Genomic DNA, 57,671 nt, shown 5'->3' on the forward strand with positions numbered 1-57,671 from the left:
GACGGTCCAAAGCCTGGTCCGCCCGCGCAGCCGGGCAACGGCCACCGCCATCTTCCTGTTCTTCGCCAATCTGATCGGGCTTGGTCTCGGGCCGCTGTCGGTCGGCCTGCTCAGCGATTTTCTCGCACCCTCCCTCGGCTCCGGTGATGCCATCCGCTGGGCCCTGATCAGCACCGCGGTCGTCTTTATCGTGGCCGCCATGGCCTTCCTGGCGGCGCGAAAGAGCATCCATCAGGACATCGTCAGCTGATGGGATGATCGTCCCGCAGGGCTGACGCCCGAAGCAGATCCCGATCAGGCGGCCTCGCCTGATCGGGCCCCCTTCGTGCCGGATACCCGCGCCGCCCCCGCGTCAATCCCCCACGACCTCCGTCCGGTCCCGCAGATATCGACGCGGAGGTTGTCCCATGTGCTTTCTGAACATGGCGGTGAAAGCACTTGGGGAATCATATCCCAGCTCCTGCGAGATCGCCTGGACGGTCGCCCCCATCGACAGCCGCTGAACGGCCATCACGATATGGAGTTGCTGGCGCCACCGGCCGAACGGCATCCCGGTATGTTTCAGGACCAGCCGGGCGAAGCTGCGCTCGCTCATCGCGACCGCTGCCGCCCATTCCTTCAGGGTTCTGCGATCGTCCGGCGCCTCCAGCAATTGTGTTGCGATGCGCTGTATCCGTGGGTGGCTGGACACCGGGAAGTGCAGCGGCTCCGCCTTCATATGCGCAAGTTCGTCCAGAATGACCTGCACCAGACGGCTCGTGGGGCCTTCCAGGGGATAGAGCGGCGGCTGGTTGGCCAGATGAAAGATCATCTCGCGCAGCATCGGGTTGATAGAAAATGTCGCACAGGCATTCGGAAGCGGTGACACGCCTGTGGTGATGAACAGGCAATATGCCCGGCCGTTATCCGACATGGAGACGCTGTGGGGAATCTCTCCCGGAATCCAGACCGCGCCATTGGACGGAACGATACGAAGCCCGTCGAGCGTCCGGCACATGACCGACCCTTCTGCCGCCACCACCAGTTGCCCCTTCCGATGCTGGTGGATCGGCAATTCGTCGTCGTCGACTTCGCGGCGGATCAGAAACGAGGTGACCGGCCGGGCAAGCTCGTCAGGATCAAGCGCGGCAAAGCTGACACGCAGGCCCGTGACATCCCATGGCCGCGACACCGCCTCGCCGATCGTCGAGGCGTCCGGCCGTTTGGCACCCTTCCGCACAATCTTCGGCAATATTGCGGCCCCTCACCCATTCCAACGCGAAACATACGCCCAATTTGACAGTTTCGCGACATAAAATGGCAATCCCATAGATCCTGCCAAGGGCTGGTGTCGGATACACTCTCCGATGTGCACAGCCGGAAGGCAGACGGAAAGCGTATCGACCCGAAGAGGTCTGTCCGGCGGTGTTTTCCGCCGTCGCGTCGGTTCTGAGCCAGGCCATCCGCTGTGCAAAGGGGAGTCGCCATGATGAACGGGAGTCACCATCATGAACACGCTGACGCTCGACAGGACGGACATCAAGATCCTCAACGAGTTGCAGAAGGATGCTAATCTGACGAATGTCGAGCTTGCCGGCCGGATCAACCTGTCTCCGTCGCCCTGCCTCACGCGCGTGAAGAAGCTGGAGCAGATGGGCATCATCGAGAGGAGGGTCACCCTTCTGAACCCCAAGGCGATGGGGCTCGAAATCAACGCCTATATCCAGGTCACGCTCGACAAGCAGCCGCAGTCGGCGCTGGAGAATTTTCGGGACGCGGTCGAGCGGATTCCGGAGGTGATGGAATGCAACTGGATGACCGGCGACTGCGATTTTCTCCTGCGTGTGATCCTGAGGAATGTCGAAGACCTTGAACATCTGATCACGAGCAAGCTGTCGAAAATCGAGGGCGTCGCCACCATCAGGTCCAACCTGGTTCTCAAACAGATCACCTACAAAACGGCGCTGCCCATCGGCACATCCCACACGATCATCGTCCGGCTCTGACACGGGGGCCCCCTGTCCGACCTCGCCGCCCGGGGGCGACGAGGGCTTGCCGATCGCGGCCATCCCCTCAATATGAAGGTCGGGCAGCCCACCCGGGGGGCTCAGAACCTTCAGGGACGCGCCGTGACGGTGGCGATTTTCGTCTGCGTGCCCTGCGCACTCCGCCATCGAAACCGGGCCGAAAACGTCGTAAAAGGGCGTGCCGTCATGTGCACGCCCCTTCTCAACAAGCCGAGGCCGCAGGAAACCCGTGAAAGATCAATGGCGTAAGATAGCCGTTGCCCCGATGATGGACTGGACCGACCGGCATGACCGCTATTTTCTGCGGCAGATCAGCCGGCGGGCGGTGCTGTTCACCGAGATGATCACCACCGGTGCCCTGATCTACGGGGATGCCGCCCGGCATCTGGCTTACGATCCGTCGGAACATCCGGTCGTGGTGCAGCTCGGCGGCTCGGACCCCAAAGATCTGGCGACGGCGGCCCGTATCGCCGCCGATGCCGGCTATGACGAGATCAATCTGAACTGCGGCTGCCCCAGTGATCGGGTCCAGTCAGGCCGCTTCGGTGCCTGCCTGATGGCCGAGCCGGCGCTGGTGGCGGAATGCATGGCCGCGATGAAGGCTGCGGTCGACGTGCCGGTGACAGTGAAATGCCGCATCGGCATCGACGACCAGGACGAGACCGAAACCCTGTTCCGCTTCGTCGAAACGGTGGCATCGGCCGGTGTCGGCGTCTTCTACGTCCATGCGCGAAAGGCCTGGCTCAAGGGGTTGAGCCCCAAGGAAAACCGGGAAATCCCGCCGCTGAACTACCCGCTGGTGCATGCGCTGAAGCGCGCCCGCCCGGATCTTGAAATCCTGATCAATGGCGGGCTGACCACGCTCGATCAGGCCGAGGTGGAGATCGGGGGCGGGCTCGATGGTGCGATGTTCGGCCGCGCCGCCTATCACGACCCCTATATCCTGGCCGAGGTCGATACCCGGTTTTACGGCGAGACCACCCGGATCCCGGATCGGTTCGAGATCGCCGAGCGCATGCTGCCCTATATCGAGGCCGAGTGCAGCCGCGGCACCAATCTGATCGCGATCACGCGTCACATGCTGGGCCTGTTTCAGGGCCTGCCCGGTGCCCGCGCCTATCGCCGCCATCTGAGCGAGAACCATGCCCGCAAGGGGGCCGGACCCGAGGTTCTGGTCGCCGCCCTCGACGAGATGCGCCGTCGCGGCCGCCATGCTGCCTGATGCTTGCAGGTCACCCATGCAACCTTTGCGTTCTTTTCCGCATGGCGCACTGCAGCATCGACTGCCATGATGCCTCTGACGCGATCTGTCGAGGCCGGGTGGAATGAGTACAGTATCGACATCCGAAACGACTCTATCCCCCTTCATGCAGGGCATGCGTGATGCCGTCCCGGTGGCGATCACCTTCCTGCTGATTTTCACCGCCTATGGCGCCGTTGCCCGCCAGACCGGTCTGGATGCGGCGGAAACCGTGGCGGTCACCCTCGCGATCTTTGCCGCGCCGGCACAATTCGTGATCCTGGAGCCGTTGAAGCAGCACGCCTGGATCACGGTTGCCGGCATCGCCCTGGTGGTGAACTTCCGCTTCCTGTTGATGGGCGCGGCGCTGGTTCCGCATTACGGGTCCCTGCCCCATCGCCGGGTGCTGCCGCCGCTGCTCTTCCTCTCGGCCAGCACCTTCGCGCTGGGCTATACCTGGGCCAATCAGCATGCCAACCGGTCGGCGGCCGAAAAGCTGCGCTATTATGTGGGGGTGGTCACGCTGTCGGTGCCGCTCGCCGCGGGCGGTTCCGTCGCAGGCTTCCTGGCCGATGACATTCTGCCCGCTGAACTTTCCGCCCTGCTGCTGCTGGTGATGCCGGTCTATTTCACCACGCTCCTCGCCAAGGCGGCCCGGCGGCGGGCGCCTTTCATCGCCGGCCTTATCGGCTTCGCGCTGGTCGACCCTGCGGATCAGCTGGTCCCCGGTTTCGGCCTGATGATCGTGGCGGTCACCACCGGACTGGTCATCGTTCTGGTCGAGGAAATCGGCGCCCGCCGCGGGAGGGCTGCATGACCGCTCTGCTCGACTCGTTGATGACCGACTGGCGGGTCTGGCTCGCGATCCTGCTCGCCGGCGTGATCAGCCATGCCCTCCGGCTGCTGCCCTTCGTGGTGTTGAAAGCACCCGACAACGCCGCCGCCAGCCCCCTCTTCCGCTTTTTCGACTATGCCGCCTTCGCCGTGTTGGGCGGGATCATCGGCAGCGCCCTGCTGGCGCCCCAGGCGGGCCGACCGCTGATGGGCTATGTCCATCCCGGCACGCTGGTCTCGGTGGTGGTGGTGGTCGAATGCTTCCTGATCGCCCTTCGCCTGGACCGCCCGCTGCTGATCGTGCCGATCGGGCTTGCCAGCCACGCCCTGCTCACGGCCCTGCTGGTCGGCTGACGCTTGTCTCACGCCCGCGACCTGACCTATGCTTCGCGCATGGGGTCCGGTCGGCCCCGCCCGTCCGCGGAAAGGGCTGCGCCCGCGACCGACGAGAGATATGGCCGATCATTCCGTCGCCCTTTCCCTCGTCCGCCGGCGGACACGGACGGTACCGGAAAGGGTTTCCGTGATGACCGACCGGCGTTCTCTGCCCGCAGCGCGGCCCGAACCATTCCTTCTCGATCTCGATCAGCAGCGTCGCCAGGCACGCGACCTGCTCCGTGGCGCCCGGGCGGGCGATCCCGATGCGCTGGCCCGGCTGCACCGCCACTGGCATCGTGCCGACCGGCCGGCCGTGCTGGCCGATGCGCTTCACGTCATCGCCCGCGAGCTGGGGCTCGCCTCCTGGCCGAAGCTCAAGGCCCATATCGCAGCGCTCGATGCGGCCGGCGCCGCCATCGCCGGCGCGCAGCCCGTGGCGGATGAAGCCCCGGGCACCCTTCATCTGCGCTGCGGCAGCGACATTCGCGACGGCCTGCGCCTCGCCGGCTTTACCGGTGATTTCCTGGAAGTCTCGGACCCGATCTGCCACGGTCCCGTAGCCGAGGGCGACGACATCATCGGGGTCCGCGCCCGCTTCATCGCCGGCAGCTATCAGAGCCTCCCCGGGCTGACCGTGGCTGCCGTCACCGACAAGCTCACCCGCGAGGCCGAGGGGCTCGCCGCAGCCGCAGGCGGCACCAGGCCCGTGGTGCTCTGGATGGAGCATGACCCTTATGACCAGCTGATCCTGGCCCGATGCCTTGCCGCCTTCGCGGCAGCCGGCCGCTGCGAGGGGCTGCAGCTGATCCTGCGCGACGGCTTCCCCGGCCGGGCGCGCTTCATCGGCCTCGGCCAGTTGCCGCCGCCGGCGCTGCGCCTGCTTTGGGCTGAGCGTCTGCCGGTCACCCGCGACATGCTCGGGCTCGGCCAGGCGGTCTGGGCGGCCCTGCGCCGGCCCGATCCGCGCGATCTGGCGACGCTTGCGGCCGGCGGGACCCCCGCCCTGCCGCAGATGGCCCCGGCACTGCGCCGGTATCTGGCCGAACTGCCTGGGCTCGGTGACGGCCTGTCGCTGACCGAACGCCTGACGCTGGAGATGATCGCCGCGGCCCCGGACGCGCCGCCGACCACCGGCCGGCTGTTCGGCCGGCTGATGCGCGAGACCGACCCTCTGCCCTGGCTGGGCGACGCCATGTATCTCGCGATCCTGCACCAGATGACGCAGGCCGGCGATCCGGCGATCTGCCTGATCGATGCCCCGGATGGCGATCCCTATCGGGCGACCGTCGCGTTGACCGACGCCGGGCGCGCGGTGCTTGCAGGCCGGCGCGATGCCCTCGGCCTCGCCCCGCCGCCGCGCCAGCTGGGCGGCGTACAGATCGACCCCGCCGCCCGCCACTGGCGCTGGGACCGCGAGGCGGAGTGCGTCGTAGAAGCCGGCCCCGCCATCGGCTGACGGTCGGATGCCCGACAGAAAAACGGCCCCGCGCATCACGCGCGGGGCCGCCAGACATTCCTGATCGTTGCGGATGAACGCGCGGATCAATAATAGGCGTACTTGCCGTTGCTCCACTTATAGACCACGTAGCCGGGGGCAGCCACGTCGCCCTTGGCGTCGAAGCTGATATTGCCCAGCACGGTGTCGAACTTCATCGAGTGGAGGTTCTTGTTCACCGGCTCGAAGTCGACCGACTTGGCGGCATTGGCCGCCTGGGCCCAGGCCTGGACCGCACCATAGGTGTAGAGGGTGTAGCCCTCGGGGTCGAAGCCCGATTCCTGGAACTTCGCCACAACCGGGGCCGCCGCCTCGTTCAGCTTCGGATCCGGGCTGAAGGTCATCAGCGCGCCCTCGCCGGCCGGGCCGGTGATCGACCACCATTCCTCGGTGACCATGGCGTCGCCCGACATCAGCACCGCGTTCAGGCCGGCTTCCTTGGCCTGGCGCTGGATCAGCGCCGATTCGGTGTGATAGCCGCCGACATAGATCAGGTCGATGCCTTCGTTCTTCATCTTGGTGACGAGGGCCGAATAGTCCTTTTCGCCGGCGGTATAGGCCTCATACATGGCCTCCTGCACGCCCAGCTTGTTCAGATTCTTCTTGGTCTCGTCCGCCAGACCCTGACCATAGGTGGTCTTGTCGTGCAGGATCGCGACCTTCTTGCCCTTGAAATGCTCGTTGATGAAGGCGGCCGCCACCTCACCCTGCTGGTCGTCGCGACCGCAGGTGCGGAACACGCCCGAGAGGCCGCGTTCAGTCAGCTGCGGGTTGGTGGAGCCCGGCGAGATCTGGACGATGCCCTCGTCATTGTAGATGTCCGACGCCGGGATCGACGACGACGAGCACCAGTGGCCGGCGACGAAGACCACGCCGTCCGACACCAGCTTGTTGGCCAGCGACACGGCCTGCTTCGGATCGCAGGCATCGTCGCCCACCACCAGACGCAGCTGCTCGCCATTCACGCCGCCGGCGGCGTTGATGTCCTTCACCGCCATTTCGGCGCCGTTGCGCATCTGGGTGCCGATGACGGCGTACTGGCCGGTCATCGGGCCCGCAACCGAGATCACGATCTCGGCCTGCGCCGCACCGGCCAGCGCCAGCGTCGCCACGGCGCCGAGCAGCGCCCCCTTGAGACCGCGATTGATCGAAGTCCTGGTCATGGTCTGGTCGTCTCCCTGTTGACCCGTGCCGACGGGCGATCACGCCCGCTCCCCCGGCACGGAAACCCATCTCAATCGTCCTGGGCGCCACCGCCCGGGCCTCAACCGCCCTGAGCCAGGGGCCGAGCCGGTTTCAGCCGGCAGCCCCACCCTTCTCGCGCCAGCCGAAAATCCCGGCGCGCTCATAGGCCCATGGATACTGCTTCACCATCATCATCGCGTTATACGCACGATAGACGATCATCGCGATCGCGACGAGCACCACCGCATCCACCACATAACCGGTGAAGGATATCAGCTCACCGTCATAGAGCGCGTATTTCAGGAACCGCGACGCCGCGGCCAGCAGCATGCCATAGGGCACGGCATGCCAGACCGGCCGCCAGGTCATGGCCAACGCGCGGCCGGTCATGTAGGCGCAGAAGCCCATCAGCGCCAGCGTCACGCCGATGAAGACCGGCAGGCTGCTTCCGATCACGGCTTCCATGAACCGTTCCCCCCATCGATAGCGCGCATCAATGCCCGCCCTCCAGATAGGCCCGCCGCACTTCCGGATCGGCCAGAAGTGCCTGGCCGGTGCCCGAGGTGACGATCTGGCCGGTGGCCATCACATAGCCGCGATGGGCCAGTTTCAGCGCATGGAAGGCGTTCTGTTCCACCAGGAAGATGGTGATCTTCTCAGAGGTGTTGATCTCGCGGATGATCGAAAAGATCTGCTTCACCACCAGCGGTGCCAGCCCCAGCGACGGCTCGTCGAGCAGCAGCAGCCGCGGCCGGCTCATCAGCGCCCGGCCGATCGCCAGCATCTGCTGTTCACCGCCCGACAGCGTGCCGCCGCGCTGATTGCGCCGCTCCTTCAGCCGCGGGAACAGGTCAAAGACCCGCTCCAGATCCTGCGCGAAATATTTGGGATCGGTGGTCACCGCCCCCAGCTGCAGGTTCTCGATCACCGACATGCGCGGGAAGACCCGCCGGCCCTCGGGCGACTGGGCAATGCCCATGCGCACGATCTGGTGGGTGTCGAGCCCGGTGATGTCCTGGCCGTCGAAGACGATCCGGCCGGATCGCGCCCGCGGATTGCCGCAGATGCTCATCAGCAGGGTCGACTTGCCGGCGCCATTGGCGCCGATCAGCGACACGATCTCCCCCTCGGCCACCGACATCGACACGCCCTTCAGCGCCTGGATGTTGCCGTAGAAGGTTTCCAGCCCAGAAATCTCCAGCATCACTGCGCCTCCGGGCTGATGCCGAGATCGGCTGCGACCTCGGGCGGCAGCTCGTCATCCTCTTCCTCGCCCAGATAGGCGCGGATGACGGCGGGGTCGTTGCGCACCGCTTCCGGCAGGCCGTCGGAAATCTTGCGGCCGTAATCCAGCACCACGACGTGGTCGGAAATGGTCATCACCACGCTCATGTCGTGTTCGATCAGCAGCAGCCCCACCCCGTCGCGGTCGCGGATCGAGAGCAACAGATCGTTGAGTTCCAGCGATTCCCGCGGGTTGAGCCCCGCCGCCGGCTCGTCCAGGCACAGCACCGCCGGACGGGTGCACATGGCACGGGCAATCTCCAGCCGGCGCTGATGGCCATAGGGCAGCTCGCTCGCCAGCCGGTCGGCATGGTCCATCAACTCCACCCGGCGCAGCCAGTCGACCGCCAGCTCAAGCGCTTCGGTCTCGACCTTGCGATAGGATGGCAGGCCGAACAGGCCGGCGATGGAGAAGGCGGAGGCGCGCATCAGCAGGTTGTGCTGGGCGACCAGCAGATTCTCGAGCACCGACAGGCTCGGGAACAGCCGGATGTTCTGGAAGGTGCGCGCCACACCGGCGCGGGCGATGCGGAAGCCGTCCATCCGCTCCAGCTTGCGGGCACCTTCCGCGGTGTGCAGCGTCAGCGCCCCCGCCGTCGGCCGGTAGAAACCGGTCAGGCAGTTGAACACCGTGGTCTTGCCGGCGCCGTTCGGGCCGATGATCGCGGTGATCTCGCCCTTGGCGGCGGTGAAGCTCAGATCGTTCACGGCGGTCAGCCCGCCGAAACGCATGGTCAGGTGCTCGACCTCGAGCAGCGGCGCCGGGGCGGTGGTCGCGCGGGGCGCCGCGGTTGCGGTCGTCGTCATCCGATGGATCCTCCCCGCCTCATCCGTCGCGCCCATTGAGGCCCAGCCTGGACCTCAATCGCGAGAGCTGCATGGTCGGCTCGCGGAAGGCGAGCAGGCCGCGCGGCCGCCAGATCATGATCAGCACCATGGCGAGGCCGAAGAACAGCATGCGGAACTGCTGCAGATCACGGGCGAGTTCCGGCAGCAGGATCAGCAGGATGGCGGCCAGAACCACGCCGACCTGGCTGCCCATGCCGCCCAGCACCACGATCGCCAGGATCACGGCACTTTCGGTGAAGACGAAGCTCTCGGGGCTGATGAAGCCCTGGCGGGTGGCGAAGAAGGCGCCGGCGAAGCCGCCGAAGGTGGCCCCCAGCGCGAAGGCCGAGAGCTTCACATTGGTGGGATTGATGCCCAGCGACCGGCAGGCGATCTCGTCCTCGCGCAGGGCCTCCCAGGCGCGGCCGATCGGCAGCTTGCGCATGCGCAGCACCACCAGATTGGTGATCAGCGCCAGTGCCAGGATCAGGTAGTAGAGGAACACCACCCGGTGTTCCGAGGAATAGGAGAGCCCGAACAGCTCGTGGAAGGCGGTCTCGCCCTCGCCGGCATTGCGGGTGAACTCGAACCCGAAAAAGCTCGGCCGCGGAATGCTGGCGATGCCGTTGGGGCCGCCGGTGAACCAGCTCCAGTTCAGCAGCACCACGCGGATGATCTCGCCGAACCCCAGCGTCACGATCGCCAGATAGTCGCCGCGCAGACGCAGCACCGGATAGCCGAGCGCGATGCCGAACGAGGCGGCGAACAGCCCGGCCAGCGGCAGGCAGGCCCAGAAGGACCAGCCGAAATAGGCGTTGAGCAGCGCATAGGAATAGGCGCCGACCGCATAGAAGGCGACATAGCCGAGGTCGAGCAGACCCGCCAGGCCGACCACGATGTTGAGCCCCCAGCCCAGCATCACATAGATCAGCACCAGGGTGGCGAGGTCGACCGAGGTGCGGTCCATGAACGGCATCAGCGGCAGGATGATCGCCACGACGATACCGCCCCAGCCGATGCCCTTCAGATATTTCGCCACACCCTGGCCGGCATGGGTGCCGGTGCGGGCGCCGCCATGGGCCGGACCGCGGACCCGGGCCCAGGTGGTGATGGCCAGCCGGCCGAAGAACACCGCGACGACCGCGATGATCAGCCAGTCCCAGCGCGGTTCCACCACCACGACCGGGCCTTCGGCGACGGTCTTGAGGCCCAGCATCGGCAGGGCCAGGATGAAGGCGACGAAGGCGGCGAGACCCGCATCCTTGATCGCCGCGCCGACGGGGTTGGGCCGGCCGGCGGCAGGGGTTCCGGTGGTGGTCGCCATCAGACCTTCTCCACCTCAGGCTGGCCGAGCAGGCCGGTGGGCCGGAAGATCAGCACCGCGACCAGGATCGAGAAGGCCGCCACATCCTTGTATTCGGCCGAGAAATAGCCGGACCAGAAGGCCTCGATCAGCCCCAGCAGCAGCCCGCCCAGCATGGCGCCGGGCAGCGAACCGATGCCGCCCAGCACGGCCGCGGTGAAGGCCTTCAGCCCGGCCAGGAAGCCGATGAAGAAGTCGATCACGCCGTAATAGAGCGTGACCATCAGCCCGGCCACCGCGGCAAGGGCCGCACCCATCACGAAGGTCAGCGCCACCGTCCGGTTGACGTCGATGCCGAGCAGCGAGGCCATCTTCATATCCTGCTCGCAGGCGCGCTGGGCCCGGCCGAGCGGCGTCTGCTTGATCACCAGGGTGAAGGCGGTCATCGCCGCCACCGTGGTCAGCACGATCAGGATCTGGATGTACGAGATGGTGACGGCGTTGTCGCCGAAGCCGTGGATGCTGATCCCGCCCGAGATCACCGGCTGCAGCGCCTTGGTGCGCGCGCCTTGCACGATCTGGACATAATTCTGCAGGAAGATCGACATGCCGATGGCCGAGATCAGCGGCGCCAGGCGGAAGGATCCGCGCAGCGGCCGATAGGCCACGCGCTCGATCGTCCAGCCATAGGCGGCGGTGAAGGCCATCGCGATCAACAGCACCATCAGCAGGGCCAGCGGCACATAGGTAATGCCGGCCATGCCGAGCACCGAGAAGGCGATCAGCGAGATGAAGGCACCGATCATGTACACCTCGCCATGGGCGAAGTTGATCATGCCGATGATGCCGTACACCATCGTGTAGCCGATGGCGATCAGGCCATAGATGCCGCCGAGCGTGAGCCCGTTGACCAACTGCTGAAGAAAGTAGTCCATGACCCCCCGATACGGTCTTGGTCACGGCCGTCATGACGCGCAGCCCCTGACATCGTCATCCCGTCTGCCCGGCTGGTCGCCTCCGTCGGACACACACGCCCTGCAACCGGCATCCCCTCTCCCCTGAGAGAATGGCCCTGTGCTTCCGGCAGGTCTCTGACCTGACCCGCCGTCCCGGTCGTGAACGTGGTCCGAACGGATGACGCCTTCCCCCTGGTCATCCGTGATCGCCCGTCATGTCCTGCAATCGTCTTGCAGCCCCCGGTGTCGAGGCTTCTCTGCGACCCCCCGGTCGCGGCCTCGATCCCCTGTCATCGATCTGTCGAAAAGAGTAGCCACTGGCCACAGGGTGCGGCAAGCCCCGAATGCCGCTTTCCCGAAGATTTGCGCGCGCGGCACTATCGCATCGCGTTCCTTCCGGGAAACTCGGGAGGCACATGCAACTTCGAACATATTCGCCGGTCTCGTCCACCATCAGTGGACGGCGGATCCGGCCGATCGGCGACCGCGGACCGTCACACGATGATCGAACGGCCGCCGGGGCGCGGAACCGTCGCGGGCGCCGCATCCTGTGCAGGTCGCGCCCCCGCATTCCGGCGGTTGCGGACATAGGCGAGCTTGTCGCGCGCCAGCCGCGCCAACGCCGCCTCGGGCGTGCCGTGGGGCGCCATGAATACCACTTCCTCGCCCGTGGCTGCATCCACGGCCGCCACCCTCAGGAAGCCTGCGGTCGCGGTTATCTCCAGCAGGATATCGGCATCGGCGGCCATGGGCGGGTCCTTCGGCGGATGATCCGGATAATCTGGCCCTGCCCGGCCTGCGACACAAGTCGCACCGACACAAGAACGGCGCCGGAGGAAGTCCTCCGGCGCCGTCGGCTCGAATGCCTGCGGAAAAGGCGGATCAGGCGACCGCAGCCCCCTGGCGGCGGTCGAGGCCGAGCTCGCTCCAGACGGAGAGCAGCGCTTCGACCAGATGGTCCATCATCGCGTCGTCATGGAAGGGGCTGGGCGTGAAGCGCAGCCGTTCGGTACCGCGCGGCACGGTCGGGTAGTTGATCGGCTGGACATAGATGCCGTGCTCGTCCAGCAGCAGGTCGCTGGCCTTCTTGCACGCCACCGGATCCCCCACCATCACCGGCACGATATGGCTGACCGACGGCATCACCGGCAGGCCCGCTTCGGCGAGCAGCCGCTTCAGCCGGGCCGCACGCTCCTGATGGCGGCTGCGCTCGACCGTGCTTTCCTTCAGATGCCGCACGCTCGCGAGCGCACCGCCCGCAATCGCCGGCGGCAGCGAGGTCGAGAAGATGAAGCCCGGCGCATTGCTGCGGATAAAATCGACCGTCGCGGCCGAGGCGGCGACATAGCCGCCGACCACACCGAAGGCCTTGGCGAGGGTGCCCTGGATCAGGTCGATCCGCCCCATCAGCTCCCGCGCTTCGGCGACACCGCCGCCACGCGGGCCGTAGAGGCCCACGGCGTGAACCTCGTCGATATAGGAAAAGGCGCCATGGCGCTCGCAGACATCCAGGATCTCCGCGATCGGCGCGATGTCGCCATCCATCGAATAGACCGATTCGAAGGCCACGATCTTGGGCGCCGCCGGGTCGACCGAGGCGAGCTTCGCCTCAAGATCGGCCGGATCATTGTGCCGGAAGATGTGCCGCGCCGCCCCGGAATGCCGGATGCCGGCGATCATCGAGGCGTGGTTGAGCGCGTCGGAGAACAGATGGCATCCGGGCAGACCACGCGCGAGGGTCGAAAGCGCCGCCTCGTTGGCGTTGTAGCCCGAGGTGAACAGCAGGGCCGCTTCCTTGCCGTGCAGATCGGCGAGCTCGGCTTCCAGCAGCACATGCAGATGGTTGGTGCCCGAAATATTGCGCGTGCCGCCCGCACCGGCGCCCATGTTCCGCACCGCATCCTGCATGGCCGCGAGCACCTTGGGGTGCTGGCCCATGCCCAGATAATCGTTGCTGCACCAGACGACGATGTCGCGGGTCCCCTGGGGACCGTGATGGGTGGCGCGCGGGAAAGCGCCGGCATGGCGTTCGAGATCGGCGAAGACGCGGTAGCGGCCTTCGCGCTTGAGATCAGAGAGCGCGGCCTCGAAAAACGCCTGATAGTCCATCACTAACCTCACAACACGTCGTGACGCGGTCCGCCCGGCGGTTCGTCCGTCGGGCTCGAGACCCACGTGCCGGGAAGGCTTCTCCCGCAGGACCGGTTCCGGTGGGGGACCGGTCGGAACGGGGCGCTTCCTCTTGGCTCGGACACGTCACGCACCCGAACCGGCGTATCGGCCAGAGACCGGCAGTGCGGCCTGAAACCGGCGTCGCCCGAGGCGTGACATGTTCATGCCACAAAGATAGGCCGACAGCCTACGCGACACAACGACGCGCCGCGGATGGACGCCCGGAAATTCAGGCGTCGACCGGCTCTGCCGCACCCGATCCGCCCTCGTCACCCGCGACTGCGAGGCGGTAGCGCTCGGTGGTGCGATCAACCCGGCGGGCCAGCTCGCGCATGATCTCCACCGCCATCTGCGGCACCTGCGCGATCAACTGGAAGAACAGTTCCTTGGAAATCCGGAGCGCGATGACCGGGGTTGCCGCCACCACAGTCGCGGTCCGGGGCACATCGCACAGAATGGCGATTTCGCCGACCACGTCGTTGCGGCCCAGATCGGCCACTTTCAACGGGCCGCGCGGGGTTGCGACCTGCACCTCGGCCGAGCCCTCGACGATGATGAACACCGCATCACCGACATCGCCCTCGGCAAACACCCGGTCGCCCGGATCGAAGGTCAGCCGCTCGCTGGTGAAGGCGACGAGCTTGAGCTTGGCCGGCTCGATGTTGGCGAACATCGGCACATTGCGCAGCACTTCGACATCGCGAATCAGGCTCACCGTCGCCTCCTGCCCCTTGGCAGCCGGATCATCGCCGGCGCCCATTCCCCTTGCATGCATCCCACGGGACGCATTCCCCGATCGCGCACCATCAGCCCTCGGACGTCAGGCGGCGGAAGGCGCTGCCTTCCTGATCGATCTCGTCCGGCGTGCCGGTTTGTGCAACCCGCCCGCCCTGCATCACGACCACACGGTCGAAACTCCGCGCCAGCGCCGGGCGCTGCAGCGACCACACGATGCAATGCCCGGCCATCGCCTCGCGCAGGCGCTCCACCAGGTCCACCTGCTCCAGCGTGTCGACGGCGGAGGTCGCCTCCGACAGGACCAGCAGATCCGGCCGCTTGAGCAGCGCCCGCGCGATCGCCGCCTTCTGGCGCTGTGCGTTCGACAGCCTGGAACCGCCGGAGCCCACCTGGAAGGCCAGCCCCGCCGCCATCACCACGTCGCGCAGCTCCGCCTCGTCGATCACCTGGGCGAGCTTCTGCCCCACCTTGCCGCGCGCCTGGGCCTGGCCGTGGACGATGCGCCCGAACAGGATGTTGTCCTGGATGGAACTGCGGGCATGATAGCGCGTCCGGTCGAAGAACTCGATCCGTGCCTTGAGGTCGCCGGGTCCGTGTTCCATCAGGCGCTTGCGCGCAACCAGGATCCGCTCCCGCACCCGATCGTCGAGCACGTCCAGCCGGTGACGGGCGGGGATCAGCTGCAGGGCCAGCCCCACCAGGCGACGACGTTCCTGGGCGTCGAGTGCGCCCACGCCCTCGCGCTCGATGCGGTTCAGCAGCGTCTGATACCCCGGCAGATCTTCCGACGAGATGAAGCTGTACTGCTCGAAGAACTCATGGTCGGGCGGCAGGTCGGCGAAGAGTTCGATCATCGTGGCAGCGATACGCCGGCCGGCCTCGACCAGATCTGCATCCAGCGAACCATCGGTCAGCACCTCTTCGACGAAGGGATGCTCGACCAGCGCCTCCAGCTCTTCACCATCGCCGCGCGGGGCGCCGAACAGCAGGTTTTCGGCGACACTGGCGTTGTCGTTCCAGCGCTCCACCTCGAAGGGTTCGACCAGCTTGCCCAACCCTTCCGCGCCGAGGGCGCTGTGGAATTTCTCGCGGCCTTCCAGCACCCGGGCCGCCCGCTCTGGCTCCGCCTTCGGATCGATCCGGCCGCGCAGGCCCAGTGCGAAGACGTCGTCGTCCAGCCGCACGATCTTCAGGGCCTCGATCATCCGGCGTTCAACCGCCTCGATCCCCTCGCCGCCGACCGCTTCGTAATCGATCCAGTCGGCATTGATGTCCCATTCGCAATTGCCCGAGCGCCGTGCCTCGTTCAGGTCCCGCTCCCACAGCCGCTTCGCCTCTCCGTCCAGCTCGCGCGCGATGACCGGGCGATGCTTCAGACCGTAGAGCAGGTTGTCGGCCAGGGCGCCGTTGAAGAACACGGTCGAGGCGCCGACGAAGGCGATCCGCCGCCCGACCACCGCATCGGGCAGGCCGGCCAGATCCTGGCCGCCGATCGTCACCCGTCCCGATTGCGGGTCGGCCAGACGCGCCAGGATCAGCGCCAGTTCGTGCTTACCGCTGCCAGCGCCGCCGACCACGGCGGTATGGGCATCGAGCGGCAGATGCAGGCTCACCCCTTCCAGCAGCTGGATTTCGCCCTCGTCGGCCAGGCTGACGCCCGAGAGGACGATCTCCCCCGTGAAGGGCTCGATCTTGGGCGGATCCGACAGAAGACGGTCGGGATCGATCATGCCGGCGGGCTCGAACTGGGCCACGACCTGCTCATACTTGATCCGCGCGTCTTCCTTCATCTGATAATAGGCGAGCAGTTCCTTCCACGGCGAATACAGCTCCTTATAGGCGCTGATCACCGCCACCAGCGCACCGATCGACAGCTGCCCCTTGATCACCAGATAGCCGCCGATGGTGAAGAAAAAGAACGGACCAAGCTGCGAAATGAAATTGTTCAGGAACTTGATAAAGAACTTGCGGATATAGATTTCGTAACGAACCCAGAACACGCCGTTCATGCGGTTCGCGAAATCCGCCAGCTCATAGGCCGCCGTATCGTTCGATCGAATTTCCTGAATACCGGTAATCGTCTCGCCGATCCGGTCAGAGACCTTGCGCATCAGCCGCACCCGGGTCTTGCCCAGGTTGTTGACCTTGCGCTGCAGCTTCGGGATCAGATAGATCTGGATCGGATAGAGCGAGATCGCCGCCAGCCCCATCAACGGGTCCTGCACGAACAGGAAGGCCAGAATGGTCAGCAGCGTGCCGCCCTGATAGGCGGGGGTTGCGATCGCCTCGGCGATGTAGCCGCCAAGCGGCTCCACCTCGCTGGTGATCATCGGAATGGTCTCACCGGCGCTGGTCCGGCGGAAATGCGGCAGCGGGAAGCGCAGCACCCGCATGAACAGGTCATAGCGCAGCCGCCGGAGCATGCGCTCGCCCAAGAGGCCCTTGTAGACGTTGATGACGTATTTGAAGGCCTGGTTGACGATGACCAACAGCAGGAAGATGGCGCAGAGTGCGAACAGATATTCCAGCTGATCGAATTCAAACCCGAAATAGGTCTTCGGGAAATCGCTGCCCTGGATCGCCTTGTTCAGGATGACCTTGGGCAGGTCCAGAAAGATATAGAGGAAGGGGAAGGATGCGACGGTGAGGATCAGAAGGATGATCTGATGTCGCAGACTATGGCGAACGATATAGCGGAACAGCGAATGTTCCATCGATACGCACCCCTTCTTGTTCTTCTTGTCCGCCCCCACGAAGGCCGGAATCGCCCCATCCCGGCAGCCGCCCCTCCGGCCGCCGATCAGCCTAAGCGCAGCGCAGGCCGGCCGCAAGTCCGACGGTCGGAAGGCGGCCGGGGGCAGTGCCCGGATATGTCGTCCGTTCAGCCCCCTCCCCCTAATTCCGGTCCCCCTGTTCAAGGCCCCCTGTTCGGGCGCCCCCCGTTCCGATGGTTGTGGGGGCCGAGACCGCAATGCCATCGTCGCGTCAAGGACGGGTTAACCATAGTCCGTAAACACGGCCCGGCATCGCCGGGGCCGGTGCATCACGACGCGATACGATCAGGGGCTAGAGGCCATGCAGATTTCTCTCCGGTTCCGGGGCACGGCCTCGGTCGCCGCGCTCGCGGTTGCGCTTTCATCCACCGTGGCATCCACCGGGGCCGTCGCCCAGGCGATCATCGACAACGGCACGGTGCAGCTCGGCATAAATCCCGAAGGCAATCTCGTCGTCCCGGGCTCTGCATCCACGCCGATCGGCCTGACCTATCTTCCCGAGAAGAACACCAGCGGCAGCTTCGGTGAAGCGCTGGGGCCCGGCTGCGCCTGCGAAGGCTGGGGCATCGCCGATATCGGCACCACCCTGTTCGGCAAGGCCGGCGAAAGCTTCGGCACCGCCAATATCGACGCTGCCAGTGTCGACCTGACCGTCAGCGGCACCGGCACCCATGCGACATCAACAGGCAGCGCCGCCCGATCGGTGGTGAATGTGGTCGAGCCGGGCGCCGATGGCCGGGTGCTGCAGGTGATCCATGATTTCAAGCCGATCGACGGCGTGAAGAACCTGTATCAGGTCGACGTCACGGTGAAGAACATCTCGGCCTCGGCGGCAGGCGAGGTTGCGAAGCTGATCTATCGCCGTGCCATGGACTGGGATATTCCGCCCACCCAGTTCTCCGAGGTCGTCACCATTCAGGGCTGGCCGGCGACCAAGCTGATCGCCGTCAGCAATAACGGCTTCGCCGACGGCAATCCCAACACGCCGCAGGGCGCGATCCCGGCGACGGGCACGGTCGCCAACGGCAACTTCACCAATGGCGGCCCGTCCGACCATGGGGCGGTGTTCGACTTCGATTTCGGCAAGCTGCCGGTCGGCGAAGAGGTCACGTTCACCATCTATTACGGGGCGGCCGGCAACGAGGCCCAGGCGCTGGCGGCGCTCAAGGCGGTCGGTGCCGAGATCTATTCGCTCGGCAAACCCTCGGACGGCCCTGAAAGCGACGCCGATGCCGGCACACCCAACACCTTCATCTTCGCCTTCGCGGGCGTCGGCGGCACGCCGATCGGTGGCGGCGGTGGCGGCAGCGGCGGGTTGACCATTCCCTATGCCAACGCCTTCCGGCAGATGGCCTTCGCCATGGCGCGCGAACATATGCGCCTGGTCTCGCAGCGTCTGACCGGCCTCTCGCATGGCGGTGAAGGCACCGACGTGTTCTGGGGCGGGCGTTCGGGCATGATCACCGCCCTCACCGCCCCGCTCGCCCAGCTGGTCTCGGCTGAAGAGGATGGCGGCATCCAGCTGGCCCAGCTGGCCCAGAATGCGGCCGCAGCGCCCGCCGGCAACACGGCCCAGGCACGCGACATGGGCGGTGTCGAAGGTCTGCGCGCCTATGTCACCGCCTCATACTCCGTGGGCGAGATCGACGGCACCCGGGCCAGCGGTGTCACGGTCGATTACGACGCCATCAACCTGGTCGGCGGGGTCGATTACGAGGTGCTGCGCGACGAGGGCGGTTTCGACAGCCTGCTGTTCGGTGCCGGTTTCGGCTATGGCGATTATGACGGCGAGATCGACAGCACCCGCACCCGCATCGACACCCGCGGCTATACCGCCATGCTCTACGGCTCGGCGACCTTCGCGAAATCGGCCTATGCCGATCTGACCCTCGCCCATAGCTGGCTGGATTACGACTATCGCCGCGACACCGGCACCGGCGACGTCACCGCTACGCCGGATGGCCGGGAATGGGGCGGCACGCTGCGGGTCGGCTATGACTTCCGGCCCCGCATCAGCCGCTTTTCCCCCACCCGCTGGGTGTTCGGGCCTTTCGTCCAGGGCCAGTATCTGAAGGCCGATATCGACGGCTTCACCGAACGGGGCACCGGCGGCGTCACCTTCGAAGATCAGAACGCAAAGTCGGTCACCTCGCAGCTTGGCATGCATGCCTCGGTGATGCGGTCGATGGATTGGGGCGCCCTGATCTTCTCGGGCCGCATGGCCTGGGAACATGAATACGAGGACGGCGCCGACGCCGTCACCCTGTCGAGCGGCACGGCGCCCATCGACAAGGTCGATCCCGACTACGCCCGGCTGGAATTCGGCGTCACCGCGCTGATCGGCAACGACGTCGCGCTGACCGCCGACTATGCGACGCTCGCCGGCGACAAGTACCGGACCGAACATACCGGTCGGCTGCGCCTGCGCATCGGCTTCTGAGATCGTGGCATTGCGGGCGTGGGGGCGTCGCGACGGCGGGCCTCAGCGGCGGCCGGGCAGGCGCAGCCCGGCCCCGCCGCGCTCGCGCATCACATCCTCGCGGAAGGCATGCAGTTCGGCCGGGCGGCCGCCGGTCTCGTTGGTCATCCGGCCGGTCGGCTCCACCAGCCCCGCCTGCAACACCAGCCGCCGGAAGTTCTGCTTGTGCAGCCCGCGCCCGGCCAGGGCTTCCACCGCCGTCTGCAACCCGGTCAGGGTGAAGGCGGGGGGCATCAGCTCGAAGACCAGCGGGCGGTAGGCGAGCTTGCCGCGGATGCGACCGATGGCGGTCGCCAGGATGCGGCGATGGTCGAAGGCCATCGCCCGCCCCATGCTCCACCCCTTGGCCGGCACGCCGCCGTCACTGCCCCCGCCGGGGGCTGCGGCGACGCCGAAGCTGCGGTCCCGCACCGCTTCGGCCACCAGGCCCGCCTCGTAGAGCAGCTCATAGCGCTCCAGCACCATTTCGTCATGCCAGTCGGCCGCCTCGCCGGCGCCGGCACCGAAGGCCAGATCGACCCTTGCCCGCCGCCGCACCCGCTCGGCCGAGGCCGCCGCGGCGACCCAGGCTTCCAGCTTCGGCCGGATGACATCCCGCACCACGGGCGGTATGCCGGCCCGGCGATCCTCCCACGGCAACAGGTCGTACCAGGATCGCCAGCCCGCCTCGGTATCGGCCGGCGGCACTGCCTCGCGGACCAGGGCCAGATAGCCGATCGACACGATCCGCGGCCCCCCCTGCCATTCCCGCGGGTCACGGCCGCGATCGGCGAAGGTGTAAAGCTGTTCCACATAGCCGAGCGGCAGCCGGGTCTGCGCCGTCACCCAGGCGCGCAGACCGCTTTCCAGCGTCCGGTGCGCCTCGGGCCGGAACGGGCCGGCCGGCAGGGCGTCGCCTTCGTCGCCATGCACCACCAGAATGCGCGGGTCATCATCGGTGACCGCCACGATGGCGGCGGCAAGCCCGACCACCACACCGCCCTCGCCCGGGCCACGCACGGTGGACTGGACGTGATGTTCGACCGGCGGCGGAAGGTCGGAACCCGTCATGGGGGGATGCCTCGCGCCGGTCAGCCGTGCGGAACCCAGGGGGCCAGCAGATCCATGCGATCATAATCGGCAAAGCCGTTCTGCCGGATGACCACGGTGACCCGTTCGATATAGTCCCCGCCCAGTTCGGAGTACCGGGTCAGGTGACGCAGCAGCAGGCCGCCATCCAGCTGTTCGCCCATGCGACGCATCATCTGACGCTCGGCCCGGAACTCGGCATAGGCGGGATGGCTGTTCAGGGTGCGGACATAGTCGATGACCGATTCGACGATCGTCTCGTAGGGCTTCACCACGAACAGCGCATCGTCCCAGGTCATCACGCCGAACAGCGCATTGCCTTCCCGCGCCGACCGGGACGTGCCCCAGCCGGATTCAAGGGCCGCCTGCCCCAGCGCCAGCGAGGTGGGAATGGCGTCGACGCGGGCCAGCAGGTCGTCCAGATCGGTGGCCTTGCCGCGATAGAAGCGGGCGATCTGGGCGATCCAGGCCTGGTCGCGCGGGCTGGGGGTGATGCCCGCCCGCACATCGCGCAGAATGGCCTGAAGCCGGGCCCGTTCGCCCAGCACGGCATTGTTGACCGCAACGATTGCCGGCAGCACCGTGCCCAGGAACCGGGATTTGCGCTCATCGCCCATGGCGGCGTCGATGTCGCCCGGCAGCCGGATCGGCGGAAGCGTGCTCGTCCGCGACCGGGCGGTCGGAAGCGGCGTCACGACCGGCCGGGGCGTGCTCAGCACCGCGACATCCAGCCCGCCCTCTTCCACCGCCCAGGGCATGGTCACCAGGGGTGTGCGTGGGGGCAGATGGCGGATCAGATCAGACGCAGCCGCAGCCTGGCCGTCGGTCAGCCCCGCCGACACGGCCATGCCGAGCGCGCAGGCCAGCAGGCGAGCACGGCATCCGGTCGCGATCGGAGGGCTGTGGCGATATCCCGTCATGTCCAGATGGATAGCCGAGCCGACCAACCGGGTCCAGAGGAAAGCGCCGTCATCCGGCAGCCTCCCCCCGGGGCCGGGGGGCAGGCTGTGCTGTGCGGTTCAGCTCACCGGCCCCCAGGGGCCGGTCCCGACCCGGCAGGCGGTGACATAGTCGGTGTCGGTCTTCGTCCCCTCCAGCACGGTGGCGCGCAGGTCGCGGCAGAAGCGCACCCCCCTTGTGCCGCGCTCCCGGCCCGGCGTCACCAGCATCAGCGTGCCGTCGGCCAGGGTCCATCTTGCCGTCTGTGCCGGCGCCGCCTCGTTCAGAACCACCGTCAGGCAGCGCCGATCCTGTTCGGAGAGATGACTGTCCAGGTTGTCACCGAAGATGCCCGTCGCGGCGGGTTCGACCGCGGCCGAGGCTGCGCACATGCCGGTGTGGGCGTCGTCGGCCCGGGCCGGGTGGGCATCCAGCGCCATCGGCAGCATGACAGAGATGACGAGAGAAAAGGTAATCGACCATCGGGGGGAACGGTACATCACTTATACCAGTCTCAGTTGTCGCGCCCCCCCCGAACAAGGGGGAGTGTCATCAAGCTGCAGCATGACGGCTCGAAGGTCGAGCGAAAACGTCCCCAACCGATCACCTGAAGAAGGCGGATCACCGGGCCAATGGCAGCTCCACCGCCATGCGGAGACCGCCTTCCTTGCGATTCTCCGCCCGGATCAATCCGCCGGCCGCCTCGATATTGCGACGGACGATCCACAACCCGATGCCGAAATTGCCGGCACCCGGCATGCGCTGGCTGTCGTCGCGGATCGAGACATAGCGTTCGAAGATCCGCTCCAGATCGCCCGGCGGCACGCCCGGGCCCTGATCATCGACCAGCACCCGCACGCGGCCCTCGGTGACGGTCGCCGTCACGACGACTTCGGTGCCGGGTTTCGTGAAGCTGAGCGCGTTGTCGAGCAGGTTCTGCATGACCGTCTCGATCATGTCGGCCCCCACCCTGACCGGGATGTTGCGATCGATCCGGCCGACCACCCGGCGGTCGCCGGTGGTGCGGGCATTCTCCTGATACTCGTCGACGATGTCTTCCAGCAGGGCGGAGAGGTTCAGCGGCGTGCGCGGCGGGTTGAGCAGGTCGGCCACGGTCTCCTCGATCCGGCGCGCGGCATTGACCAGCACGTCGAGCCGCTGCACCGACCGCTCGATCAGGTCGAGCGAGCGGCGGCCGCGCAGATCATCGGCGGGAACCGAGCGCTTCAGCGGCTCGATGCTCTGGGAGATGACGGCGATCGGGGTCTTGAAGGCGTGGGCGTTCTCTTCGGCCGTGCGGCGCATGGTCTCGGCGGTGCCACGCAGATCGCGCACCATGTCGTCGAAAGACCGGGCCACGTCGTTCAGCTCCGGCACCCGGTTCATTTCCGAGAAGGAGCGCTGGGTGCCCGGGTCCTTGCGGATCCGGCGGGCGACGCCGGCAAAGCCGCGGATATTGCGCCAGACACTGGTGAACAGCCACAGCACGACCAGCGCCAGGGTCAGATAGACCGCACCGGCGAAGCGGACTTCCGGCATCTGCCAATAGGGCCGGGCCAGGCTCTGCCCCACGATCCCGTCCGTTGCATGGGCGGTGATCACCACCCAGCAGCCCATGGCGGCATCGATCGGGGTCAGAGAGGTCAGAACCTCCACCTGCCCCTTGGGATTGGTGTATTCCACCGCCAGCGGCCGGCCGCCGCCGCAGGTATCCGCCAGCCGGTCCAGAACCCCGGTCTCGATCAGCTCGGCGCGTTCTTCCTGCAGATAATCCACCGGCACGGCGGGGACCGAGGCGATGTAGAAAAACGAATTGCGGTTCGCCTCGTTCGACGGGCGCAGCATCAGCTTGATCGAGACATCGGGCTGCGCCATGCGCTCGATGGTCTGGCGCACGCGCGGCACGGCGGCCGCATCGAATTCCGACAGCAGGGGGACCAGCGCCTGGGCAACAAGATTGCCCTGGCGCTGGACACTGTCGAGAAGCAGGGTCCGCTGCTGACGATCCGCCTCTTCGAACTGGTCGTAGAGGATCATCGGGACGCTGAAGAACACGACCAGAAGAATGCCGAGCTTGACGGCGAAACTGTCGACCGTTCGTCTCAGCGCACGCAGCAGCGTCATCCCGCCGCCGCCCCTCAGTCTTCCGTCGCAGCGGCGTCGGTCGACCGCGGCTGCTCTGCATCCAGCCAGCGATAGCCGAAGCCCGGATAGTTCTCGATCTGGCCGAAATCAGGGTCCAGATCGCGGAACTTCTGCCGGATGCGCTTGATGAAGGTCCGGACGTTGGAGCGATAGCCCTCCGACCCGTCACCGGCCATGAAACCGGCGCCGTGGACAAGGTCGTAGAGGTCGCGATAGCGCACGTCCAGCCCGGCGCGTTCCACCATATGCAGCACCATGCGGAACTCCGTCACGGTGAGCGGCACTTCCTGGCCACGCCAATAGGCCCGGTGGGTTTCGACCTTAAGCTCGATCTCGCCATTGCGCAGCACATCCGACGCGGCGGCCGCATCGGCGGGGGCGCCGGCGGCTTCGCCGGCCTGGCCCTGGGCTGCGGCTTCGGACCGCCGCTTCTGTCCGCCCAGGATCAGTTCGATGCGCCGGCGCAGAATCGAGAAGCTGCGCGACTTTTCGACGAAATCCACCGCACCGCTGGTCAGTGCTGCCTCTTCGTAGATCTGATCCGACAGTACGGTCAGAAAGATCACCGGAATTTCGCACCCGTCCGAGCGCAGGCGGCGCAGCACCTCGATGCCGTTCATCTCGGGCATCTTCCAGTCGAGCAGGATCAGTCCCGGCGCCTCGCCCTCGGCAAGATACGACAGGAAGCCGGGGCCGCTTGGGAAATCGGCCACGGCGAAGCCCGCATCGACCAGATTCTGGGCGATGGATTCCCGGAACAGGTCGTCATCGTCGACGATCGCGACGTGCAGATCATCCACGCCGGTCGTCCCGGCCATGCCGTGTTCAGCTTCGTCCGCCATTCCGGTTCCTTGCTCTGATGTCGGCGAGACAGGCCTTGCGCGCCTTCTCGGTATCCTCTGCGCCACGAATCGCGAGCGTCACCACCCGCAACTCCTGTGACGTGATATCCAGATAGAAAAACAGATCCGCTGCACAAGATCCGGTGCGGTACTGCCATACGGTCGCGGGGGGTTCCTCCGTCACCGAAACCGGCCCGCCCAGCAGGGCGCGCACGCGTTCCGGCGACAGGCCCCGGAGATCGTCGGGCCCGACATCGGGGACGACCGGGATCAGCAGGGCCTGCTGGCTTTCGCCGGCGTCGTCCCGGCTGCCGGAGACCTGCTGTGCCTGGGCCGACGGCGTGCTGTCCGGCTTCGGGGGCGGCGGGGCCGGCTTTTCCTGCGGGGTCAGCAGGGCGCCGTTATGTGTGCCCGCGGCCGCCGCCAGCCGCGGATCGTGCACGGGACCCGGCTGCGCCGTCATGGCCGTTGACGCGACCGGCGCGGGTCTTGGCGCCGCACATGCGGACAACGTAAGAGCAGCCGCAAACACTGCCGCGACTGCTGCGCGGCGCCGTGTCCGGCGCTCGACGGAGGATGCCGTCACCTCAGCCTCTCGATCCAGGAACCTGGTCTCGCCCGACCGGCTCCAATTTTCTGGTTCTCTTTTTTATCGTCCTGGTCGTCGGTCGCGCGCGACGCTGCAACTTGCAGCGCCGACGTGGCCTGTATTCTAGCCGAAGTGCCCGACGATGGAACAGTCAAGGTTGCGGGCTCCGGCGCATTTGCTTTGCAGCGCATGCAATGCAATCGGGGCATCCGTCCCAAAATGCGCCATGCGCATATATTGAAGCCCGTCGTCCGAATACTCGGCACCACGATACAACATGTCACGGCAGCGGTCCGTGACGTAAAACAGCGCCTGTTTGCCACAAGTTTGCCGCGTGCGGCGCCACACGAGATTTCACATAGTGTCGGTCAAGCCGCGACCGCACCCAAGGTCGTCGCGGTCGGAACCGGATCCGCATCCGGGTTCCGCTCAGGAGACTTCACATGGCGACTCTTCGCTACACAGTGTTGCCGGCCGTATCCGCTGCCGCTCTTCTCGCCTTCGTTGCATCGCCGTCCTGGCAGAACGCCACATCGGGCACGCCGTCGACTTTGATCAGTCCCGCAGCCGCGGCGGCGCTGGAGCCGCCGCGCAAGGCGGATATCGTGACCGATGACTCCATGGCGCAGCACGATCCAGCCCTGATGCGCCTGGTGGGGGAGTTGCGCGCGCGCCACGACCTGGACCATCCGGATCCGGCCGCGCCCTCAGCCGCCGACGGCATGCCGGCCGGTTCCGCCGCCGCGGCTGCCGGAACGCCCGTCCATGAAGCTGCGCCCGCCCGGCACGAAGCTGCGCCCGCCCGGACCGCACCCGTCCAGACGGCAACCTCTGCGGCGACGGATGTGCCGGCGTCGGCAACGCCGCGGCCGGCAGCCACCGAACCGGCTGCCGCGGCCGAGCCGGGGTTGGGGGAACGACTTCTCTCCGCCATTGGCGACCTCTTCGACGGTGAGGGTGAGGACCAGCCCCGAACCGCCAACTGACCAGATTGGTTCCCAGGGGGCCGCAAATTTTCCCGTGCCCCCGGGAACGACGAAGACATCCGTCCGGGGTGAAGCCCGTTCCGGTGGCGGGGGCCATGCCGGAAGCGCGGACGGATGCGGCCCCCGCACTCCACGGACCAAGCCAGTGCTGACCGATCCAAAACTTTCGGGTGGAAACCGCATCACCTTCCCGGTGCCGCGGTTTCCACCCGGGCTTTTCGTCGTCGGCTGAGAGCCACACCTGCGTGACAGGGAATTTCTGCCCCATGGCCCTGCCGCCCGCCACGATCCGCCAGGTGCTGCCCGGCCGCAGGGCCGCCCGACTGCGTCTGGTGCCGGCGCCCGTAGAGGGTGGCGGCCCGTCGCGGGCACTGGTCTCGATCAGCTGGAGCACGGCACGCGGGCGCTGGACGCTCTCGGCCGGGATCGCCCTGCGCAACGGCCCGGGGGCTGCCGCCCATCGTGCCCGCGCCTTCCCCGCCCCGCTGATCTGGGCCTTTCTGCGCGTCAGGCTTCGCCCGCGTCGCTGGTGATCCCCTGCCGGGCAGCACCCTGCACCGCCCGGCCTGATGACGGCCGGTGGCCGCCGACATGCGGCTGATCCGGATCCAGCCGCGATGACGGCAGGCGATGCACCGCCCGGTCCCCCGTCGCCCAGACGTCGAACCCGCCGGCAAACAGCCGCGCCACGGCCGGGTCCAGCGCATTCAGCCCGCCCGCATAGGACCCGAAGGCCGGCAGGACCAGACGGTCACGGCCACAGGGGGCGCGTCCGCCGGCAAAGCAGCGCCGCGACAACCGCCGGCCACGGACGCGCAGGATCGCCTTCGGGTGAAAATGGCCGCTGATCTCCAGCCGCTCATCCGCTGCGGCCGCAGCCGCCGCTTCATGACGCAGCGCCACCCCGGACTCCAGCAGCTCGTCCATCACCGTTCCGCCCAGGCTCGCCGCCGCCCCATGGTCGTGATTGCCGGTGATCCAGATCCAGTCATGGACCGCCACCAGCCGCGCCAGGCGCTGCCGATCCAGGAGATCCAGACGGGCCGGCCCGTCCCGGTCATGGAAGCTGTCGCCCAGGCAGAGGATCCGCCGGGGCCCGTAGGTCGCCACCAGATCTTCCAGCCGGATCAGGGTCTCAAGGCTGTCATAGGGCGGCAGCAGCTGCCCCTTGCGGGCGAAGGCCGATCCCTTCTCGAAATGCAGATCCGCCACCAGCATCGTGTCCCGCCGCGGCCAGATCAGCGCGCCCGACGGATCGGCCAGAAAGGACTCGCCGCCAAGCGCGATCGGCAGGGCGGCGGGGCGGGGGGCAGAGATCGGGGTCGCGGGGGGCAGGGTCACGGGCGGTCATCCACGGGTGGCGTCTTCGATCAGGGCGGCGGCTTCGCCCAGCAGGTCGTCATCGGCCTGGCCGGGCACGCTTTCGCGCCCCACCTCCAGCAGCAGCGGCACCGCCAGCGGCGAGACCCTGGCCAGGGGCCGGTGCAGGATGCGGCCCTGCACCGCGACCAGCATGTCGTTCAGCCGGCCGAGATCGGTCAACCCGCCGGCGGCATCGGCCCAGGTCGCCTTCAGCAGCACATGATCGGGCTGATGGCGGCGCAGCACGTCATAGATCAGATCGGAGCTGAACGTCACCTGCCGGCCGGTCTTCTCGCGCCCCGGATGGCGCTGCTCGATCAGCCCCGCGATCACCGCGACATTGCGGAAGGTCCGCCGCAACATGCTCGATTCCGCCATCCAGGCTTCCAGATCCTCGCCCATCATGTCCTGGCCGAACAGGGCATCGATCCGTTCCGGCGCATCCAGGCTCCAGATCGCGATGGCATAGTCGTTGGCGACGAAGCCCATCGGCCGGAAGCCCATCCGCTCCATCCGGCGGGTCAGCAGCATGCCCAGCGTCTGATGGGCATTGCGGCCGGCAAAGCCATAGGCGATCAGGAACCAGCGGCCGCCGCGGGGGAAGGTCTCGACCAGCAGCCCGTCGGCGCCCGGCAGCTCCGACCGCAGCTCCTGCATCGCCAGCCATTCGGCGACCGCCGGCGGCAGCAGGTCGCGATGGGCCGGATCGGCCAGCATCCCCCGCACCCGGCGGGCAAGCGAGGCCGAGATCGGGAAGCGGCCACCGCCATAGGACGGGATCCTGGGGTCGCCGCCGCGGCCGCGGCTGACCAGCACATCGGTTTCGCGCAGCGCCTCGTAGACCAGCAATTCGCCGGCGAAGACGAAGCTGTCGCCCGGCACCAGCCCCTGGACGAACCATTCCTCGATCCGCCCCAGCATCCGGCCGCCCATGCCGCGACCGCCGGGCCTGGTCAGCCGCACGTTCAGCATCGGCATCTCGACGATGGTGCCGACATTCATCCGGTACTGCCGGGCCGCCACCGGCCCCGCCACCCGCCAGCGCCCGGCCTCGTCCTGCTCGATCCGCCGGAAGCGGTCATAGGCCCTGAGCGCATAGCCGCCGGTTGCGACGAAATCGACCACCGCATCGAAACTCGGGCGATCGAGTGCGGCATAGGGCGCGCTGCCGGTCACCTCGGCATAAAGCGCATCGGCATCGAAAGGCGCCATGCAGGCGGTGCCCAGAACATGCTGGGCCAGAACGTCGAGCGCCCCCGGCCGCGGCGGCTCGCCATCCAGCTCTCCCTCGGCGACCGCTTCCAGCGCCGCCCGGCATTCCAGCACCTCGAACCGGTTGGCCGGCACCAGAATGGCCTTCGATGCCAGGTCCAGCCGGTGATTGGCCCGGCCGATGCGCTGCACCAGCCGCGACACGCCCTTGGGCGCGCCGATCTGCATCACCAGATCCACCGCCGCCCAGTCGATGCCCAGATCCAGCGAGGAGGTCGCCACCACCGCCCGCAGCCGGCCTTCGGCCATGGCCGCCTCGACCTTGCGCCGCTGCTCCGCCGCCAGGCTGCCATGGTGCAGCGCGATCGCCAGCCCGTCCTCGTTCAGATGCCAGAGTTCCTGAAAGACCAGTTCGGCCTGGGCGCGGGTGTTCACGAAAACCAGCGTGGTGCCGTGGTCGCGGATCGCCTGATAGACCCCGGCCATGGCATGGCGGGCCAGATGCCCCGCCCAGGGCACCCGCTCGCCTTCGGGGATCAGCAGCGACACCTCCGCCTGCGCCGCCTCGCGCCCACGCACGATCACCGCCCGCGGATCGACCCAGCGCCGCACCGCCTCTTCATCCGCCACCGTCGCCGACAGCCCCACCACGCGCAGCCCCGGCGACAGCGACTTCAACCGGGCGAGCCCCAGCGCCAGCAGATCGCCGCGCTTGGTGCCGGCAATGGCATGGACCTCATCCACGATCACCGTCGCCAGCCGCCCGAAGATCCTGGGCGCATCGGCATAGGACAGCATCAGCGCCAGCGATTCCGGTGTGGTCAGCAGCAGTTCGGGCGGGCTGCGGCGCTGGCGTTCGCGGGTGCGCTGATCGGTGTCGCCGGTGCGCACCCCCACCTGCAGCCCCAGGCCCATTTCGGCGATCGGCCGTTCCAGATTGCGGGCGATATCGGCCGCCAGCGCCTTCAGCGGCGAGATGTAGATGGTGTCCAGCCGTCCGGCCACCTCCCCCGCCGCCGCCCGGGCAAGGCCGGGCAGGAAGCCGCCCAGCGTCTTGCCTGCCCCCGTGGGCGCGATCAGCAGCACCGGCAGCCCGGCATCCGCGGCGGCCAGCATGCGCAGCTGATGGGGGTGCGGGGTCCAGCCGCGCGCGGCGAACCAGCCCGCCACCGCCGCAGGCAGCGGCGCGGGCGGGGGCAGGTCGGCATCCGGCACCAGCACCGGCAGACGGGGTTCATGCACGCTCATGGCCGGATAGTATGGTGCAGCCCGCCCCGAAAGCGAGCCCGGCATGATGCCGCGGGGGTGGACTTGGGCCCCCGGCCACCCAATCTTGACAGGAGTACAAACCGGGTACACCCTTCCTCTCCCCCAGCCGGGATCGCCCATGCCCGACGATATCCGCCTGCCGCCTGCCGATCCCGCCCCTCCCGCCCCGCGGGGTGCCGGCATCGACTGGCTGGTCCCCTGCCCGGAAGGTCTCTACTGCCCGCCCGGCGATTTCTGGATCGACCCGACCCGTGCGAAGCCGCGCGCGATCGTCACCCACGGCCATGCCGATCATGCCCGCCCCGGCCATGGGGCGGTGCTGGCCACGCCCGAAACGCTGGCGATCATGGCGGCACGCTTCGGCCCGGATCAGGTGCGCGGTCAGCCGCTCGGCTATGGCGAACGGCTGACCGTGGGGGATGTCTCGGTGATGCTGGCGCCTGCCGGCCATGTCCTGGGGTCGGCCCAGATCGTGATCACCCATCGGGGCCGGACCGCGGTGGTCTCGGGCGATTACAAGCGCCGCGCCGATCCCACCTGCCCGGCTTTCGAGCCCGTACCCTGCGATCTGTTCATCACCGAGGCGACCTTCGCCCTGCCGGTCTTCCGCCATCCGTCGGCCGCGGGCGAGATCGCGAAACTGCTGCACGGGCTGGACGTCTTCCCCGACCGGGCGCATCTGGTCGGCGTCTACGCCCTGGGCAAATGCCAGCGGGTGATCCGGATGATCCGCGATGCCGGCTATGACCGGCCGATCTACATCCATGGCGCGCTGGCGCCGCTGTCGACCCTTTATGAAAACCTGGGCGTGCCGCTCGGCCCGCTGCTGCCGGTGGCGGGGCGCGCGCGCGCCGATCTGGCCGGGGAACTGGTTCTGGCACCGCCCGGCGCCGTGGCCGATCGCTGGGCCCGGCGGCTCCCCGATCCGCTGGTCGCGGTCGCCTCGGGCTGGATGGGGGTGCGCCAGCGGGCGAAGCAGCGCGGTGCGGAACTGCCGCTGGTCATCTCCGACCATGCCGACTGGGACGAATTGCTGCAGACGCTGAGCGATCTTCGTCCCGAAGAGACCTGGATCACCCATGGCCGGGAAGACGCCCTCGCCCATGCCGCGGCCGGAATGGGGCTGCACGCCCGGCCGCTGCGCCTTGCGGGATATGGCGACGAGGACGACGACGCCCCGGCCGGCGCCGGCGAAACGGAAGGCTGATCCGCATGCGCCGCTTCGCCGATCTGCTCGACCGCCTGATCCTCACGCCCTCGCGCACCACCAAGCTGCGCCTGATCGGCGACTATTTTGCCCACACCCCCGATCCCGATCGCGGCTGGGCCCTGGCGGCGCTCGCCGGCACGCTCGACCTGCGCGCCGCCCGCCCCTCGGCGATCCGCGAGTTGATCGGCAGCCGCACCGATCCGGTGCTGTTCGCCCTGTCATATGACTATGTCGGCGATCTGGCCGAAACCGCGGCGCTGATGTGGCCCGAACCCGCGGCCACGGGCGCCGGCCGCAACGACCCGGGTGTGCGGCTGTCGGAGGTCGCCGAAACCCTCGCCGCCGCCCCCTCGGCCGCCGCGGCCATGCGGTCGCTTGCCGGCTGGCTCGACGGGCTCGACACCACCGGGCGCTGGGCGCTGCTCAAACTCGCCACCGGCGGGCTGCGGGTGGGGGTTTCCGCCGGTCTCGCCAAAGCGGCCTTCGCCGCCTGGGCGAAGCTCGCCCCCGAAGCGGTGGAAGAGGTCTGGCACGGGCTGGAGCCACCTTACGAGGCGCTCTTCGCCTGGGCGACCGGCACGGGGCCCCGGCCCGACCCGCGCGGCCTGCCGCATTTCCGGTCCTTCATGCTGGCCACGCCTGCCGAGCTGGCCGATCTGGCGCCGCTCGACCCATCCGATTTCCGCGCCGAATGGAAGTGGGACGGCATCCGTGCCCAGATGGTGGCGGCCGGTGGCGAGATCCGGCTCTATGCCCGATCGGGCGACGAGATCGGCCGCGGCTTCCCCGATCTGCTCGACGCCTGGCCTTTCGGCGAGGCGGCGGTCGATGGCGAGCTGGTGGTGATGGGGCCTGACGGCCAGCCCGCACCCTTTGCCGAGCTTCAGAAACGCATCAACCGCCGCACGGTCGGCGCCGGCCTGCTGAAATCCCTCCCCGCCCATCTCAGGCTCTACGACCTGCTCGCCAGGGGCGGTGTCGACCTGCGCCCGCACCCCTTCGCCGAACGGCGCGCCGCCCTCGAAGCCCTTGTCGCCGCCCATCCCTCGCCACGTTTCGACCTGTCGCCCCTGGTCGCCTTCTCAAGCTGGGCGGAGCTGGACCGGCTGCGCGCCGATCCGCCCGCCGCAACGATCGAAGGGGTGATGCTGAAGCGCCGCGACACCCCCTATCTCGCCGGCCGCCCCAAGGGGCCATGGTTCAAGTGGAAGCGTGCGCCCCTGACCCTGGATGTCGTGCTGATGTATGCGCAGCGCGGCCATGGCCGCCGCTCGTCCTATTTCAGCGACTACACCTTCGGCGTCTGGCGCGACGACGACACGCTGGTGCCGGTCGGCAAGGCCTATTCCGGCTTCACCGATCAGGAACTGGTCGAGCTGGACCGCTGGATCCGCCGCAACACCACCGAGCGCTTCGGCCCGGTCCGCGCCGTCGCCCCCGGCCTGGTGCTGGAGGTCGCCTTCGATTCCGTCCAGCCCAGCCCCCGGCACAAATCCGGCCTCGCCCTGCGCTTTCCCCGCATCGCCCGCATCCGCTGGGACAAGCCCGCAGCCGAAGCCGACCGGCTGGAAACCGCGGCGGGCCTGGTGGCCGGATCCCCTGCGGCCTCCGTCACCTGACGCGTGCAGACGTTGTTGCCTGTTCCCTTTTTATTACCTAACATGATCATCTGAAGCCTGCATCCTGGGGAGTCCGGCCATGACCGATACCGTCCCCTGCCGGGAACTCCGGCTCGGCATCGTGCTTTATGGCGGGGTGTCGCTCGCGATCTACATGGCCGGCATCACCGAAGAGCTGCACGCCCTGCTCCGCGCCTCGCGGGATCGGGCGAGCAGCACCCCACCACCGGCAAAAGCCCCGGACCCGGCCCCGACCAGCGCCATCTATCGCGACCTGCTGGACGAGCTGGCGGAGAAGACGGTCGACCTCCGCGTCGTCGTCGATACCATCGCGGGCTCCTCCGCCGGCGGCCTCAACGGCGCGGTGCTGGGACGGGCGATCGCGACCGGCGGCGGCGTGCGCCATATGAACGGGTTCTGGATCGACAAGGCGGATATCGCCAATCTGAAGGACGATCCCGAGGAAGGCGCCGGCTGGCTGTATCGCACTCTCGGCCGGCCGATCCTGAACCGTTTCATGGGCAACCTGCCGCCTCAGATCTCTCATGGCTGGCTGATCGATCACCTCGCCGCCTTTCTGAGGGGCGGCGACGGCACCAGAACGCCGCTCGACGGCCGCAAATTCATCCGGCTGATCGGCGAGGCCCTGAACGGGATCGGCCGCAGCACCGCCCATCTCCTGCCCGACGGCCAGCGGCTGGATCTTTTTCTCACCCGCAGCGACCTGCATGGCTGGCCGCGCTTCCTGCCGATCGACGCCGGGCTGCATGACGGCCGCCAGCAGGAACGGCGCTTCCCGCATGTGATGCGGTTCGAGACCCGCGGCGGCCTCACCGGTGATTTCGACGACATCTTCGCTTTGACCTATGCCTGCCGGTCGACCGCCAGCTTTCCGATCGCCTTCGCGCCCCTGCGCAGCAGCGACGTCGCCGAAGAACTGTCGGCCCATGACGGGCTCGCAGACTTCCACAACCGCCATCTGGGCGAACACATTCTGGCCGGCGACGATCGTATGACGGGCGATGACTGGGGCAGCCGCGCCCAGATGGCCGATGGCGGGCTGCATGACAACAAGCCCTTCGGCCCGGTCATCGACGCGATCGGCGACAAGCCCGCCCGCCGTCAGGTGATCCGCCTGATCGCCTATGTCGAACCGACGCCCGAGCAGGAGGTGCCGATCCCCGACGAGGCCCGCTTCGCCGGCGGCGCCCTGATCGGCCGGCTCTATGATCATTTCCGCTATGAACCGATCCTCGACGATCTGGAGGCGGTGGCGGAGCGCAACCGGGTCGCGCAGGAACTCAAGCTGCTGGAGGCCGAGACCCTTCAGGCGGCGCAGGCCTTCCGCGCGGCCTCTCCCGACGCTCCCGCCCACAGCTTCGCGCCGGCCTGCGTCCTGCCCTATGACAGGGCCTGCAGCCAGTCCGCCGCCGCCCTGCTGGCGGGTCTGATCAACGGCGCCCTGGACCTGCCCTACCCCTCGCGTCAGGCCCATCTGATCCGCCGGCTCGCCCGGCTCTACATGGCAGAGAACCCGCGCGCCCCGGCTGCCACGGCCTTCCCCCGCCAGGATCGCCGCCGGCGCTTTCTGGTCAGACAGGCCAACCGGCTCTATGCGTCGGCGTCGGACCGGGGAACGGTCGACGCCTTCAAATCGGTGCTCACCGACCTTGCGGAGATCCGCCCCACCATCGACATGACGGGCACCGACATCGCCTTCGATCCCACCGCTCTCGACGCCATGATGACCGATCGTACCACGGGGCCCGGCCGCGCCTCCTTCGCGGTTCTGAACGCGGCGGGCCAGACGGCGCTGGATCGGGCTCTCGCAGCCGCAACCTCTGCCGCAGATCGTCTGGCCGGTGCGCTTGACGTCGCCGTCGCCGACATCCCGCCGGGCCCGGTTGCCACGGCCCTTCAGGCGGCCGACAGCCTGTTCGATCTGGTCGACCTCGTCACCGCGCCCGAAATGATCCGCCACCGGATCGAGGAACCGCAGGAGGCGAGAATCGTCCGGATTTCCCCCATCGACTGCCGCTCGACCCGCGACGTGGTCGGCCAGGCCCTGGGCGACGAATTCGGGGCCTTCGCCGGCTTTCTCTCCCGCGATGCCCGGGTTCACGACATCCTGCTCGGCCGGCTGAATGGCGCCGAGCGGCTGCTCGACATGATCCTTGATGCCGCGGGACTGGAAGGCGATGCCGCCCACACGGTGAAAGCGGCCTACCGCACCCGATTGTTCAACGCCATCGCAGACGATCTGATCACGATCGTGGACAAGACCGGCGGCCTCGGCGACCCCGCGACACGGCTGCTTCGAAGACTTGGTCTCCTCGCCTGATCACGGCCGACCGATCCGAAATGCCCTGATCCCCGTATCACCCGTGAAATGGTCAGGGAGACGGGTTTCATGGGCAGCGGCAATGTCATGGGCGGCGCGCGGGAGGCACGGACCGGCGGCACGCAGCACGGGTCCACGCCACTCGGGTCCACGCCACTCGGGCCCACGCCAAACGGGCCGGCGCGTCTGGCGACGGCTTTGGGCATTGCCGGGCTGATCCCGTTTGCCGCCGGTGCCGCCCTCGCCCTGCTCTCGGATGACCCGGCCGCCGCGCGCGCGGCCCTGCTCGCCTATGGCGCGGTCATTCTCTCCTTCCTGGGGGCCGTGCATTGGGGGCTGGCGCTGGCCTCCGGCCGGGCCGACACCAGGCGGGCGATGCAGCGCTTCGCAATCTCGGTTCTGCCCTCCCTGCTCGGCTGGGCGGCGCTGCTGCTGCCGCAGGCTTCGGGCTTTGCCCTTGCAACCGCCGCCTTCGCCCTGCTGCTTGCCGCCGAAACCCTGGGGCCCCTGCGGGCAGGCCTGCCCGGCTGGTATCTGCGGCTACGCATCGGCCTCACGCTGGGTGCCCTCGTCGCGCTTGCGATCGGCGCGCCGATCGGCGGCGGAGGGGCGGCGTGACCGCGGCCGCCGGCACCGCTACCCTGCCCGGCTGGCGCCTCGCGCTGTTCGGTCTGCCGGGCCTGCCGCTCGCGGCACTCACCCTGCCGCTCTACATCTATCTGCCGACCTATTATGCCGACACGCTCGGCCTGGGGCTGGGTGTGGTGGGGGGCGTGCTGCTCGCCGCGCGGATCTGGGACATGGTGACCGACCCCGTGGTCGGCGTGCTCGCCGATGCCGTCCGCCTGCCCGGCGGCCGGCGCCGCGGCTGGATGGTCGCCGGCCTGCCCTTCACCATCGCCGGCATCTGGATGCTGATGTCCCCGCCCGACGGCGCGGGGGCGGCGCATCTGCTGGTCTGGTCGATCGTGCTGCATCTGGGCGGCACCATGATGGTGCTCTCCCAGCAGGCCTGGGCGGCAGAGCTGTCCGACGGCTATGACGAGCGCAGCCGGATCGTCACGGTGCGCGAGGTTTTCGTGATCCTGGGCACGCTGGCGGCGATCGCCCTGCCGGTGGTGGCGGACGGCGGCGGCACGGCGGTCACCGCCGCGGGCCTCGCCTCGCTCGGCGCCGCCATCGCCCTGCTGCTGCCGGTCACCACCGCCGTCGCCGTGATCGCCGTGCCGGAACCCGATCGCCCGGTCGCCCGGGCACGCGGACAGCTGGCGCGGCTGGGCGCCCTTGTGGCCAACCGCCCCTTCCGGCGGCTGATCGGCGCCTATATCGCCAACGGCTTCGCGAACGGCCTGCCGGCGACGCTGTTCCTGCTCTACGTCTCGCACGTCATCGGCCGGCCCGATCTGGCCGGGCCGCTGCTCTTCGTCTATTTCGCCGCCGGCATCCTGGCGGCGCCGCTCTGGCTCCGGCTTGCCGCCCGCACCAGCAAGCACCGGGCCTGGACGATCGCGATGGCCATCGCCACGGCCGCCTTCCTGCCGGCGGCCTTCCTCGGCACCGGCGACGTCGTGCCGTTCCTGATCATCTGCATCGCCACCGGTGCGACGCTCGGCGCCGATCTGGCCCTGCCCAACGCCATGCAGGCCGATGTGATCGACATCGACCGCCTGGAAACCGGGCAGGAACGGGCGGGCCTGTTCTTCGCCCTCTGGGGCTTCGCCACCAAGGCGGCGCTGGCTCTGGGCATCGGCACCGCCTTTCCGCTGATCGACGCCGCCGGCTTCGATCCTGCCGCCGCCGATGGTGGCGGGGCGGCGGCACTCACCGTGCTGGCCCTGGTCTACGGCGCCCTGCCGGTGCCCTTCAAAATCTGGGCGATCCTGCTGGTCCGCCGCTTCCCCCTGACCCGGGAGATCCAGTCCGGTCTGGCGGAAGAAATCGCCCGGCGCCGCAGCCCGGCGGTCGCCACCCCGCCGGGCTGCGGCCCACCCTCTTCGCGGAAACCCTCATGTTCTCTCTCCGTCGCCGCACAGCGGGCGTTGTGCTCGCGCTCCTCAGCCTCCTGACGATCACCGGATGCAGCACCATGAAAGTCGAAGATTTCGCCGGCGCCGGACCGGCCTTTCGCCTCGAAGACTACTTCACCGGCAAAACCCGGGCCTGGGGCATGTTCGAGGACCGCTTCGGCAATCTCCGCCGTCAGTTCGTGGTCGACATCGACGGCGACTGGGACGGCGAGACCCTTACCCTCGACGAACATTTCCGCTATGCCGATGGCGAGCTGGATCGGCGGGTCTGGACCATTCGGCCCGACGGCCCCAACGGCTATGTCGGTCAGGCCGATGATGTGCTGGGCGAGGCCCGCGGCGCCGCTTTCGGCAATGCGCTGAACTGGACCTATCGCATGAACCTGAAGGTCGGCGGCCGCGAGATCGAGGTCCGTTTCGACGACTGGATGTTCCTGCAGGAAGACGGCGTGGTGCTGAACCGCGCCACGGTCACCAAGTTCGGCATCGAACTCGGCACCGCCACCATCTTCTTCCAGAAGGAACGGCCGCGCATGGCCCCCGCCCTCGGCCTGCAGACCGATCGGCGGCCGGCGATGGCGATGCAGGCACCGCGCGAATGATGCGGGGGAACCGTGCCACCGACACGGAGTTTTCATTTGCCTGAAACGATCGGCACGCCTAAACCGGGCGCAGCCGGCGGCACCAGGCCCCGGCTGCGCCCGAGCACGGCGAGGCCCTGCGCATGATCAATCTCTATGTCACCGAACCGGGTGTGCTCCGCCGCGCCCCCGCCGGCAGCCCGATCGACGAGACGGTGGTCTGGGTCGACATGGTCGACCCGTCGATGGAGGAACTCCAGCGCGTCGACCACGCCCTCGGCGTCGACATCCCCACCAAGGAGGAGATGCGCGAGATCGAGGCGTCGAGCCGGCTCTACGAGGAAGACGGCGCGCTCTATATGACCGCCACCGTGCTGAGTTCGGTCGAAACCGGCAGCCCGGTCGCCAGCGCCATCACCTTCGTGCTGACCCACGGCCGGCTGATCACCGTCCGCCACACCGACCCGCTGCCCTTCCGCGCCTTCACAACCCATGTCGACCGGCATCCCAATGCCGTGACCGGTGCCGAAGGCGTGCTTTTCGGCCTGCTGGAGGCGATCGTCGACCGGCTGGCCGACGTGCTGGAGCTGGTCGGCGCCGAGATCGACCAGGTCTCGCAGACGGTGTTCGAAGCCGGCCAGCGCACCCGTGGCATCACGCCCGGCAATGGCGGCAAGGCCGGCAAGACGGGCAAGAGCAACCAGCGACCGCCGGCCCCCGATTACGAGGCGCTGATCGCCGCGATCGGCCGGATGGGCGACCTCACCTCCAAGATCCGCGAAAGCCTGGTCTCCATCGGCCGTCTGGCGGGTTTTGCCGGCCGCAATCTGCGCGGCCGGGCCAGCAAGACCGGGCTGGCCGCGATGAAGACCATCACCCGTGACGTGGTCTCGCTGTCCGATCACGCAAGCTACCTCGCCAACAAGCTTTCCTTCATGCTGGATGCGACGCTCGGCCTGATCCAGATCGAGCAGAACGGCATCATCAAGATCTTCTCGGTCGTGGCCGTGGTCTTCCTGCCGCCGACGCTGATCGCCAGCATCTACGGCATGAATTTCGAGGTGATGCCCGAACTCTCCTGGCATCTGGGCTATCCGCTCGCCCTGCTGATGATGGTCGGCTCCGCCGTGCTGCCCTACTGGCTGTTCAAGCGCCGCGGCTGGCTCTGACCCCCGCGGGCCGCCCTGCGACCGATGACCGCGTTGCGCCCTCTCGGAAATCAGACGATGATATGTCGTTGAACCAGCGGGACGCATGATGGCCAAAGGCCGGCATGACATGACGGGCGGCAGCAGAGGCCGTGCGGCGACGCGCGGCCTGTCGGCCGTTCGCGGCCATCGCCTGCCTGCCGCCCTGGCCATGCTGGTGGTGCTGTTCGCCCAGATCCTGGGCGGCGCGGCGCTCAACGTCTCCGCCGCAAAGGCTGCGGAAACCGGCCAGCTGGTCATCTGCACGCCGACCGGTCTGGTACAGATCGCCGTCGATGATGACGGCCGCCCGGTCGATGGCGACGGCCATCTCCGCATCAATCACGGCCTGCCCTGCGGCGGGCTGTGTCTTGCGCCCGCGCTGGTCGCGACCGCCCCCGCCCTGCCCGAACCGGCGGCGGAGGTCCTGGCCCGGCTGCAGCCGGTCGCCCGCGGCCTGCCTCTGCCGCGGGACCGCCTCGCCCCCCGTCCGCCGGCCCGCGCCCCACCCCTGGTCTGACACCGCCTCCGTTCCGTCCGAACCGGTATCAGATCCAGGACATCCGACATGATCCTCCGCCAGACCGCGGCCGGCACCCGCCGGCTGCTGCCCGCGACGGCCCGTGCTGCCGTCGCCGCCCTCGCCCTCACCGGCACCGCCATGCCCCTGCCCGCCTGCGCCGACGAAGCCACCGGTGTCGGCAGCACCGAACTGCCCGCGCTCAGCGTCACCGCCCGCCGCGGCAGTCCGCAGGCGCTTGAAGACGTGCCGGCCGCGATCGAGATCATCGACCGGGCCCGGCTCGACGCCGTGCCGGCGACCACCGTCGCCCGGGCCCTTGAACAGGCGACCGGCGTGATCATCGCCGATGGCGGCTCCACCACCCGTTTCTCCATCCGCGGCTTCGAAGACGGTCAGGCGCTGATCCTGGTCGACGGCCACCGCCGCCGCGGCCGTTTCGGCAATGTCGACCTCTCGGCCTTCGATCTGGGTTCCGTCGACCGGATCGAGATCATCCGCGGACCGATGTCGGCGCTCTACGGCGCCGATGCCGTCTCGGGCGTCGTCAACATCATCAGCCGGGATGCCGCCACCGAACCAGGCGCCAGCCTTCAGACCCTGGCCGGCGTGTCGGAAAACGGCGAAAGGCTGACCAGGATCGGCCGGGCAGCGGTAGAGACCGGCCGGATCGGCCAGACCCGCAACCGGCTCGACCTCTCGATCCGCTCCCGCGATCCGTGGAGCGAGGCGGGTTCCGCCTTTGACGACCTGAAGGGCGAGTCCTCGCGCCATGCCGCCTGGCGCACGGCCTGGGATGTCGCCCCCGGCCACGAGATCACCCTCGATCTCGGCTATGAAGAGCTGCGGGCGAAAGGGCTCGGCTCCAATGGCGGCCGGGTGCCGATGCCGGTCGACTCGCGTGAGCACGAGACCAGCCGCACCGGGGCGCTCACCTGGGCGGGCGAGGTCGGCCCCGGCCGGATCACGCTCTCGGGCAGCGCCTATCACACCGAAGGCGACGTGCTGCGCACCGGCTCGCTCGACACCGCCCGCATCGACGGCCGCGAACTGACCGGCTTCTATACCGTGCCGCTCGGCGCCGATCACGTCGCGACCGTCGGCTTCGAATATCTGGAAGAGGATATCGACCTGTCGGTTCTGGCCAAAGGTTCCGCCGACCGGCGCAGCCGGGCAGCCGTCGCCCAGGATGAATGGACGCTCGCCGAAGACTGGACCCTGCTCGCCGGCATCCGCTATGACGACTTCAGCGATGTCGGCACCACCACCAATCCGCGCGCGACCCTTTCCTGGACGCCCGGCCCCTGGACCTTCCGCATCGGTGCCGGCACGGCCTTCAAGGCACCGACCTATCTGCAGCTCTATTCGATCATCCATCGCGGGCGATCGGTCATCTACGGCAATGCCGACCTGGAACCCGAGACCTCGTGGACGGCCGAAGCCGCCGCGGCCTATCGCTTCGCCACGGGTGCCGAACTGGGCGTCACCGTCCACAATTCCGAGGTCGAGGACCTGATCACCACCCGGCTGACGGCGCCCGGGCGCTATGACTACACCAATATCGGCACCGCCCGGATCCGCGGCGTCGAGATCACCGGTCGCGCGCCGATCGGCGACGATCTGATGCTGACGGGCTCGCTGGAATGGATCGATGCCCGCGACACCACCGCCGACGAGCGGCTGGGCCGCCGGCCGCGCCAGCAGGGCAAGATCGGCCTCGACTGGGCGGCCGATGACGACACCCTGGTCCATCTGGCCGGCACCGGCATGCTGTCCTATTACGCACCGGTCGGTTTCGGCGCCAGCAACCTCGGCAATGTCTCTACCGATTACGGCCGGATCGACGTCAAGGTCAGCCACCAGCTGACGCCGCTGGTCGAGATCACCGGCGGCGTCGACGGGCTGATCGGGACCCGCGTGCCCGACAACCTCCAGCCCTTCGAGCCGGCGGAGCGCTTCTTCTATCTCGGCGTCAATCTGCGCTATTGAGCCCGGAAGGAGACGTCACCATGGCCGTCGTCATCCGACCGCGCCCGCCTGCACCCGCACGCGCCATCGAGCTTACCGCGCTTCCCGGCATCGCCGGCGTGCTGCGGCGGCCGCATGTGCTGAACGCGCTGCGCGTCCTCACCCTCTTCCTGCTCGTCTCGGCGATCTGGTTCGGCCTGACCGACCCCGCCGGCAGCGGTGCCTTCACCCTTGCGCTGATGTGGGGCATCTTCTGGCCCTTCTTCACCAGCCTGGTCACCCCGACACTGGGGAACGCCTTCTGCTCCGTCTGCCCGCATGGCTTCATGGGCAAGTATCTGAGCCGGATCGGCCTGAAGCGGCATGCGTCGCGCTGGCTGATCCGGGCCAATATCGGCCTGGTGCTGGTGATGGTGACCTATTGGGCGGTCTCGTTCGCCGCCCCCACCGCCTTCGCCCGCTCGGCCGACATCACCGCGGGCTTCTTCCTGGCCTATACCCTGCTTGCCGCCGCCAGTTTCCTCGTCTGGCGCGACATGGCCTATTGCCGCCATATCTGCCCGCTGGGCGGGGTGCTCACCGCCTATGCCCGGGCGGGATCGACCTGGATCACCACCGATGCCGCCAGCTGCACCACCTGCCGCAGCTTCGATTGCGCCCGCGCCTGCCCCCACCATCTGAGTCCGTTCCGCTTCGAGGAACGCAACGACATGGCCGACTGCACGCTGTGCATGGACTGCGCCACCGCCTGCCGTGCGGTGAAGGTGGAACTGCGCCGGCCGGGCCATCAGCTGGCGCGGCCGGTCGCCCGCGATGACGGGCGCACGGCGCGGATCCTGCTCTGGCTGACGGCGGTCGCGGCCGTGGGCGTGCAGTTCCAGCACGGGCTGAACCACACCCCGCTCGCCGACATGATGCCCTGGAACCTGGCCGGCGGGCTGCTGGCCGAGCGGATCGCGATGCCGGCCTGGTTCCAGTGGTCGGGTCTGGTCGCGCTGCTGCTCGCCATCGCCCTCACCCTGGGGGCGGCGCGGGCGGGCTGGGGCCTGGTCGCCCGTCTTGCCGGCCGCGATCGGGCAGAGGTTGCCGCGGTGCTGGGCCATGGTCTGGCGCCGCTCGCCTGTATCGCCATGCTCGCCCACGGCATCGTGTTCTTCCTGGCGGTCTATGCGCCCAGGCTTTGGAACAGCGCCGTTGCCGCCTATGGCCTGCCGGCCGCGGAGATCGGGCCGCTGGTCGCGCGCGGCACGCCCTGGCTCGGCATCTTCGACCTGCTGCCCTGGGTCGCGATTCTCTGGTCCCTGCGGGTGATGCATCGCCGCACGGGGCTGGTCCTGCCTGCCGGCACGGCTGGTGAGCGCCGTCTGGTCGCCACTGCCGCCGCGGCCGCACCCGTGCTGCTCTATGCGCTGGTGCTGGTGGTCAAGCTCTGGGCCGCTGCCCAGGGGGCGCCGGCCGTCCACATCCACTAGACCTGTTCCACCAGGCTCATTCCACCGGGCCCATTCCACTTAAGGCCTCTCATCAGGCGCCCGGCGCCTGCCAGTCGCCGCGGGCCAGCTGCAGCGGCGGCGGTGCCGTGTCCCGCGCCAGGCGATAGCGCACCTCGCGCCCGCGCCCGTCGAAGGCCACCCCCAGCCAGCGCGGCTCGGCCGCGCGGTACCAGAGCGTCATCGTCAGGTCGCCGGTCACGTCATAGGCGCGGGCGGCGATGCTGCCGCCATCGGGTGCCGGACGCTCCACGCCGCCCCGATCGGTCACCGCCACATCCAGCAGGCGGCCGCGCTGCGTATCCAGCCAGCGCGGCCGCGCCGGCGTTTCGGGATGCCAATAGCTGGTCGGGATCACATCGGCCGGGGCCTCCACCCGGCCGTCGGCCCCCTCCACCATGAAACGGTCCCCTTCTGCCCGCCCGTCGACCGCATAGGCCGTGCCGTCATCGTCGGTGCGGGTCCGGATCGCGACCAGCCGACCGCCGGCCCAGCTTTCGGTGTTGCGATGGGTGTAGCGATAGACCGTGATCGGCCCGAACGAGACCGCAAGATCGATCTCCACCGACACGGTCAGCCGGCCATCGGCCTCGGGCGTGAAGCGCAGCACATGGCGGCCCATCGGGGCATCGCCCCGGAAGACGTCGAAGGCCAGCTCACCCGTCCCCGGGGCGGCAACCGCCAGGGCGCGGCCGGCAAAAGCCGGCGCCGCCAGCAGCAGCCCGCCCCCCAGCAGGCCAGCCACCACGGTCCGCCGATCGACCCCGCCACGCTTCTGCCTGCAGGCGTCAGAGCAATAGCGCACCGCCTCCCAGTCGCGGGCCCATTTGCGCCGCCAGGCGAAGGGCCGCCCGCATGCCGCACATAGCTTGACCGGCAGATCGGCCTTGCGTCGCATCTTCGGCATCGCATGTCTCCCGGGTGGTCAGGTCTCACAATTCGCAGTCCCCGCCCCATATACCGACGGCGGAAGCCAACGGATCACCCGTTCGGCATCTGTCGAGGGAGTAATCGTCCGTGACCTCAGCGCCGCCCCCTGCCTTCGAAGACCCGATCGGGCTTGCGATCATCGGTGCGGGCCTTGCCGGCATATCCGCCGGCCGGCTGGCCAGACGTCTGGGCGTCACGCCCCTGATCTTCGACAAGGGGCGCGGCATCGGCGGCCGGCTCGCCACCCGCCGCGCCACGCTCGACGACGGCACGGTTCTCCGCTTCGACCATGGCGCCCAGTTCATGACCGCCCGCAGCCCCGCCCTGGTCGCCGCCATGGCCGGGGCCGAGGCCGCCAATCTGGCCCGCCGCCTGCCTGCTCCGCCGCTGCATGGCCCCTCCCGGCATGGCCAGCCGGCGGAAGCCGAACGCGACCAGCCCCGCTGGGTGGGCCAGCCCCACTGGGTGGGCATAGGCGGCATGACGGCGATCGCGAAACATCTGGCCCAGGGTCTCGACATCCGCACCGGCACCCGCATCGGCGGGGCCGTCCGCACCGACCACGGCCTCTGGCGGCTGGAGGACGAAGACGGTCTGCCACTGGTCCAGGCGCGCCGGCTGATCGTCACCGCCCCGCCCGAACAGACGCTGGACCTGCTGATCGATGTGCTGCTGCCCGAAGGCTGGCGCCGCCGCATCGCCTCGACCATCGTCGCCCCCTGCTGGGCGCTGATGGTGGCGGTGGACGAGACGCTGCCCCTGCCCGGCCCGCGCTGGCGGCCCAGGGACGAGGCGATCGCCTGGATCGGCGATCAGCGTGACCTGCCGGGCCGGCCACCTGCGCCACAGAGCCTGGTCGTCCACGCCACCCCGCATTGGAGCCGGGTTCATCTGGAAGAGACGCCCGAAGCGGCCGCCGCGGCCCTGCTTCGCAACCTGGAACGCCTGATCGGCCGGACGATCACCCCGCGCCTGATCCAGGCCCATCGCTGGCGCTATGCTCTCGCAGAGGTGCCGCTTGGCTCACCTTGCCTGGCCGATCCCGGGACCGGGCTCGCCATCGCCGGCGACTGGTGCATCGGCGGGCGTGCCGAGGCCGCGGTGGACAGCGGTCGCGCCGCAGCCCTGGCACTGATCGGCTGAGCAAGACCGGTCAGGCACCAAGGGTTTGTCACCAACACTTCATTTCTGATCCGAGGGTTGCGCGGCTAAGAATAGGGTTCACCCCCTCTGGTTGCGGTCGCAGATCCCGGCGACCGCCCCCGCTTTGTGCCGGTGGCCCCCGCCCCATGTCCGTGCTCTACCAGTCCTCTTCCGACCTGCCCGACCTCGTCGCAGGCCTCTATGAGCGCCGGGCGCATGATCTGTATCTGGGCGAGCCGGTGACGGTCTACGAACATGCGGTGCAATCGGCAATGATCGCCGAGGCAGACGGCGCCGCACCGACGATGATCGCGGCCGCCCTGCTCCATGATGTGGGCCAGCTGATCCGCGGCGCCGCCGAGGAGGCCCATCGCCTGGCGGATGACGAAGAGCATGCCCGGGTCGGCGGCGACTTCCTCGCCAGCTATTTCCTGCCCGAGGTGGCGGAGGCGGTGCGCCTGCATGTCCAGGCCAAGCGCTATCTGGCGGCATCGGATGCCGGCTATGCCGCGACGCTGACCCCGGCCGCCCGGGTCGCCCTTTCGGCCGGCGGCGGTGCGATGTCCCAGGAAGAGGCGACGGTGTTCCGCATCCGCCGCCATGCCGATACCGCCCTCAGACTGCGGCGCTATTGCGACCGGGCGAAGCAGCGCAATCTCGTGCTGCCCCGCTTCCGCAGCTTCGCCCGCCATGTGCTGGCGGCCTCGCGGCGCGACTGAAGCCCCTTCCGTCAGTAGTCATAGCTCCAGGTCGCGCCCACGGAACTGCCACCCTCGGCACCGACTTCGGTGTCGACCTTGATGTTGGGCAGCACCTCCAGCTCTACCGTTACGGCACTGCTGCCGGCCCCCTGCTCGACGCCGACGAACAGATCGTCGCTCAGATATTTGCCGGCCCTGACCGAGGCGCCGGAGCCGGTATCGTCGGTGCCGACATCCAGCACGTCGAGCCCGAACAGGTCGCGGGCAAAGCCGGTGGGGTCGAAACCGCCGCCCCCGCCGCCGGTCAGCGTCGCCAGCCCCTGCCCGACCCTGATCGCGTCCACGGCCGAGAGTTTCGCCCCCGGCTTGCCGAAGAAGGCCCGGGCCAGGATCTCGTCCTGCGCCAGCGCCGGTTCGGAACTCAGCGTCAGCTGCGGTGCCGATGCCCGGCCGGTGACCTGCACGATGGCGGTGACATCGGCATTGGTCAGCGTCGCTTCGATATCGAGCCGCGGATCGATATCGGCCAGACCGTCGAAGGTGATGACACCCTTCGAGAAGGTCAGGGTCCGCCCGACCACATCGGCCTCGCCGCGCACTACGCTGAGTTCGCCGTTGATCACCGGCGCGCCGGTGGTGCCGCGCACCTTCAGATTGCCCTGCCATTCGGTGTCCAGCCCGCGGCCGCGCACGAAGATCCGCCCCGGCGCCCGGACATCGATGTTGAGCGCCAGCCCGCCCGATGCCTGCTGCTGCTGTTCGGGCGAGCCCGGATCCGCCACCACCCGGCCGTTCCTGACCTCGACCACGTCGATCGTGCGGATCGAGGGGCCGCCGCTGTCGATCAACCGGACCTCTGCCTGACGCACCGTCACGGTCCCGCCCAGCTGTCCATCGCCCAGCCCGCCGGTCATCGCCAGATTGCCGTCGAGCACCGCATCGACATCGTCGCGGCGCACCAGGCGGGCCTGGTCGATCTTCACCTTGATATCCATGCGCGGGTCGGCAAGGTCGTCCAGATTGACCGTGCCGTTCACGGCAACCGTGCCGCTGCCGCCGTCGCGCGCGTCCAGCTTCACCGCCAGGCAGCAGCGTCCCGAGACACCGATCTCGCCGGTAATGCCGGTCAGCAGCGTGCCCACATCCTGGTTCTCATAAGCCGCATCGGTCAGCCTGATGCCGCCTGCGACATCCGGATTGGCGACGGTGCCGTTCACGGTCATGTCGGCATCGATCCGCCCGGCGAAGCGCTGGCCGTCGATGCCGGCGGCCAGCGCCAGCCGGCCCAGATCGCCCTGCCATCGCAGCCGGCCCTCGACCGGCCCGGCGTCATCCAGCGCAATCTCCGTCGGCGCCCCGCGCCGGAAGGGCTGGAGCGGCGCCCTGGCGGTGACCGTCAGCGGCTGTTCGCCCAGACCTGCGATCGCGAGGTCCAGATCCGCGGTCCGGTCGCCGAGCGTCGCCTTCACATCGCCCGAGATGATCGGCGTTTCCATGCCTTCGACCTCGGCATCGACCGGCAGGTCGCGGATGGTGAGCGTCACAGCACCCTCCCGCCCGCGGGGGCCCATGGCCAGATCGATCGTGCCGTCCAGCCGGCCGCCATTGCCGATCGGCGCCTGGAACCGGCGCAGCGGGTCGAGCGGCACCGCCGTCAGCCGGCCTTCGGCGGTCAGCCGATCCGGCGCCATCACGGCATCAAGCACGATGCGGCCGGCCTTGCCGATCCGCAATTCGGGCAGGTCGACGCGGGTCGCATCGGCAAGACGCACCGTCGCCGGCGCACCCAGCCCCAGTTCTTCACCCAGGGCCTGGCCCTTCAGCCGGTCGAGCGTCAGCACCATCGCCCCCTGCCGGTCGGTCGCCAGATTGCCGCCGGCATCCAGCGTCAGCCGGCCCTTGAAATTGCCGGTCGCCGCCAGATCGAACCCCGTCGCCGCCCCCTGGGGCGTGGCCGTGGCTTTCAGCGTGGCCAGCTGCACGGGGCCGGCGGTTACCCGCTCGGCCGCGATGGTCGCCCGACCGCCCGGCCGGCCCTGGTCCAGAACCATGTCGGCATCCAGCGTCAGCCGGTCGGCCGCGACACTGCCGGCCACCGAAAGCGCCGCCGCCTCGCCATCGGCCTTCACCGTCTGGCGGCCGCGCCGGTCGGCACCAAGATCGACATCCAGCGACAGCCGCCCGCCCATGTCGAGCCCGGCCAGCCGGCCGATCGGCGCCAGATCCGGCGCGTCGATGTCGAGCCGGCCGCGCACCAGCGCATCGGCGAGCGTCACCGCCGCCTGGCCGCGCGCCGTGGTGCCGGCGAAATCGAGGGCAAGCGCGCTCACGTCCAGGCGTTTGCCGCCATCGGCCGAAGCGGCCTCGGCCGTCAGCCTGAGCGGGCCTTCCGCGGTCTCGCCCTCCAGGGCCACGCGACCGGTCGGGGCCGTGAGCAGATTGCGACCGTCGAGATCGAGCGTCAGGCGCTGGACATCGATCGAGCCCAGCCGGCCATCCGCCAGCCGGGCCGTCACCCGCGCCGCCGGATCGGAAAGATTGCCGGCGAGCGCGATATCTGCCTCCAGCCGGCCCGCGGCCGGCGCGCCGACCGCATCCGCCAGCCGCCCCAGATCGCGCACCGCAAGGGTGAGCTTCGTGCCGTCGAGCCCGCCCGCAGCCCCCAGCGCCGCCCGTCCGGCGAGGCGGGTGGTGCCGGTTGCAAGCGACAGGTTCTCGGCCGTGACCCCGCCCTCGCCCGTGACGGTCACCCGGGTGGCCAGATCGATCCGCCCGGCCAGCGCCGCATCGGCCTCTGGAATGCCGAGCTGCAGCGACCGGCCTTCGGCGGAGACATCCGCCACCAGACGGCTCGCCGGATTGCCGGTAACCGTGACATCGACCCCCAGCGTGCCGGCAAGCTGCGGCAGGCCGGCAAGGGTGGCGAGCCGGCTCAATTTTTCGGCCGACAGCCCCGCCTGGGCGTCGATGGTGCCATCATCCAGGGCGTAGCTGCCGGTGGCCGAAAGGTTGGCGGTGCCGATGTCGAGCAGTGCCGCATCGATCACCACCTTGTCCGCGGCACCGTCGAAGCTGCCCCGGGTCTTGAGCGACAGAACCCCGTCGGCCGCCTCTGGCGGCAGGCCCAGCGCCGCCGGGCGCGGCCCGTCGAGATCCAGATCCAGCGCCAGATCCAGATCGGCCGGCAGATCCTGCGCCGGGGCGCGGCCGGTCACCGCCGCGGTCAGCCGGGCGGCATTGGCGAAGGGCCCGCCATCGCCGATGCCCTGCAGCCGCGGCGCCGCCAGCGTCGCCGCCAGCCGGGCATCGACGGCGGGCCAGGTGCCGTCGACATCCAGCGTCAGGGTCGCCGCCGACATCGCCGCCGGCTGCGCCAGCGCCAGAAGCGGCGCCGTGCCCGAGACATTGCCGGTCAGCCGCGCCTGCACCGCACCGGTGCCGGTATCCATCCCGGCCGTGCCCGAAAGGGTGACGCCGCCGGTCGAGAGCGCCAGCCGGTCGACGGTCAGCGTCTGGCCATCCGGCTGCCGCGCCGACAGATCGAAGGAGAGCGGGGTTTCCGAGGCCAGCACCAGCGGCGGCACCGGTTGATCCGCAGATGCGTCCTGCGCGAGGGATGCGTCGCCCTCGACGGGTGCGTCACCCGCTGCGGGTGCGGCGACATCGGCCCCGGCCAGCGCCCGGCCCATGCCGGCCCAGTCGAGTTCGCCCTGAAGCTGCAGCGAGGGATCGGGACGCAATGCCAATGCGATGCCGGTCTCAAGATCGGCCAAGCCCTGCACATCCGCCGTCAGCCGACCGGTCCAGCCCTCCAGCGGGCCCGAGCCTTCAAGCCTGGCGGTGATCGGCGGCCGGCCGGGAAGATCCGCCATGGTCGCGACCAGCCCGCCTGCCGCCTCTTCGGCGACCAGATCGACATCCAGCGTGCCGGCCTTGAGATCGGTTTCCAGGGCAGCAGACACCCGTCCCGCCGGGCCGTCCAGGCGATGGATGTCGAGCCTGGCCCACGAGGTATCGCCACGCCCGACCCGCGCGGCGCCATCGACCCCCAGCATGGCCGGCGCATCCAGGCCGGTCAGCCGCGGATCGAGTTCGAGCAACGAAACGCTCAGCTGCCGGAGATCCAGCGTCAGCGGCGGCAGCATGCCCTCGTCGGGCAGGCGCACGGTCCGCGGATCGAAGGGCTCCGACGGTGGCGGCGGCGTGCCGTCATCGGGCGGCGGCGCAACCTTGATCCGCTCCGCCGCGATGGTCGCAATCTCGATGCGCCCGGCGAGCAGGGCCGAGGGCCGCCACGAGAAGGTGACGTCGTCGGCCACCAGCCAGGGATCGGCCGGATCGCCGATGCGGAGCCGCGGCAGATGCAGGCGTCCAAACAGGCTGCCCTCGATCGCCGGCAGATCAACCGGCCCCAGACCGGCCGCCTCGATCCCGTCACGGGCGAGCCCGGCGATGGTCCGGCGCCCCTGATCGCTGTCGGCCCAGATCGCCGCGCCGCCGATACCGCCGGCCACAACCACCACCAGGCCCACCACCCCATAGCCCAGGATCTTCCGGATCCGGCCACGGCGCCGTCCCGCCCTGCCTTTGGCAGGTCCGGGCTTGGGTGGCTCGGCTCCGCCGCTGGAGGACGGGGTCGAGGGATCGGGTGCCCGTTCGGGCGTATCACTGCTCACGTTTCGGTCTCACTCCGCCTCGGAAGGCCGCATCCGGGTCACCGGTCGGTCAGAATGCCTGTCCAAGGCTGATATAGATCTGATAGGGGTCGTCGGCATCCCGGCGGTCGAGCGGCAGGGCCACATCGAAGCGGAACGGACCGAGCGGCGTGTAATAGCGCAGACCCAGCCCGGCGCCGGTCCGCAGATTGGTGGACAGATCCGGCCAGGGCTCTTCCGAGATCTGGCCGGCTTCGATGAAGGGCACGACGGAAATGTCCTGGGTCACCGGCATGCGCAGTTCAACCCCGGCTTCGGCCACCGACCGGCCGCCCAGCGGGTCGCCATTACCGTCCAGCGGTCCCAGCATGCGATAGCCATAGCCGCGCACCGACCCGCCTCCACCGGCATAGAAGCGCTTGTCCGCCGGCAGGGTTGCCGTTGCGGCACCGGCGACGGAGCCGATCCGCCCGCGGCCGGCCAGCACCCAGCGCCCCAGCTCGTCCAGCGGCACATAGATCGAGCCGTTGAGTTCGGCCCTGAGGAAGCTGATCGCCGCCCCCTCGATCGCGCCGGTATAGGGGATCACCTCGCCCGAGATGCGATAGCCGCGCCGCGGGTCCAGCAGGCTGTCCGAGGCATCGCGCGACAGGGTCACCGGCACGCCCAGCAGATAGCTGGTCCGCTCGCCCTTCTCGTCGTCGAGGATCTTGTATTCCGGGGCGAGCGCCAGAGAGCCGCGCCAGCCGTCGCCCAGCGCCCGTTCCTGGCCGAAACGGGTCTCGATACCGGTCTGCTGGAAGGCGTCGGTGTCTTCGTTGATCAGCTTGACCGTGCCGAAATTGAACCGGTCCTCGCGCGGGTGCGGCCGCTTGTAGTTCACGTCCAGTTCCTGAAGCACCGGCGAAATGTCGAGTTCGGTGCGCAGCTTGTCGCCACGGCCGGTCAGGTTGCGATGCTCCCAGAAGGCACGCAGTTCCGGCCCGACGGTCGTCGAATAGCGCACGCCGGCACCGATGCTCCGCGGGGGGCCTTCGACCACCGTCAGTTTCACCGGCATGCTGCCGTCGGCCGGCGGGGTCTCGGGCGTCTCGATCACGGCCGAGGAGAACAGCCCCGTGGCCAGCAGGTCGGCGCGGAAGCTTTCGATCTTGCCGGCATCATAGGTGTCGCCGGGCTGCCAGGGGCGCTTGCCCTCCACCACCGTCGCCAGCACGTCTTCCAGCCCTTCGACGCTGGTATCGCCGAAGCGGGTGAAGGGGCCGCTGTCGATGTCGACCGTCACCGCCATGCTGCGGGTGTCATGGTCCACGACCGCGCGGCGGCCGGTCTGGCGGGCGAAGGGATAGCCGTTGGCGCCCAGCGTCGTCAGCAGGCGGCGCTCGCCGGCCACGACTTCCGCAGCCTCGGCGGCCGCCCCCATCGGCAGGCCCAGCGCCTTGGGCGTCAGCTTTTCGGCATCGACCAGCGGCGGCTGACCGGCCGCCCAGTCGACCGTCCAGCCGGCCAGCTTGTAGCGTGGCCCCGGGCGCACCGTGATCTGTGCGGCCGGCGGCTCGGCATCGCGATCGATGCGCAGGCGCACCTCGCCATCGAAATAGCCGCGCGAGCGCAGGGCCTTCTGGAACAGCTCCACATCGCCCTGCCCGCGGCGGCGCAACGCCGCCAGGCTCGGCGGCGGTCGATCCTCCAGCCGGCGCAGCTCCGACAGGCTGTCGAACAGCTCGTCCAACGGCGCATCGGCAAGCTCGTCCACCTGTGGCTGGCTGCCGGTAACGCTGCCGGCGGCGCCCTCCTTCTCCTCCCGGGCACGTTTCTCGGCCCGGGCCTCGGCCAGACGCTGCTGTTCCGCCGCCTCTTCCGGATCCAGCCCCTCGACGGTGATCTGCGTCGTATAGGTCACCCCGCCCACGGTCGCGAAAAGCGGCTCGCCGCTTTCGGCCACCGGTTCCTCATCCACCAGACCAAGGCTCCGGCCGACATCATTGACGGTCCCGCATCCACCGAGCAGGGCTGCGGCAAACAGCGCCGGGACCAGCAGAAGACGGGAAGTGTGGGACGGGCCGATCTTGCGACATGGCACCTGTGAGAGGCCTCCGGATCAAGCTGCATCATGCGCGACGGGCGCCGCTTCACCTTAACGACCCCCGCCCCCGGACGGCAAGCCGGGCTCCCCCTTCGTGCCGTGACGAATTTTGGAACCGGCCCGATCAGGGGCGGGCCCGGCGCGCAAGTGGCATTGACGCGAGCACATATCGCGCGCAACGATCATCTCATGCGCTCACCGCAGAAATGAGCCGTTCACCTGTCCGGAGGATCATCCACGATGCTTGGCATCAAGCTCAGCGAGATCGAAACGTTCCTCGCGGTCGCCGAGGCGGGGTCGATCAACGGCGCCGCCCGTCGCATGCATCTGACACAGCCGGCCGTCACCCGGCAGATCCAGCGGCTGGAAGCGGAGCTGGGGTTGATTCTGCTCGACCGGCGCAGCAAACCGCCGACGCTGACCGCCGCCGGTCGCGATGCGATGGAGCATTGCCGCCGTGTGCTGAGTGCGGTGGAAGATCTGAAGGCGATGGGCATGGCCGAGGGGGCCACCGCCGGACGGCTCCGCCTCGGCTTTGCCCATGGCGTGGTCGATCTGGCCGTCACCCGGCCGATCGACGAGCTGCGCGCCGCCTTCCCGCTGGTCGCCCTGCAGATCGGCAGCGGCTGGACCGGGGAGTTGATCGATCAGGTCCGCGACGGCCGCCTGGATGCCGCCGTCGTGCTGATCGACCCCAACGAACACCCCCCGCAGGATATCGAAGGGGTGCGGGTCGGCTCCGAACCAGTCTGGATCGTGGGCTCCGCACGTGACGAAACCTCCTCTGGTCCGATCGCGCCCGAAGAGCTGGCCCGGGCAAGCTGGGTGCTCAACCCCGAAGGCTGCGGCTATCACATGGTGGTGCAGCGTCTGCTCGACCGTATGGGCGCGCGGCTGGAAGTTGCGGCCGAGGTTCTGGGGCCCGACATCCAGCTCTCGCTGATCGCCCGTGGCGTCGGGTTCGGGCTGGTGCCGGCCCGCCGGGTGATGCAGAGCGCCCAGGCCGGCGAGCTGCGGCGGATCGAGGTGCGGGGACTGGACCTGTCCCTTGCGGTCTGGGTGCTGCGGTCCTCTCTCGCCGGCCGGCTGACGCCGGCCATCGATCATCTGGCAGGTTCGCTCGCCACCCTCTGGGCACCCGCCTCCACCCCGGCCGCGGCGGTCGCGGCCGTCTGAACCCGCTTGGGCGCCGCCGGCGCCGCCTCGTCTTCCTCCACCGTATGGGCGATTGCCGCGGCAAGGGCGCGGGAGATGCAGGCATAGCCCAAGGCGTTCAGATGGAAGCGGTCGGTGAACAGCAGATCCGGGGTCGGATGCGCGCGGTCCTCTTCCCAGGCGGTCATCAGCGCATAGCGGCTGTAGATGGGGGTATGGGTCTCATCCGCCACCTGATGCATCAGGGTGACGAAGGCCGCATAGGTTCCGGGATCCTTGGCCCCGGGATAGAGCTGCAGATCCATCAGCAGCGCATCGGCGCCACTCTCGCGGATCATCTCCAGCCCCTCGCGCAGCTGATCGGTGAAGCGGGCGCGGTCGACCGCGCGCAGCGCATCATTGGTACCGGCCTGCCAGATCACCAGATCGGGATCGTTTTCGGCCAGCAGCTCGTCCAGCCGCGCCAGCTGGTCGGCCGCGATCTCGCCGCCGACACCGGCATTGATCACCCGGACGCGGCTCTCAGGGTAGCGGCGGGCCAGATCGCGCTCCAGCCGGAAGGGATAGCTCGCCTCGGGCCGCGGCGCGCCATAGCCCTGGGTGGACGAGGACCCGATGGCCAGCACCACCAGCGGCCGCCCCTCTTCCAGCTTCTCGTCCGTCACCGGCAGATCGCCCGCCAGATCCGGGCCGTCTTCCGGCACGCGGCAGACGCCGTCGATGCTGGTATCCAGGGCAAGGCCGAAGCTGCCGGCATCCTGTTCCGGTGCCGGCTTCGGCGTCGCCGCTGCCTCGGCAGCCAGTGCCTCAGGCGGCACCGCCGCCAGCCCCGGCAGGAGCATGGCGGCGGTAACGGTCAGCGGGCGAAGGACGTGGTGCAGCAGGCGGGTCATGATCAGGCGCGGACGGGACCGAAGGCCTTGGCCGGCGGGACGGCTGCCGACGGCGCCGCAGGCGCGGTGCGGGCAGGAGCCACGGTCGTACGAGCGGGCGTGGCGGTGCGGGCAGACGTCTGGGCAGTGCTGCGCTTCAACCATTCGAGGCCCCCGGCAAGCAGGACGAGAATGACGAGACCGGCAGACACGAGTACCACATCGAGAACCACGCCACCACCCAGCGGAACCCGGACCAGCTGCGCCGCCACCGCCAGCAGAGAGCCGGTGGCGAAGACCGCCAGACCCTGGCGCCCCATCACCGCGAAGGGGTTGTTGGCGCCCAGATCCCGCAGCCAGCGGCCGGCCGGCGAATAGGCAACGACATAGACCAGGGCCAGCAGATGCAGGATGCGCGGCAGGGTGACGAAGGTCTTGTCCTGACCATAAAGGAAGAAGGGGATCGGCAGCATGTCGCGCGCGGGATAGAAGGCCGCCAGCTTCATCGCCAGCGCCAGCACCAGATAGGCCGCCGCCAGCCACCAGGCCCAGGCCCGGTAGGGCACCACCTGCGCCCGGCCCAGAATGCCGGCACCGACCACGAAACCGATCGCGAAGACGAACTGCCAGGCCAGCGGGTTGAAGAACCAGCCGCCGCCATTCGGCCATTGCGGGGCGTTCATGCCGGTCATGTTGGCGACCACCCAGACCGTGGCCGAGGCCACGAGCATGGCGCCGACGCTGGCCCGTGCGATCAGCATCATCACCGGCAGGGCCAGCATGAAGCAGATATACATCGGCAGGATGTTGAAGTAGCCGGGCTGGTGGCCCAGCGTCACCACCCCCATCAGGCCGGCGGCGGGGTCATTGAAGATCGGGCCCAGATTGATCCAGGAATACAGCTCCGGATCGGCGGTGGCGCCGGCCATCCAGGCCACCAGCGCCGCCACCACGGCGATGCAGAAGACATGGACCAGATAGAGGTCGAAACCGCGCTTCGCCGCCTTGGCGCTGGCCAGCCAGGGCCGATCGGCGGTGAACTTGCGGAAATAGGCGAGCGCCGCCGCCAACCCTGCCAGGAAGACGAAGATTTCGGTCGCATCCGCGAATCCGAAGTTCCGGATCGTGATGTTTTCCAAAGGATTGCCCGGCACGTGATCGATGAAGATCATGGCCAGGGCAAGGCCCCGTACCGTATCGATCTCGTTCAGCCGGCCGCGGCGTATCGCGTCCATCGGTTTTGTCCTTGGTGAAAGTGGCCCGCTGCTTTACCAGCAACACCATTGCAACGCACCAGGCTTCAACCGGTACAGGGGCATAATGTGGATCCCCCGCGTCAAAAGCGGGGCAGGCCCGTGGCGGCCGTGACCATCCTTCCCCGCCCCCTGGGTCACCACCACAGGTCGAGCTGCTGCGATCCGGTAATGATCATTATGCCCATTATGCATTGGCGTCATGATCAGATCCGACATTATGATCTACCTGTGTTCCCGGTATGGTTGACTTTACCCGCCACACCGCCCTTCCCGGGGCGTTGTGGCGGGATTTTTCTTCCAGCCGAAACGCAACCCTTACGATGGTTTATAAGCATATTTACGCGTGAGGTGCCCATGAGCCAGGATCCGACTGCCGCCCCGTCCGCCATCGGCCAGCCGCCCCAGTCACCTCAGATACGCGACACACGTCCCGGGCTCGACCGGACAGCCCGCCTCGTGCTCATTGCAGCCGCCGTGGTGGTGACCATTTCGATGGGCGTGCGCCAGGCATTCGGCGTCTTCCTTACCCCCGTCGTCGCCGAACTCGGCATCGGTCGCGAGGTCTTCGGCTTTGCGATCGCCGTGCAGAACCTGCTCTTCGGGCTGATGCAGCCCTTCATCGGCATGATCGCCGACCGGTTCGGCCCCTCGCGCGTGGTGCTGGCGGGCACCGCCGCCTATGTGGCGGGGCTGGTGCTCGCCGCCTCGACCGGTTCCCCCACCGGGCTGATGGTCACGCTGGGCGTTGCTGTGGGCTTCGGCCTGGCCGGCACCAGTTTCGTGGTGGTTCTGGGTGCGGTCGGCCGGGCCGTGCCGGAAGCGCGACGGCCGCAATGCTTCGCCCTGGTCACGGCCGGCGGCTCTTTCGGCATGTTCGCGGTGGTCCCCGGCGCCTATGCCATGCTCGATGCCTTCGGCTGGCGGGATGCAATCCTGCTGCTCGCCATTGCCGCCAGCGCCATGGCCGCCTTCGGCTTCGCGCTCGACGGGGCGCGCCGGCGCAGGCCGCAGGGCGCCGCCGGGGCCGCGCCGGCCCCTGCCGCCCCGTCCGGTGCCGACACGCTGGGCAAGGCGCTTCACGAAGCCGCCCATAGCGGCAGCTTCTGGCTGCTGGCGCTCGGCTTCGGGGTCTGCGGCTTTCAGATCACCTTTATCGGCGTGCATCTGCCGGCCTGGGTCGGCGATGTCGGCATCCCCGGCTGGGTGGCGGCCTGGGCGCTGGGGCTGATCGGCGCCTGCAACATCGTCGGCGCCTATGTGCTGGGCAGCCTGGGCGCCCACTTCCGTGGCCGCAACATGCTGGTCGCCATCTATACCCTGCGCATGATCTTCGTGACGGCGGTGGTCGTTCTGCCGCCCTCGGCACCGCTGATCCTGGCCTTTGCAGTTCTGTTCGGCTTCACCTGGCTCGGCACCATCCCGCTCACCAGCGGCATGGTGGCACGGATCTTCGGACCGCGTTACCTTTCAACCCTTTACGGTGTTGTCTTCCTGTCGCATCAGGTCGGCGCCTTCCTCGGCGCCTGGGGCGGCGGCTATGCCTACGACCTGCTCGGTTCCTACGACGCGGTCTGGGCGGCCATGGCCGTCGTCTCGGCGATTGCGGCCCTGATGCACCTGCCGATTTCCGACCGGCCGGTGGTCCGGCAGCCGAAAGCCGCGTGAGCGGGACGTCGATCCGGGCTATACTTTCCGGATATCCCGTTACGGAGGCGAACGTGATGAGCGAAATGCTGCCCGTCGACCGGATGCATATGAGGCACGAAGCGGCGGAGGACGGAGCAACCGACGGCGACCGGCCTTTGCCGGCCTGGACCATTCATGCCGCCGCGATCGGCATCGGCCT

48 protein-coding genes and 1 pseudogene (2 of these 49 running past the window's edge) are annotated in these 57,671 nt (G+C 68.6%); 24 read left to right on the forward strand and 25 right to left on the reverse strand.

Annotated elements, in window-relative coordinates:
* Positions 1 to 250, forward strand: the 3' portion of a protein-coding gene (locus tag WI697_RS15950; RefSeq protein WP_345959120.1) for a spinster family MFS transporter. The gene continues 1,100 nt to the left of window position 1, outside the view; only the last 250 of its 1,350 coding nucleotides appear in the window; its start codon lies off the left edge, out of view; the stop codon is at positions 248 to 250.
* Positions 251 to 352: 102 nt separating this feature from the next.
* Here the strand turns inward: WI697_RS15950 and WI697_RS15955 are convergent, their stop codons facing one another.
* The gene (locus WI697_RS15955; RefSeq protein WP_345959121.1) at positions 353 to 1,231 is read right to left on the reverse strand and encodes an AraC family transcriptional regulator; all 879 of its coding nucleotides are present in this window, start codon (positions 1,229 to 1,231) and stop codon (positions 353 to 355) included.
* Between the two features lie 256 nt (positions 1,232 to 1,487).
* Here WI697_RS15955 and WI697_RS15960 point away from each other — a divergent pair, with 256 nt between their 5' ends.
* The 5 genes from WI697_RS15960 (at position 1,488) to WI697_RS15980 (ending at position 5,914) form a co-directional block, all read left to right on the forward strand.
* Positions 1,488 to 1,985 (forward strand): Lrp/AsnC family transcriptional regulator, encoded by a 498-nt coding sequence (locus WI697_RS15960; protein WP_062763807.1) that lies wholly within the window; start codon positions 1,488 to 1,490, stop codon positions 1,983 to 1,985.
* A gap of 250 nt (positions 1,986 to 2,235) precedes the next feature.
* Positions 2,236 to 3,228 carry a tRNA dihydrouridine(20/20a) synthase DusA gene (gene dusA, locus WI697_RS15965; RefSeq protein ID WP_345959122.1) on the forward strand — a complete coding sequence of 331 codons (993 nt, stop codon included), beginning with the start codon at positions 2,236 to 2,238 and terminating at the stop codon, positions 3,226 to 3,228.
* A gap of 154 nt (positions 3,229 to 3,382) precedes the next feature.
* On the forward strand, positions 3,383 to 4,063 hold the full coding sequence (locus WI697_RS15970) for an AzlC family ABC transporter permease (RefSeq protein WP_345959123.1): 681 nt from the start codon (positions 3,383 to 3,385) through the stop codon (positions 4,061 to 4,063).
* Positions 4,060 to 4,434: an AzlD domain-containing protein gene (locus tag WI697_RS15975; protein ID WP_345959124.1), complete on the forward strand. Its 375-nt coding sequence runs from the start codon at positions 4,060 to 4,062 to the stop codon at positions 4,432 to 4,434. Before WI697_RS15970 ends, WI697_RS15975 begins: the two co-directional genes overlap by 4 nt.
* Before the next feature lie 172 nt (positions 4,435 to 4,606).
* Positions 4,607 to 5,914 carry a DUF1835 domain-containing protein gene (locus tag WI697_RS15980; RefSeq protein ID WP_345959125.1) on the forward strand — a complete coding sequence of 436 codons (1,308 nt, stop codon included), beginning with the start codon at positions 4,607 to 4,609 and terminating at the stop codon, positions 5,912 to 5,914.
* Positions 5,915 to 6,000: 86 nt separating this feature from the next.
* Here the strand turns inward: WI697_RS15980 and WI697_RS15985 are convergent, their stop codons facing one another.
* The 10 genes from WI697_RS15985 to WI697_RS16030 form a co-directional block, all read right to left on the reverse strand.
* Positions 6,001 to 7,116, reverse strand: a complete 1,116-nt coding sequence (locus tag WI697_RS15985; RefSeq protein WP_014745560.1) for a branched-chain amino acid ABC transporter substrate-binding protein — start codon at positions 7,114 to 7,116, stop codon at positions 6,001 to 6,003.
* 133 nt (positions 7,117 to 7,249) lie between these two features.
* Positions 7,250 to 7,603, reverse strand: a complete 354-nt coding sequence (locus WI697_RS15990; RefSeq protein ID WP_062763810.1) for a DUF6867 family protein — start codon at positions 7,601 to 7,603, stop codon at positions 7,250 to 7,252.
* A 28-nt stretch (positions 7,604 to 7,631) separates the two neighbouring features.
* Positions 7,632 to 8,342, reverse strand: a complete 711-nt coding sequence (locus WI697_RS15995; protein WP_014745562.1) for an ABC transporter ATP-binding protein — start codon at positions 8,340 to 8,342, stop codon at positions 7,632 to 7,634.
* The gene (locus WI697_RS16000; protein ID WP_345959126.1) at positions 8,342 to 9,229 is read right to left on the reverse strand and encodes an ABC transporter ATP-binding protein; all 888 of its coding nucleotides are present in this window, start codon (positions 9,227 to 9,229) and stop codon (positions 8,342 to 8,344) included. The genes WI697_RS15995 and WI697_RS16000 overlap by 1 nt, the downstream gene beginning before the upstream one ends.
* A gap of 19 nt (positions 9,230 to 9,248) precedes the next feature.
* Positions 9,249 to 10,574: a high-affinity branched-chain amino acid ABC transporter permease LivM gene (gene livM, locus WI697_RS16005; protein WP_345959127.1), complete on the reverse strand. Its 1,326-nt coding sequence runs from the start codon at positions 10,572 to 10,574 to the stop codon at positions 9,249 to 9,251.
* Positions 10,574 to 11,488, reverse strand: coding sequence for an ABC transporter permease subunit (locus tag WI697_RS16010; protein ID WP_014745565.1), 915 nt, complete (start codon positions 11,486 to 11,488; stop codon positions 10,574 to 10,576). Before WI697_RS16010 ends, livM begins: the two co-directional genes overlap by 1 nt.
* A gap of 515 nt (positions 11,489 to 12,003) precedes the next feature.
* On the reverse strand, positions 12,004 to 12,258 hold the full coding sequence (locus WI697_RS16015; protein WP_345959128.1) for a DUF6898 family protein: 255 nt from the start codon (positions 12,256 to 12,258) through the stop codon (positions 12,004 to 12,006).
* 133 nt (positions 12,259 to 12,391) lie between these two features.
* Positions 12,392 to 13,618, reverse strand: coding sequence for a 5-aminolevulinate synthase (gene hemA / locus WI697_RS16020; protein ID WP_345959129.1), 1,227 nt, complete (start codon positions 13,616 to 13,618; stop codon positions 12,392 to 12,394).
* Positions 13,619 to 13,910: 292 nt separating this feature from the next.
* On the reverse strand, positions 13,911 to 14,441 hold the full coding sequence (locus WI697_RS16025; protein ID WP_014745568.1) for a cyclic nucleotide-binding domain-containing protein: 531 nt from the start codon (positions 14,439 to 14,441) through the stop codon (positions 13,911 to 13,913).
* 46 nt (positions 14,442 to 14,487) lie between these two features.
* On the reverse strand, positions 14,488 to 17,133 hold the full coding sequence (locus WI697_RS16030; protein WP_345959130.1) for an ABC transporter ATP-binding protein: 2,646 nt from the start codon (positions 17,131 to 17,133) through the stop codon (positions 14,488 to 14,490).
* Between the two features lie 361 nt (positions 17,134 to 17,494).
* Here WI697_RS16030 and WI697_RS16035 point away from each other — a divergent pair, with 361 nt between their 5' ends.
* Positions 17,495 to 19,633 (forward strand): autotransporter outer membrane beta-barrel domain-containing protein, encoded by a 2,139-nt coding sequence (locus tag WI697_RS16035; protein WP_345959131.1) that lies wholly within the window; start codon positions 17,495 to 17,497, stop codon positions 19,631 to 19,633.
* 42 nt (positions 19,634 to 19,675) lie between these two features.
* On the opposite strand, the gene WI697_RS16040 is transcribed toward WI697_RS16035, so the two are convergent.
* The 6 genes from WI697_RS16040 to WI697_RS16065 all read right to left on the reverse strand — a co-directional run bounded on the left by WI697_RS16040 (position 19,676) and on the right by WI697_RS16065 (position 25,129).
* Complete coding sequence (locus WI697_RS16040) at positions 19,676 to 20,722, reverse strand: NUDIX hydrolase (RefSeq protein WP_082828488.1); 1,047 nt, start codon at positions 20,720 to 20,722, stop codon at positions 19,676 to 19,678.
* Between the two features lie 20 nt (positions 20,723 to 20,742).
* Positions 20,743 to 21,660: a glucosaminidase domain-containing protein gene (locus WI697_RS16045; RefSeq protein ID WP_345959132.1), complete on the reverse strand. Its 918-nt coding sequence runs from the start codon at positions 21,658 to 21,660 to the stop codon at positions 20,743 to 20,745.
* Between the two features lie 99 nt (positions 21,661 to 21,759).
* Positions 21,760 to 22,119 carry a hypothetical protein gene (locus tag WI697_RS16050; RefSeq protein ID WP_345959133.1) on the reverse strand — a complete coding sequence of 120 codons (360 nt, stop codon included), beginning with the start codon at positions 22,117 to 22,119 and terminating at the stop codon, positions 21,760 to 21,762.
* Positions 22,120 to 22,300: 181 nt separating this feature from the next.
* The gene (locus WI697_RS16055) at positions 22,301 to 23,803 is read right to left on the reverse strand and encodes a sensor histidine kinase (protein ID WP_062763818.1); all 1,503 of its coding nucleotides are present in this window, start codon (positions 23,801 to 23,803) and stop codon (positions 22,301 to 22,303) included.
* 14 nt (positions 23,804 to 23,817) lie between these two features.
* On the reverse strand, positions 23,818 to 24,666 hold the full coding sequence (locus tag WI697_RS16060) for a response regulator transcription factor (protein ID WP_062763819.1): 849 nt from the start codon (positions 24,664 to 24,666) through the stop codon (positions 23,818 to 23,820).
* Positions 24,650 to 25,129 carry a hypothetical protein gene (locus WI697_RS16065; RefSeq protein WP_345959134.1) on the reverse strand — a complete coding sequence of 160 codons (480 nt, stop codon included), beginning with the start codon at positions 25,127 to 25,129 and terminating at the stop codon, positions 24,650 to 24,652. Before WI697_RS16065 ends, WI697_RS16060 begins: the two co-directional genes overlap by 17 nt.
* A gap of 569 nt (positions 25,130 to 25,698) precedes the next feature.
* Here WI697_RS16065 and WI697_RS16070 point away from each other — a divergent pair.
* Together WI697_RS16070 and WI697_RS16075 are read left to right on the forward strand one after the other, a co-directional pair.
* Complete coding sequence (locus tag WI697_RS16070) at positions 25,699 to 26,241, forward strand: hypothetical protein (protein ID WP_345959136.1); 543 nt, start codon at positions 25,699 to 25,701, stop codon at positions 26,239 to 26,241.
* A 266-nt stretch (positions 26,242 to 26,507) separates the two neighbouring features.
* Complete coding sequence (locus WI697_RS16075; RefSeq protein WP_345959137.1) at positions 26,508 to 26,774, forward strand: hypothetical protein; 267 nt, start codon at positions 26,508 to 26,510, stop codon at positions 26,772 to 26,774.
* Here the strand turns inward: WI697_RS16075 and pdeM are convergent.
* Positions 26,749 to 27,582, reverse strand: coding sequence for a ligase-associated DNA damage response endonuclease PdeM (gene pdeM / locus WI697_RS16080; RefSeq protein WP_345959138.1), 834 nt, complete (start codon positions 27,580 to 27,582; stop codon positions 26,749 to 26,751). The two genes, WI697_RS16075 and pdeM, sit on opposite strands and share 26 nt — an antisense overlap.
* A 6-nt stretch (positions 27,583 to 27,588) precedes the next feature.
* Positions 27,589 to 30,063 carry a ligase-associated DNA damage response DEXH box helicase gene (locus tag WI697_RS16085; protein ID WP_345959139.1) on the reverse strand — a complete coding sequence of 825 codons (2,475 nt, stop codon included), beginning with the start codon at positions 30,061 to 30,063 and terminating at the stop codon, positions 27,589 to 27,591.
* Between the two features lie 139 nt (positions 30,064 to 30,202).
* Between WI697_RS16085 and WI697_RS16090 the strand changes: the two genes are divergently transcribed.
* From WI697_RS16090 to WI697_RS16135, 10 genes are all read left to right on the forward strand, one after another.
* Complete coding sequence (locus tag WI697_RS16090) at positions 30,203 to 31,291, forward strand: ligase-associated DNA damage response exonuclease (RefSeq protein ID WP_345959140.1); 1,089 nt, start codon at positions 30,203 to 30,205, stop codon at positions 31,289 to 31,291.
* Between the two features lie 5 nt (positions 31,292 to 31,296).
* Positions 31,297 to 32,913, forward strand: coding sequence for a cisplatin damage response ATP-dependent DNA ligase (locus tag WI697_RS16095; protein WP_345959141.1), 1,617 nt, complete (start codon positions 31,297 to 31,299; stop codon positions 32,911 to 32,913).
* A 79-nt stretch (positions 32,914 to 32,992) separates the two neighbouring features.
* Complete coding sequence (locus WI697_RS16100) at positions 32,993 to 35,254, forward strand: patatin-like protein (RefSeq protein WP_345959142.1); 2,262 nt, start codon at positions 32,993 to 32,995, stop codon at positions 35,252 to 35,254.
* Positions 35,255 to 35,323: 69 nt separating this feature from the next.
* Entirely contained in the window at positions 35,324 to 35,872 is a 549-nt protein-coding gene (locus WI697_RS16105) for a DUF3429 domain-containing protein (protein WP_345959143.1), read from the forward strand.
* Positions 35,869 to 37,320 (forward strand): MFS transporter, encoded by a 1,452-nt coding sequence (locus WI697_RS16110; RefSeq protein WP_345959144.1) that lies wholly within the window; start codon positions 35,869 to 35,871, stop codon positions 37,318 to 37,320. Before WI697_RS16105 ends, WI697_RS16110 begins: the two co-directional genes overlap by 4 nt.
* A 20-nt stretch (positions 37,321 to 37,340) precedes the next feature.
* On the forward strand, positions 37,341 to 37,883 hold the full coding sequence (locus WI697_RS16115; protein ID WP_062763845.1) for a DUF3833 domain-containing protein: 543 nt from the start codon (positions 37,341 to 37,343) through the stop codon (positions 37,881 to 37,883).
* Between the two features lie 122 nt (positions 37,884 to 38,005).
* The gene (locus WI697_RS16120; RefSeq protein WP_345959145.1) at positions 38,006 to 39,031 is read left to right on the forward strand and encodes a magnesium transporter CorA family protein; all 1,026 of its coding nucleotides are present in this window, start codon (positions 38,006 to 38,008) and stop codon (positions 39,029 to 39,031) included.
* A 109-nt stretch (positions 39,032 to 39,140) separates the two neighbouring features.
* Positions 39,141 to 39,569 (forward strand): DUF2946 family protein, encoded by a 429-nt coding sequence (locus tag WI697_RS16125; RefSeq protein ID WP_345959146.1) that lies wholly within the window; start codon positions 39,141 to 39,143, stop codon positions 39,567 to 39,569.
* A 48-nt stretch (positions 39,570 to 39,617) separates the two neighbouring features.
* The gene (locus WI697_RS16130; protein WP_345959147.1) at positions 39,618 to 41,558 is read left to right on the forward strand and encodes a TonB-dependent receptor plug domain-containing protein; all 1,941 of its coding nucleotides are present in this window, start codon (positions 39,618 to 39,620) and stop codon (positions 41,556 to 41,558) included.
* A 20-nt stretch (positions 41,559 to 41,578) separates the two neighbouring features.
* Positions 41,579 to 43,009 (forward strand): 4Fe-4S binding protein, encoded by a 1,431-nt coding sequence (locus WI697_RS16135; protein ID WP_345959148.1) that lies wholly within the window; start codon positions 41,579 to 41,581, stop codon positions 43,007 to 43,009.
* Between the two features lie 52 nt (positions 43,010 to 43,061).
* Here WI697_RS16135 and WI697_RS16140 read toward each other — a convergent pair whose 3' ends face one another.
* Both WI697_RS16140 and WI697_RS16145 read right to left on the reverse strand, forming a co-directional pair.
* Positions 43,062 to 43,775 (reverse strand): DUF6134 family protein, encoded by a 714-nt coding sequence (locus WI697_RS16140; RefSeq protein ID WP_345959190.1) that lies wholly within the window; start codon positions 43,773 to 43,775, stop codon positions 43,062 to 43,064.
* Positions 43,776 to 43,793: 18 nt separating this feature from the next.
* A pseudogene (locus tag WI697_RS16145) lies at positions 43,794 to 43,934 on the reverse strand (DUF2256 domain-containing protein); the annotation flags it as partial.
* Between the two features lie 110 nt (positions 43,935 to 44,044).
* On the opposite strand from WI697_RS16145, the gene WI697_RS16150 reads away from it, so the two are divergent.
* Both WI697_RS16150 and WI697_RS16155 read left to right on the forward strand, forming a co-directional pair.
* Positions 44,045 to 45,100 (forward strand): NAD(P)/FAD-dependent oxidoreductase, encoded by a 1,056-nt coding sequence (locus WI697_RS16150; protein ID WP_345959149.1) that lies wholly within the window; start codon positions 44,045 to 44,047, stop codon positions 45,098 to 45,100.
* A gap of 146 nt (positions 45,101 to 45,246) precedes the next feature.
* On the forward strand, positions 45,247 to 45,819 hold the full coding sequence (locus WI697_RS16155; protein WP_345959150.1) for an HD domain-containing protein: 573 nt from the start codon (positions 45,247 to 45,249) through the stop codon (positions 45,817 to 45,819).
* A gap of 11 nt (positions 45,820 to 45,830) precedes the next feature.
* On the opposite strand, the gene WI697_RS16160 is transcribed toward WI697_RS16155, so the two are convergent.
* Complete coding sequence (locus tag WI697_RS16160) at positions 45,831 to 50,477, reverse strand: translocation/assembly module TamB domain-containing protein (protein ID WP_345959151.1); 4,647 nt, start codon at positions 50,475 to 50,477, stop codon at positions 45,831 to 45,833.
* A 49-nt stretch (positions 50,478 to 50,526) separates the two neighbouring features.
* Positions 50,527 to 52,416 (reverse strand): autotransporter assembly complex protein TamA, encoded by a 1,890-nt coding sequence (locus WI697_RS16165; RefSeq protein ID WP_345959152.1) that lies wholly within the window; start codon positions 52,414 to 52,416, stop codon positions 50,527 to 50,529.
* A 366-nt stretch (positions 52,417 to 52,782) separates the two neighbouring features.
* Here WI697_RS16165 and WI697_RS16170 point away from each other — a divergent pair, with 366 nt between their 5' ends.
* Positions 52,783 to 53,718 (forward strand): LysR family transcriptional regulator, encoded by a 936-nt coding sequence (locus tag WI697_RS16170; protein WP_062763838.1) that lies wholly within the window; start codon positions 52,783 to 52,785, stop codon positions 53,716 to 53,718.
* On the opposite strand, the gene WI697_RS16175 is transcribed toward WI697_RS16170, so the two are convergent.
* Entirely contained in the window at positions 53,646 to 54,590 is a 945-nt protein-coding gene (locus tag WI697_RS16175; protein WP_345959153.1) for an SGNH/GDSL hydrolase family protein, read from the reverse strand. The genes WI697_RS16170 and WI697_RS16175 overlap by 73 nt on opposite strands.
* A gap of 2 nt (positions 54,591 to 54,592) precedes the next feature.
* Positions 54,593 to 55,804: an OpgC family protein gene (locus WI697_RS16180; RefSeq protein WP_345959155.1), complete on the reverse strand. Its 1,212-nt coding sequence runs from the start codon at positions 55,802 to 55,804 to the stop codon at positions 54,593 to 54,595.
* A 477-nt stretch (positions 55,805 to 56,281) separates the two neighbouring features.
* On the opposite strand from WI697_RS16180, the gene WI697_RS16185 reads away from it, so the two are divergent.
* Together WI697_RS16185 and WI697_RS16190 are read left to right on the forward strand one after the other, a co-directional pair.
* Positions 56,282 to 57,490, forward strand: a complete 1,209-nt coding sequence (locus WI697_RS16185; protein WP_345959156.1) for an MFS transporter — start codon at positions 56,282 to 56,284, stop codon at positions 57,488 to 57,490.
* Between the two features lie 56 nt (positions 57,491 to 57,546).
* A protein-coding gene (locus tag WI697_RS16190; RefSeq protein ID WP_345959157.1) for a hypothetical protein crosses the window boundary here: on the forward strand, positions 57,547 to 57,671 show its 5' portion. 82 nt of this gene lie beyond the right edge of the window; the window shows 125 of its 207 coding nt (coding positions 1-125); the start codon lies at positions 57,547 to 57,549; its stop codon lies off the right edge, out of view.

The organism is Tistrella mobilis (assembly GCF_039634785.1).
GTDB classification, from domain to species: Bacteria; Pseudomonadota; Alphaproteobacteria; order Tistrellales; family Tistrellaceae; genus Tistrella; species Tistrella mobilis.

What these genes read in the sequence shown, in the direction of transcription:
- WI697_RS15995 (WP_014745562.1), bottom strand. Translation starts at nt 8,342, where the DNA reads ATGCTGGAGATTTCTGGGCTGGAAACCTTCTACGGCAACATCCAGGCG.
- WI697_RS15960 (WP_062763807.1), top strand. Translation starts at nt 1,488, where the DNA reads ATGAACACGCTGACGCTCGACAGGACGGACATCAAGATCCTCAACGAG.
- WI697_RS16010 (WP_014745565.1), bottom strand. Translation starts at nt 11,488, where the DNA reads ATGGACTACTTTCTTCAGCAGTTGGTCAACGGGCTCACGCTCGGCGGC.
- WI697_RS16015 (WP_345959128.1), bottom strand. Translation starts at nt 12,258, where the DNA reads ATGGCCGCCGATGCCGATATCCTGCTGGAGATAACCGCGACCGCAGGC.
- WI697_RS15975 (WP_345959124.1), top strand. Translation starts at nt 4,060, where the DNA reads ATGACCGCTCTGCTCGACTCGTTGATGACCGACTGGCGGGTCTGGCTC.
- WI697_RS16125 (WP_345959146.1), top strand. Translation starts at nt 39,141, where the DNA reads ATGACGGGCGGCAGCAGAGGCCGTGCGGCGACGCGCGGCCTGTCGGCC.
- livM (WP_345959127.1), bottom strand. Translation starts at nt 10,574, where the DNA reads ATGGCGACCACCACCGGAACCCCTGCCGCCGGCCGGCCCAACCCCGTC.
- WI697_RS16060 (WP_062763819.1), bottom strand. Translation starts at nt 24,666, where the DNA reads ATGGCGGACGAAGCTGAACACGGCATGGCCGGGACGACCGGCGTGGAT.
- WI697_RS16175 (WP_345959153.1), bottom strand. Translation starts at nt 54,590, where the DNA reads ATGACCCGCCTGCTGCACCACGTCCTTCGCCCGCTGACCGTTACCGCC.
- WI697_RS16035 (WP_345959131.1), top strand. Translation starts at nt 17,495, where the DNA reads ATGCAGATTTCTCTCCGGTTCCGGGGCACGGCCTCGGTCGCCGCGCTC.
- WI697_RS16050 (WP_345959133.1), bottom strand. Translation starts at nt 22,119, where the DNA reads ATGGCGCTGGATGCCCACCCGGCCCGGGCCGACGACGCCCACACCGGC.
- WI697_RS16105 (WP_345959143.1), top strand. Translation starts at nt 35,324, where the DNA reads ATGGGCAGCGGCAATGTCATGGGCGGCGCGCGGGAGGCACGGACCGGC.
- WI697_RS16070 (WP_345959136.1), top strand. Translation starts at nt 25,699, where the DNA reads ATGGCGACTCTTCGCTACACAGTGTTGCCGGCCGTATCCGCTGCCGCT.
- WI697_RS15985 (WP_014745560.1), bottom strand. Translation starts at nt 7,116, where the DNA reads ATGACCAGGACTTCGATCAATCGCGGTCTCAAGGGGGCGCTGCTCGGC.
- WI697_RS16090 (WP_345959140.1), top strand. Translation starts at nt 30,203, where the DNA reads ATGCCCGACGATATCCGCCTGCCGCCTGCCGATCCCGCCCCTCCCGCC.
- WI697_RS16025 (WP_014745568.1), bottom strand. Translation starts at nt 14,441, where the DNA reads ATGGGCGCCGGCGATGATCCGGCTGCCAAGGGGCAGGAGGCGACGGTG.
- WI697_RS15970 (WP_345959123.1), top strand. Translation starts at nt 3,383, where the DNA reads ATGCGTGATGCCGTCCCGGTGGCGATCACCTTCCTGCTGATTTTCACC.
- WI697_RS15990 (WP_062763810.1), bottom strand. Translation starts at nt 7,603, where the DNA reads ATGGAAGCCGTGATCGGAAGCAGCCTGCCGGTCTTCATCGGCGTGACG.
- WI697_RS16000 (WP_345959126.1), bottom strand. Translation starts at nt 9,229, where the DNA reads ATGACGACGACCGCAACCGCGGCGCCCCGCGCGACCACCGCCCCGGCG.
- WI697_RS16135 (WP_345959148.1), top strand. Translation starts at nt 41,579, where the DNA reads ATGGCCGTCGTCATCCGACCGCGCCCGCCTGCACCCGCACGCGCCATC.
- WI697_RS16085 (WP_345959139.1), bottom strand. Translation starts at nt 30,063, where the DNA reads ATGAGCGTGCATGAACCCCGTCTGCCGGTGCTGGTGCCGGATGCCGAC.
- WI697_RS16180 (WP_345959155.1), bottom strand. Translation starts at nt 55,804, where the DNA reads ATGGACGCGATACGCCGCGGCCGGCTGAACGAGATCGATACGGTACGG.
- hemA (WP_345959129.1), bottom strand. Translation starts at nt 13,618, where the DNA reads ATGGACTATCAGGCGTTTTTCGAGGCCGCGCTCTCTGATCTCAAGCGC.
- WI697_RS16030 (WP_345959130.1), bottom strand. Translation starts at nt 17,133, where the DNA reads ATGGAACATTCGCTGTTCCGCTATATCGTTCGCCATAGTCTGCGACAT.
- WI697_RS16040 (WP_082828488.1), bottom strand. Translation starts at nt 20,722, where the DNA reads ATGACGGGTTCCGACCTTCCGCCGCCGGTCGAACATCACGTCCAGTCC.
- WI697_RS16100 (WP_345959142.1), top strand. Translation starts at nt 32,993, where the DNA reads ATGACCGATACCGTCCCCTGCCGGGAACTCCGGCTCGGCATCGTGCTT.
- WI697_RS16095 (WP_345959141.1), top strand. Translation starts at nt 31,297, where the DNA reads ATGCGCCGCTTCGCCGATCTGCTCGACCGCCTGATCCTCACGCCCTCG.
- WI697_RS15980 (WP_345959125.1), top strand. Translation starts at nt 4,607, where the DNA reads ATGACCGACCGGCGTTCTCTGCCCGCAGCGCGGCCCGAACCATTCCTT.
- WI697_RS16045 (WP_345959132.1), bottom strand. Translation starts at nt 21,660, where the DNA reads ATGACGGGATATCGCCACAGCCCTCCGATCGCGACCGGATGCCGTGCT.
- WI697_RS16130 (WP_345959147.1), top strand. Translation starts at nt 39,618, where the DNA reads ATGATCCTCCGCCAGACCGCGGCCGGCACCCGCCGGCTGCTGCCCGCG.
- WI697_RS16115 (WP_062763845.1), top strand. Translation starts at nt 37,341, where the DNA reads ATGAAAGTCGAAGATTTCGCCGGCGCCGGACCGGCCTTTCGCCTCGAA.
- WI697_RS16075 (WP_345959137.1), top strand. Translation starts at nt 26,508, where the DNA reads ATGGCCCTGCCGCCCGCCACGATCCGCCAGGTGCTGCCCGGCCGCAGG.
- WI697_RS16055 (WP_062763818.1), bottom strand. Translation starts at nt 23,803, where the DNA reads ATGACGCTGCTGCGTGCGCTGAGACGAACGGTCGACAGTTTCGCCGTC.
- WI697_RS16155 (WP_345959150.1), top strand. Translation starts at nt 45,247, where the DNA reads ATGTCCGTGCTCTACCAGTCCTCTTCCGACCTGCCCGACCTCGTCGCA.
- WI697_RS16170 (WP_062763838.1), top strand. Translation starts at nt 52,783, where the DNA reads ATGCTTGGCATCAAGCTCAGCGAGATCGAAACGTTCCTCGCGGTCGCC.
- WI697_RS16065 (WP_345959134.1), bottom strand. Translation starts at nt 25,129, where the DNA reads ATGACGGCGCAGCCGGGTCCCGTGCACGATCCGCGGCTGGCGGCGGCC.
- WI697_RS16120 (WP_345959145.1), top strand. Translation starts at nt 38,006, where the DNA reads ATGATCAATCTCTATGTCACCGAACCGGGTGTGCTCCGCCGCGCCCCC.